Origin of the sequence: Serinicoccus sediminis (genome assembly GCF_004153545.1) — a bacterium.
GTDB lineage: Bacteria > Actinomycetota > Actinomycetes > Actinomycetales > Dermatophilaceae > Ornithinicoccus > Ornithinicoccus sediminis_A.
Map to the genome: position 1 here is coordinate 1 of NZ_SDVA01000011.1, position 57671 is coordinate 57671.

The 57671-nt window shown below is 70.0% G+C and carries 44 protein-coding genes, 3 tRNA genes, 3 pseudogenes and 1 riboswitch (1 of these 51 running past the window's edge); of the genes and pseudogenes, 15 read left to right on the forward strand and 35 right to left on the reverse strand.

The annotated features are described in order from the left end of the window. Positions 1–235 precede the first annotated feature (235 nt). From EUS26_RS11095 to EUS26_RS11105, 3 genes are all read right to left on the reverse strand, one after another. Positions 236–1945, reverse strand: a complete 1710-nt coding sequence (locus tag EUS26_RS11095) for an SIR2 family protein (RefSeq protein ID WP_130013913.1) — start codon at positions 1943–1945, stop codon at positions 236–238. Between the two features lie 131 nt (positions 1946–2076). Then, a complete protein-coding gene (locus EUS26_RS11100; protein WP_337590218.1) occupies positions 2077–3264 on the reverse strand; it encodes a DUF6308 family protein in 1188 nt (395 codons plus the stop codon). Between the two features lie 112 nt (positions 3265–3376). Continuing rightward, a complete protein-coding gene (locus EUS26_RS11105) occupies positions 3377–4528 on the reverse strand; it encodes a DUF429 domain-containing protein (RefSeq protein ID WP_130013915.1) in 1152 nt (383 codons plus the stop codon). A 438-nt stretch (positions 4529–4966) separates the two neighbouring features. Between EUS26_RS11105 and EUS26_RS11110 the strand changes: the two are divergent. Both EUS26_RS11110 and EUS26_RS17345 read left to right on the forward strand, forming a co-directional pair. Continuing rightward, positions 4967–6172: pseudogene (locus EUS26_RS11110) on the forward strand (IS3 family transposase). A 470-nt stretch (positions 6173–6642) separates the two neighbouring features. Next, a pseudogene (locus EUS26_RS17345) lies at positions 6643–6790 on the forward strand (IS256 family transposase); the annotation flags it as partial. Between the two features lie 117 nt (positions 6791–6907). Here EUS26_RS17345 and EUS26_RS11120 read toward each other — a convergent pair. The 8 genes from EUS26_RS11120 to EUS26_RS11155 all read right to left on the reverse strand — a co-directional run bounded on the left by EUS26_RS11120 (position 6908) and on the right by EUS26_RS11155 (position 14638). Beyond that, the gene (locus EUS26_RS11120) at positions 6908–7159 is read right to left on the reverse strand and encodes a hypothetical protein (protein ID WP_130013916.1); all 252 of its coding nucleotides are present in this window, start codon (positions 7157–7159) and stop codon (positions 6908–6910) included. A gap of 294 nt (positions 7160–7453) precedes the next feature. Next, a complete protein-coding gene (locus tag EUS26_RS11125; RefSeq protein WP_130013917.1) occupies positions 7454–7714 on the reverse strand; it encodes a hypothetical protein in 261 nt (86 codons plus the stop codon). Between the two features lie 29 nt (positions 7715–7743). Further along, positions 7744–8295, reverse strand: coding sequence for a hypothetical protein (locus tag EUS26_RS11130; protein ID WP_130013918.1), 552 nt, complete (start codon positions 8293–8295; stop codon positions 7744–7746). Then, the gene (locus tag EUS26_RS11135) at positions 8288–11032 is read right to left on the reverse strand and encodes an FtsK/SpoIIIE domain-containing protein (protein ID WP_130013919.1); all 2745 of its coding nucleotides are present in this window, start codon (positions 11030–11032) and stop codon (positions 8288–8290) included. Before EUS26_RS11135 ends, EUS26_RS11130 begins: the two co-directional genes overlap by 8 nt. After that, entirely contained in the window at positions 11010–11537 is a 528-nt protein-coding gene (grpE, locus tag EUS26_RS11140) for a nucleotide exchange factor GrpE (RefSeq protein WP_130013920.1), read from the reverse strand. Before grpE ends, EUS26_RS11135 begins: the two co-directional genes overlap by 23 nt. Before the next feature lie 7 nt (positions 11538–11544). Further along, positions 11545–12666 carry a tetratricopeptide repeat protein gene (locus EUS26_RS11145; protein ID WP_130013921.1) on the reverse strand — a complete coding sequence of 374 codons (1122 nt, stop codon included), beginning with the start codon at positions 12664–12666 and terminating at the stop codon, positions 11545–11547. Positions 12667–12708: 42 nt separating this feature from the next. Next, positions 12709–14241, reverse strand: coding sequence for an Hsp70 family protein (locus EUS26_RS11150; RefSeq protein WP_130013922.1), 1533 nt, complete (start codon positions 14239–14241; stop codon positions 12709–12711). Between the two features lie 7 nt (positions 14242–14248). Continuing rightward, positions 14249–14638 (reverse strand): hypothetical protein, encoded by a 390-nt coding sequence (locus tag EUS26_RS11155; protein WP_130013923.1) that lies wholly within the window; start codon positions 14636–14638, stop codon positions 14249–14251. A 199-nt stretch (positions 14639–14837) separates the two neighbouring features. On the opposite strand from EUS26_RS11155, the gene EUS26_RS11160 reads away from it, so the two are divergent. Both EUS26_RS11160 and EUS26_RS17675 read left to right on the forward strand, forming a co-directional pair. Then, entirely contained in the window at positions 14838–15776 is a 939-nt protein-coding gene (locus tag EUS26_RS11160) for a hypothetical protein (protein ID WP_130013924.1), read from the forward strand. Between the two features lie 109 nt (positions 15777–15885). Next, complete coding sequence (locus tag EUS26_RS17675) at positions 15886–16194, forward strand: DUF2752 domain-containing protein (RefSeq protein ID WP_420330009.1); 309 nt, start codon at positions 15886–15888, stop codon at positions 16192–16194. A gap of 116 nt (positions 16195–16310) precedes the next feature. Here EUS26_RS17675 and EUS26_RS17350 read toward each other — a convergent pair. The 8 genes and pseudogenes from EUS26_RS17350 to EUS26_RS11205 form a co-directional block, all read right to left on the reverse strand. Next, positions 16311–16534 (reverse strand): annotated as a pseudogene (locus EUS26_RS17350) (ISL3 family transposase); the annotation flags it as partial. Between the two features lie 646 nt (positions 16535–17180). Then, a complete protein-coding gene (locus EUS26_RS11175) occupies positions 17181–17822 on the reverse strand; it encodes a hypothetical protein (RefSeq protein ID WP_130013926.1) in 642 nt (213 codons plus the stop codon). Further along, the gene (locus EUS26_RS11180) at positions 17815–18129 is read right to left on the reverse strand and encodes a hypothetical protein (protein ID WP_130013927.1); all 315 of its coding nucleotides are present in this window, start codon (positions 18127–18129) and stop codon (positions 17815–17817) included. The genes EUS26_RS11175 and EUS26_RS11180 overlap by 8 nt, the downstream gene beginning before the upstream one ends. 418 nt (positions 18130–18547) lie before the next feature. Then, complete coding sequence (locus EUS26_RS11185) at positions 18548–19600, reverse strand: abortive infection family protein (protein ID WP_130013928.1); 1053 nt, start codon at positions 19598–19600, stop codon at positions 18548–18550. Between the two features lie 568 nt (positions 19601–20168). Continuing rightward, positions 20169–20243, reverse strand: a tRNA-Val gene (locus tag EUS26_RS11190). A 25-nt stretch (positions 20244–20268) separates the two neighbouring features. Next, positions 20269–20339, reverse strand: a tRNA-Cys gene (locus EUS26_RS11195). A 27-nt stretch (positions 20340–20366) separates the two neighbouring features. Next, a tRNA-Gly gene (locus tag EUS26_RS11200) sits at positions 20367–20439 on the reverse strand. Between the two features lie 91 nt (positions 20440–20530). After that, positions 20531–21592, reverse strand: a complete 1062-nt coding sequence (locus tag EUS26_RS11205; protein ID WP_165368594.1) for a YihY/virulence factor BrkB family protein — start codon at positions 21590–21592, stop codon at positions 20531–20533. A gap of 154 nt (positions 21593–21746) precedes the next feature. On the opposite strand from EUS26_RS11205, the gene glgX reads away from it, so the two are divergent. Next, positions 21747–23876, forward strand: a complete 2130-nt coding sequence (glgX, locus tag EUS26_RS11210; RefSeq protein ID WP_130013930.1) for a glycogen debranching protein GlgX — start codon at positions 21747–21749, stop codon at positions 23874–23876. 1 nt (position 23877) lies between these two features. Here glgX and EUS26_RS11215 read toward each other — a convergent pair whose 3' ends face one another. From EUS26_RS11215 to EUS26_RS11230, 4 genes are read right to left on the reverse strand one after another with little or no spacing between them, the layout of a single operon-like run. After that, positions 23878–24816 carry a polyphosphate kinase 2 family protein gene (locus EUS26_RS11215; RefSeq protein ID WP_130013931.1) on the reverse strand — a complete coding sequence of 313 codons (939 nt, stop codon included), beginning with the start codon at positions 24814–24816 and terminating at the stop codon, positions 23878–23880. Between the two features lie 31 nt (positions 24817–24847). Then, positions 24848–25489, reverse strand: coding sequence for a dihydrofolate reductase family protein (locus EUS26_RS11220; RefSeq protein WP_130013932.1), 642 nt, complete (start codon positions 25487–25489; stop codon positions 24848–24850). Positions 25490–25504: 15 nt separating this feature from the next. Further along, entirely contained in the window at positions 25505–26713 is a 1209-nt protein-coding gene (locus tag EUS26_RS11225) for an alpha/beta hydrolase family protein (protein ID WP_238148947.1), read from the reverse strand. Further along, on the reverse strand, positions 26710–27807 hold the full coding sequence (locus EUS26_RS11230) for an ATP-dependent DNA ligase (protein ID WP_130013933.1): 1098 nt from the start codon (positions 27805–27807) through the stop codon (positions 26710–26712). Before EUS26_RS11230 ends, EUS26_RS11225 begins: the two co-directional genes overlap by 4 nt. Before the next feature lie 88 nt (positions 27808–27895). Here EUS26_RS11230 and manA point away from each other — a divergent pair, with 88 nt between their 5' ends. Then, the gene (gene manA, locus EUS26_RS11235; RefSeq protein WP_130013934.1) at positions 27896–29107 is read left to right on the forward strand and encodes a mannose-6-phosphate isomerase, class I; all 1212 of its coding nucleotides are present in this window, start codon (positions 27896–27898) and stop codon (positions 29105–29107) included. A gap of 90 nt (positions 29108–29197) precedes the next feature. On the opposite strand, the gene ligD is transcribed toward manA, so the two are convergent. Next, positions 29198–30274: a non-homologous end-joining DNA ligase gene (gene ligD / locus EUS26_RS11240; RefSeq protein ID WP_130013935.1), complete on the reverse strand. Its 1077-nt coding sequence runs from the start codon at positions 30272–30274 to the stop codon at positions 29198–29200. 68 nt (positions 30275–30342) lie between these two features. Here ligD and msrB point away from each other — a divergent pair, with 68 nt between their 5' ends. Further along, on the forward strand, positions 30343–30795 hold the full coding sequence (gene msrB / locus EUS26_RS11245) for a peptide-methionine (R)-S-oxide reductase MsrB (RefSeq protein ID WP_130013936.1): 453 nt from the start codon (positions 30343–30345) through the stop codon (positions 30793–30795). A 70-nt stretch (positions 30796–30865) separates the two neighbouring features. Here the strand turns inward: msrB and hemQ are convergent, their stop codons facing one another. Together hemQ and hemG are read right to left on the reverse strand one after the other, a co-directional pair. Then, entirely contained in the window at positions 30866–31579 is a 714-nt protein-coding gene (gene hemQ, locus EUS26_RS11250; RefSeq protein ID WP_130013937.1) for a hydrogen peroxide-dependent heme synthase, read from the reverse strand. A gap of 5 nt (positions 31580–31584) precedes the next feature. Further along, on the reverse strand, positions 31585–33015 hold the full coding sequence (gene hemG / locus EUS26_RS11255) for a protoporphyrinogen oxidase (protein WP_130013938.1): 1431 nt from the start codon (positions 33013–33015) through the stop codon (positions 31585–31587). A 113-nt stretch (positions 33016–33128) separates the two neighbouring features. Here hemG and hemE point away from each other — a divergent pair, with 113 nt between their 5' ends. Then, the gene (gene hemE, locus EUS26_RS11260; protein WP_130013939.1) at positions 33129–34196 is read left to right on the forward strand and encodes a uroporphyrinogen decarboxylase; all 1068 of its coding nucleotides are present in this window, start codon (positions 33129–33131) and stop codon (positions 34194–34196) included. A 153-nt stretch (positions 34197–34349) separates the two neighbouring features. Here hemE and EUS26_RS11265 read toward each other — a convergent pair whose 3' ends face one another. Then, on the reverse strand, positions 34350–35612 hold the full coding sequence (locus tag EUS26_RS11265) for an HRDC domain-containing protein (protein WP_202865123.1): 1263 nt from the start codon (positions 35610–35612) through the stop codon (positions 34350–34352). A gap of 1 nt (position 35613) precedes the next feature. After that, positions 35614–36255: a DUF3000 domain-containing protein gene (locus EUS26_RS11270; RefSeq protein WP_130013940.1), complete on the reverse strand. Its 642-nt coding sequence runs from the start codon at positions 36253–36255 to the stop codon at positions 35614–35616. 118 nt (positions 36256–36373) lie between these two features. Here EUS26_RS11270 and EUS26_RS11275 point away from each other — a divergent pair, with 118 nt between their 5' ends. The 4 genes from EUS26_RS11275 (at position 36374) to EUS26_RS11290 (ending at position 40422) form a co-directional block, all read left to right on the forward strand. Next, positions 36374–37903, forward strand: a complete 1530-nt coding sequence (locus EUS26_RS11275; protein ID WP_130013941.1) for a helix-turn-helix domain-containing protein — start codon at positions 36374–36376, stop codon at positions 37901–37903. Position 37904: 1 nt separating this feature from the next. Beyond that, positions 37905–38699 (forward strand): spermidine synthase, encoded by a 795-nt coding sequence (locus EUS26_RS11280; protein WP_130013942.1) that lies wholly within the window; start codon positions 37905–37907, stop codon positions 38697–38699. A gap of 84 nt (positions 38700–38783) precedes the next feature. Continuing rightward, positions 38784–39602 carry an HAD-IIA family hydrolase gene (locus EUS26_RS11285; RefSeq protein WP_130013943.1) on the forward strand — a complete coding sequence of 273 codons (819 nt, stop codon included), beginning with the start codon at positions 38784–38786 and terminating at the stop codon, positions 39600–39602. Positions 39603–39636: 34 nt separating this feature from the next. Then, complete coding sequence (locus EUS26_RS11290; protein ID WP_130013944.1) at positions 39637–40422, forward strand: glycerophosphodiester phosphodiesterase family protein; 786 nt, start codon at positions 39637–39639, stop codon at positions 40420–40422. A gap of 51 nt (positions 40423–40473) precedes the next feature. Here the strand turns inward: EUS26_RS11290 and EUS26_RS11295 are convergent, their stop codons facing one another. The 4 genes from EUS26_RS11295 to EUS26_RS11310 form a co-directional block, all read right to left on the reverse strand. Beyond that, positions 40474–42276, reverse strand: coding sequence for an assimilatory sulfite reductase (NADPH) flavoprotein subunit (locus tag EUS26_RS11295; RefSeq protein ID WP_130013945.1), 1803 nt, complete (start codon positions 42274–42276; stop codon positions 40474–40476). Beyond that, positions 42273–43016 (reverse strand): phosphoadenylyl-sulfate reductase, encoded by a 744-nt coding sequence (locus tag EUS26_RS11300; RefSeq protein ID WP_130013946.1) that lies wholly within the window; start codon positions 43014–43016, stop codon positions 42273–42275. Before EUS26_RS11300 ends, EUS26_RS11295 begins: the two co-directional genes overlap by 4 nt. Positions 43017–43035: 19 nt before the next feature. Beyond that, entirely contained in the window at positions 43036–44757 is a 1722-nt protein-coding gene (gene cysI / locus EUS26_RS11305) for an assimilatory sulfite reductase (NADPH) hemoprotein subunit (protein WP_130013947.1), read from the reverse strand. A 261-nt stretch (positions 44758–45018) separates the two neighbouring features. After that, positions 45019–47091 carry an NAD(+) synthase gene (locus EUS26_RS11310; protein ID WP_130013948.1) on the reverse strand — a complete coding sequence of 691 codons (2073 nt, stop codon included), beginning with the start codon at positions 47089–47091 and terminating at the stop codon, positions 45019–45021. A gap of 267 nt (positions 47092–47358) precedes the next feature. Then, positions 47359–47525: riboswitch (cobalamin riboswitch) on the forward strand. A gap of 163 nt (positions 47526–47688) precedes the next feature. Here EUS26_RS11310 and EUS26_RS11315 point away from each other — a divergent pair. Both EUS26_RS11315 and EUS26_RS11320 read left to right on the forward strand, forming a co-directional pair. Then, complete coding sequence (locus EUS26_RS11315) at positions 47689–50286, forward strand: ribonucleoside-diphosphate reductase subunit alpha (RefSeq protein ID WP_130013949.1); 2598 nt, start codon at positions 47689–47691, stop codon at positions 50284–50286. A gap of 40 nt (positions 50287–50326) precedes the next feature. Continuing rightward, a complete protein-coding gene (locus EUS26_RS11320) occupies positions 50327–51340 on the forward strand; it encodes a ribonucleotide-diphosphate reductase subunit beta (protein WP_130013950.1) in 1014 nt (337 codons plus the stop codon). Between the two features lie 28 nt (positions 51341–51368). Here EUS26_RS11320 and EUS26_RS11325 read toward each other — a convergent pair whose 3' ends face one another. Beyond that, positions 51369–53417: a DUF6541 family protein gene (locus EUS26_RS11325; protein WP_130013951.1), complete on the reverse strand. Its 2049-nt coding sequence runs from the start codon at positions 53415–53417 to the stop codon at positions 51369–51371. Next, positions 53414–54748, reverse strand: a complete 1335-nt coding sequence (locus EUS26_RS11330) for a nucleotide sugar dehydrogenase (RefSeq protein ID WP_130014011.1) — start codon at positions 54746–54748, stop codon at positions 53414–53416. The genes EUS26_RS11325 and EUS26_RS11330 overlap by 4 nt, the downstream gene beginning before the upstream one ends. A gap of 120 nt (positions 54749–54868) precedes the next feature. Here EUS26_RS11330 and EUS26_RS11335 point away from each other — a divergent pair, with 120 nt between their 5' ends. Continuing rightward, on the forward strand, positions 54869–55810 hold the full coding sequence (locus EUS26_RS11335) for an alpha/beta hydrolase (protein ID WP_130013952.1): 942 nt from the start codon (positions 54869–54871) through the stop codon (positions 55808–55810). A 311-nt stretch (positions 55811–56121) separates the two neighbouring features. Here the strand turns inward: EUS26_RS11335 and EUS26_RS11340 are convergent, their stop codons facing one another. Further along, a protein-coding gene (locus tag EUS26_RS11340; RefSeq protein WP_130013953.1) for a glycosyltransferase crosses the window boundary here: on the reverse strand, positions 56122–57671 show its 3' portion. Its footprint extends 751 nt past the window's final position; the window shows 1550 of its 2301 coding nt (coding positions 752–2301); its start codon lies beyond the right edge, outside the window — the gene reads right to left on this strand; its stop codon occupies positions 56122–56124.

Here is a 57671-nt window from a genome sequence, read left to right on the forward strand (position 1 = left end):
CCTGCTCGCCCAACGCGACGACGCCTGCACCAAAGGCCAGACCCGCCGCGCCGCCATCTACGACCAACTCCTCACCGGCCTCGACACACACGAAGCCTCTTGACATCGATCACCCACATAATGCCGATGAGCGGACGATAGGAGTAGAGCGCGAGCATCTGAAGCGTGTTAGGGAAGAATCTGATGGGTTTGTCCCTTGATAGAAGGTCAAGCACCCGTCCTGAGACTTGAAGATTCACGGCCTTGTTTGGTCGACTTCAGCCGGCCAGAAGACGGTTTTTTGAATGAAAAAACCATAAGGCGCGTCGGGACGCCCTACTTGCAGGGCGAAGACTATCTGCCGTCGCGACTTACGCGGAAAGAAGACGTCTTGGTGTTTGCCGTGTTCAATCGGCCCTAGAGTGGCGTAGAACGTTCCTCTTCCGTAGGATCGCTGTCTCTGCAACTTATCATGAAGATCAGATTCGCTCGTTCCGGCATCAACCGGCGACGCATGCGTCTCGTCGGCACTGTCATCACCGACGCTCACGGATACTTGCACATTCGACACGCTGGGTCCATCGCATACAATTCGGGCGATCGAGTATCGGTCTTCGTCGCCTCTAGGAAGGACAGTGAAATATTCATCTCGGCTGATGGGTGGCGGATATTGATAACGCAGCGCTTCCACCAGCCCGTCCCTAGCCCCCTTTGGAACTATGCCAATCCTGGATCCAAGGTCCTTCTTCGATACCCCGTACGCACGTATCAGCGCGGCCCGAAAATCGTTCCGATCGACCAAACTTTGCAAGGAGGGGTCCAGTAGGGTGATAGTTCGATCATCGTCGCTCAACATCCAGTCGCGAATCAAGTTGTTCACATGTTTGTCGGCAAATCCGTAACCTATGACGACAAGGTTGTTTGTTCGCGAGAGCATCTCTTGTGCGGCAGCATACAAATACAACGTTGGCCCATCTGTGGCTAGTTTCTCGCGGTCCCCCACGACGATCCAGGGCTTTACTGGCCGTCGCCAATTCCACTGGTCGTCTTTCTCGCCATCCTCGTCCGTGCGAACGCTAATGCGAACCGGCTCAGTAGGTGACCCAGCACCCTCATTCTGCCAGTTGAGGGAGCCGTGCATCTTCAGCAAATTTATTCGCGCATCCTCAAGTGAGAAAGACAGAGGCGTGCCTGGCTGCCAGTTTTCGATACCCGTCACCAAGTTGACCTTCGAGTCTCGAGCGAGCGTCTCGAGGACGAGATCGTAATTCAGCGTCAAAATGTCGAGGCCACCCTCTTGCTCTTGCGCAAGACGTGCGACTGGTTCTAAGTAGTCAACCGACGATACGGCAGATAGGATTTGGACAAGTTCCTCGAGGATCGCATCCTCTGCCTGCTTAAACACCTTTCTGTCTCCACGAGAGGCTGAAATCGCCGCCTTGGATATTTCGGCAACAGCAGACTCGACATTTCGTCCGGCAAAAGCGCTACGCCGGCCCGAGGACGAGGGTGACAAAGCCTCCATGAGGCGATCACCCGCGCGGCCAAGGTCACTGCCGGTGAAAGTTGGGGAACCTAGGCTGTGAACTGACGGTTTCCAGGTCATCACGAAAGGCGCTGCTTCATGCCCCTCGACTTCCTGCAAAAGGCGGAGTGCAGAAATTAGGCGTTCAATGTTTACTGCTTCCAGCGGATTACCTCCATTCTCCGACTGGTGCCCCATCATGGATCCATAGACAAAGTTCAGGGCAGCAACCCAGGAGCCGGCGCCGGAACTTGATTTTAGTCGTCCCGGCGGCACCGAATTAGTCTGTCTAACAACCGTCTCTGCCAGTTGAAACGTTAGAGGAAGCCCCGCGTCAAACGATGCACCAGCACCAAGCAGTAGGCCGGTTCTAGGTGACTTCACGACAACGTTCCCTTCATCGGTGAGGGCGCCAGGACAGGCCAGCCACAGCAAGAACACCCCAAGCCTAGGTCACGCGCAGTGGCTGGGTCGAGTCCCTCACTTGCCCATTTTGCAGCAACACGGTCGTATCCGGTCATGCCGCAAGTGGCTGATCGTTCAGCGCCAACGCGAAGGCGGTCGCGTGGCCTCTAGTCGCGAAGGTTCGCGAACGGTCGTGCGCCGTGAGCGGTGCGGAACGCGGCAATTAGGCCGCGCTCCAGTTCCCGACCGGTCACACCAGATGGGGCGGGAACCCATGAGATCAAGAGGGCGTCCGCGTCTTCGAGCTGCCAGATACTGCGCCCTCCCTTGTGTGCGGCTCCCGTTCCTGCGCCGTACTTGCGGTACTGATCCAGTCGGTTGCGTAAGGACACGTCCGCCTTGCCGATGTTCATAACGGCTGACTCGGTAATCCACCGTGCAGCGAGCTGATCGGTCCGGTACGCGAAGTGCTTGCTCGTGGCCTGTCGGCCGGATCCGCGGTATGGCCGGTCGGGTAAGAACGCGGGTTCGTCGGTGGAGTCACGAACCACGACGTATACGCCCGGCACGTCCGGGACCGCGGCTGGATTCAGAGTCAGGAGTGGGGTGAATCCATCCCACCCGGCTACTTCGAGCCCTTCCTTGTCCCACATCGTGGGGGTGAGCTGCTGAAGGGCGGCCACGGCTGGGCTGTCACCAACTTGGGTGCTACTCACGCCGTCGTTCGTCCAGATGATGATGTCCGCGGCTCGAAGCAGAGACAGAGGGCGGCCATCCGGCGTGCCGTAGCCCGCGGCCAGGGGTTCCAGCCAGTTCAAATTCCTCCGAATGTCGTCATGGAGCCGCTCCCAAAGCAATGTGACTCGACCTGACGGGACGCCATAAAACTTCCTGACGTATGAATCCCGAATCGGAACGATCTGTGGTAGATGGCGGTGAAGAACCTTGGATACTGTTACGGCGGTCCATCCCGTGACGTCCTCGGTCGCAGTGTTGGCCTCTGTCAAGGGAACCAGCGCCCTTTCCAGCGTCGCGAAATCGCGGTACGTCTCGAACGGGGCTGCCACCGCCAGTTTCTGCAGCGCGGCGTTCATCGTCGCGAGAAGTGCCTGGTGCGGGCCGTTTCCCTCCGCGAACAGTGGGATGACATCGTGCCACCTCAGGCGGAGGCTGAGAAGGTTCGCCGCGAGGATGTCTTCGGGTAGCAGCATGTCGCGTCGAGTAGCAGGTCCCCTATCGTACGTGCCGAAGGCATACAGCCCAGCGGTGTCTGTGTACGCGTCCAAGCGTGCGGATGCTCGACCACGGAGTTCACGCAAACTGTGCATGCCGTGAAGCCTTCCATACGGCGCCATAGCGCAGGGAGCGGAACCAGCGGTTGCTGTGCGTCCCAAAGATGTCCAAGCGCGCCCGCGGCGCGATCATGCAACCCGCCCGCATTTTCTGGGGCTGCGTGGTTCGATCGGACTAGTGGCCTGCCACTGTGATGCGGGCGCCAGGCTGTTCGCCCGCGCCGGAATGGCGCTTCGATGCAGTGATCCGGTCGACCCGCGCGTCGTCAGCTTCTACCCGAAGCCCGGTCCCTGCACGCGCGCCGAGCACGCCGTCAAGTGCATCAATCGTCGCCTTGATCAAGTTGTCGAGATCGGGCTCGGTCCGACCATGCTGCTCTGGAGCCAGAACAAAGTCGAGGTCGACCTGTACCCGACAGCTGACCGGCAGAGCGCAGTCGACGAATGCCGACCGAACAGCCGCCTTCCAAAGCTGCTCGTTGACTCCCGCCGAGTATCCGGTCGGCCTGCCGACTACCAAGCGTTCGAACAGGTCCTGTGCTGACACATTGGCGCCCCCGCCCCTCGCTCCTGGACGCTGTGGTCTTCTCCCGGTTGGGGGTGGCGTAACGATGTAACCGTCCTCGGCATCCCCGTAGATGCGCAGGGCGTCCGGCCGGTGGTGCCACAGCCACGCCAGGTGGGCGCAGACGATCGCGTCGAGCTCGTCCTCCACACGGTTGAGGTCGCCAGGTCGTGGCGCGGACAGCGTGTCTTTCAGTAGTGCCCACCGAGGACTGCTGAGGACGTTCAGCTCGGGAACAGACTCTAGGTGCTGCACGAACAGCTGAAATCCCGGGACCCGGCGTTGGTCGTTTCCCTTCTTGTAGTCAAGGCGGTAACCAAGCCGGAAGAGACTGATGATGGCGGGGTGCGGGTACACCTCGATGCAGACGGCGGTATCGCCACCGGGAGGGGTCCGCGGGTCCACCGCCCACCCGAAACGCTGAGCCAACCGCAATGCTCGCGTGTCTCCGCCGGGAAACCGGATGCGGTTTAAAGTGTGAGCCGACGCCCCGAAACCACCGAACGCCTGGCCGATAAGCCGCTCCGGAACGCGTTGACCAGTCTCATTGGGCACAATCAAAGGGGCGTCCACGGCCGCCACGACCACGTGACCTGGCTGCGCCGCTATCCAATCCGCAATCTCACCGTCACTCTGGACCCGCCCTGAGGCCACTAGCCGGCCTTCCTCGTTGACCATCGCAAGCCCCGTCGCCCCCGTGGACCAGCCAAGGTCCATACCCAGGTACAAAGACGTGCTGCCAACCGCGTCGACCTCGTCCATCTCTTCAGTCTGGCTCAGACTCTCGCACCGCGGCGAACCGGTCAGTTCTATCGCGACCTCGGTACCTAGTCATCAATCCCGGACATCCGCATTTGCCGCGGGTGGTTCGTTCGTCTCAGCCGGCAGCTAGCTGCCGGTGCCAAGCATCGTGCCGGTCGTGCTGCTCAGGCTGAATTGTGGCACCACAGCGATCGCACACCCACTGATACCTCGACTGGTGATAGCCGTCGCGCTGCGGGCGTCGGAAACCCAGGTACTCAAGCGTTCGGTCCCAGTACTTGCCCATACTCGTGAACCTACTGGACGAGGTCCCAGACGTCGGGTAGCGCCAGGATGCTGGCGCACGCACATGCGGCGCTTGGCGCGCGAGGGACTGCTGCACGGATAGGTGACATCTGATCTGTGGTGCCGAGAGGTGCTGCTGGAAGGATGTGCACTGTGCCTAAGCCCTACCCCCGAGAGTTCCGCGACGACGTCGTGCGTGTCGCGAGGAACCGTGAGCCGGGAGTCCATCTGAAGCAGATCGCTGCCGACTTCGGCATCAGCGAGTCGTGCCTGACGAACTGGATGAAGACCGCGGACGTCGAGGACGGTGTGAAGCCTGGCCCGAGCGCCGCCGAGAGCGCCGCGGAGAACGCCGAGAACCGGGAGCTGAAGAGGAGAGTGCGGCTGCTGGAGCAGGAGAACGAGGTCCTGCGCCGGGCCTCGGCCTACCTGTCCCAAGCCAACTTGCCGGGAAAATGATGTACCCGCTCGTCCGCGAGCTGGCCGGCGACGGGATCCCCGTCACGGTGACGTGCCGGGTGCTCAAGATCGCTCGCCAGCCCTACTACCGGTGGCTGGCGAGACCGGTCACCGACACCGAGCGCGGGCAGGCCCATCGCGCGAACGCCTTGTTCGACGCGCACCTGGATGACCCGGAGTTCGGGTACCGGTTCCTGGCCGATGAGGCCCGCGACGCCGGCCAGAGCATGAGCGAGCGGACGGCGTGGCGGTTGTGCTCGGACAACGGCTGGTGGTCAGCGTTCGGCAAGAAACGGGGCAAGAACGGGAGGAAGCCCGGCCCGCCCGTTCATGAGGACCGGTGCGCTGTGATCGATGAGTTGGGCCGGACCCGGCACGCGTTCACCGCCACGACGCCGAACGAGCTGTGGGTCGGGGACATCACCGAACACTGGACTGGTGAAGGAAAGCTGTACGTCTGCGCGTTCAAGGACGTCTTCTCGAACCGAGATTGTGGGCTACTCCATCGACTCCCGCATGAAGTCCCGGATCGCGGTCGCCGCACTCAACAACGCCGTCGGCCGCCGCGGGAACGTCACCGGGTGCGTGGTCCACACGGATCGCGGATCTCAATTTCGTAGCAGGAAGTTCGTCCACGCTCTCAACCGCCACGACATGGTCGGGTCAATGGGCAGAGTCGGTGCCGCGGGTGACAACGCGGCCATGGAGTCCTTCTTCGCGCTGCTGCAGAAGAACGTGTTCGACCGCCGACAGTGGGTCACCCGGGACGACCTACGCATCGCGATCGTGACCTGGATCGAACGGACCTACCACCGACGCCGTCGACAGGACGCTCTCGGGCGATTGACCCCCATCGAGTTCGAGACCATCATGACCACACCAGCCGACCAGGCTGCCTGACCGAACCTGTCACCTATCCGTGCAGCAGTCCCGTGTGACCAGAATCGCCACTGGTACCGGCGTAGACACGGACACCGTGCGAGCCGTACTGGTCGACCGCATTCGCCACTTGAATGTGAACCCGCGTGAGATGGCCCATGAGCAGATCGCGCAGCTACGGGCTGTGCGCGACCGACACCAGGTGCCGGCGAAGCCTTCTTTGGTTGCCCCCACTGCAGCTCGCCCCGAGGGGGCGCACTGCAAGTTCAGTGCTGACCTTGCTCTGCCGGAATGGGGTCGCAGACCACTGCCGAGGTAAGCCGACAAAGTGAATATGCATTCACCCAAGGTGGTCGCCTCAACCTAGCGGCTGAAAGAATCTGTCCCGCGGCTAGCCCGGTAAAGGGCCACCGTCGACGCACAGCCCCGCGCGGAGGCCAGGAGTCCATTGCCCACCCTCGACTCCGATGTCACCGTCCTCGCTGGCTCCCTCCCGCGCCGCCGGGACCGCGATGACGTTCAAGCTTATCGAGGCCGCCAAGACACGCTGACGCGATCGACGCACCTCACCTGGTAGCACTCGTTCATGCTGGCGCCCCGTTCGTCAAGGGTCGACTCGTTGAACGACCCGACGAATGAACGATCTATGATCAAGCGTCGTGGCACACCGATTCACAGGTCTTGACCGGTCCTGCTCCACTCGCCCGTAGAGATCAAGACCCTCCATCAAACTCGGGGAAGTGAGAGGCTTCGCCCCTACACGGTCCGCCCTGACCCACGCTCCTGCCGCACATCAAGGTCGTCCGACGTCTGGCGGCGCCGGGCGTGGGCCTTCGACGACTCGTCGATCGCGTCGACGGCTGCGGCGGCGGTCTCTACAGCGGACTGGGTGATCTCGTCCAGCCCGCTATGGAGGTCCGCGTCGCGGATCGGCACGGCCGCTGCCAGGACGGGCATCGCGAGAGCGACGGCGGCAGCGGCCGTGCCGTCCGCGAACCGGCTGAGCACCCCGCCGCCAGGTGGGGCCGATGCCCCGTGCCGCGAGACGAAAGCTCTACCCTGGGTGCCTGAGTCAAGCAACAGTTCGGCTGTGCGCTCCAGGGCCCGCGCAGCCCGGGTCAAGGACTGCACCACCGCGCGACTCTGGGGAAGTCGACTGGCGGCTGAGACCGCCGTCACCGTGTTCGCCATGGACCTAATCCGCCTGGCCTCAGCCGCTGCCGACCCTGCTTGACGCACCGCGTCCGTACTCACCGCCTCTAGAGACCGGCAGAGATCCTGCAGTTGGCTCACGAGTCAGCCTCAGAGTGAGGCGGCGAAGTCGTTCGCTGACTTAGACGCCTGCTGCAGAGCCACGATGGCGGATTCCACCTGCTTCTCGGCCGCCTGAAGCGTCTGAATCATGTCCCTGTCGACGCCCTGTGCCGTGCCGCCGATGGTGGCCTGAACCTGACTTATGGCCTGGGAGAACTTGCCCCTGAAGCCTTGCAGCCCGGCCGCCGTCGTCTTGGCGTCGTTGCTGATAGACGAGAGTTGCTGCTTGACCTGCGTGAGTTGCGACATTGCCAACCTTTCAAGAGTACTGACCGGTGCTATTGGAGGATGAAGAAGAGAGAGAGGGCCAACAGGAGGAGGACGCCGGCCGCGAGGGCGACGGTGACCCGCCTGCGTCGCGCCGCGTCCCCCTCCGCCTTCGAGGACTGGAGATGTTCCAAAGCGGGAGGTGACGCGAGGCGGTCACGACGGCGCTGCAGCGCGAGCGCCGCATCATCGGCATCGCTAGCCGCTCCGGCAGCTCCGGCCCGCTCGATCGCCCGGTCCAAGGACGCGAGGGCAGCTTGCTGCCGGGCAACCGCCACCGTGAGGTCCACAGCGGGTTCGTCTCGTGCCCTGCTTGGAGTGGGCAGCACCACACCCGCGCCATGAGCCCGCGTCGTGGCTTCGGCGTACCTGTCCACCAAGCGCCTCTCGAGCCGTTCCAGCCGGCTCTGCTCGGCCGCGTGCTGCGCCTCCACCCGCACCTGCTCCTCGCCGAAGTCCGAGGCAGCACGCTCCAGTTCCTCGGCGAGGCGCCCAGGGATCTCCAAGAGGTCGACCAGAGCACGTTCGTAGGCCTCAAAGGACGGCTCCCGCACCTCACTCACCCCACTCTGCGGACAGCAGCGCGCGCCGGTCAGCGGCCGAGACCGGCGCGAACGGGACCACGATCGTCGGGTCGCTCTGGGTGCGGTCGGCGACGAGCGCCCTGTTGCTACGGACCGACCAGCGGACGAACGGTCCCAGGATGTCCTGCACCGCGCTTTGGTCGAGCCGGAGCATGGCGTGAGCGTCGACATACCCGCTGCTGCCGAAGCCGAGGTGTGCCGCGTAGGTGGCAGGGTTGGCCCACCACCCCAGGAGGTGGACCCCGCGCACCGGGCCGGTCCGCAGGATCTCGCGCAGCGCGTCGAGAGGCGTATTGCCGAAAGCGTCTGCCGCGTCGAGCTGCGGGGCCCTGTCGAGGTTGAACCCGAGGAGGTAGGTGCGCTGTCCCGGCGGCCGGTCATCCAGCTCGGAGGCCAGGTAGACGAGAAAGTCCGCCACCTCAGTAGCGGCCGGGCGGTGCAGCGTGAAACCGAGCCGCTCCATCAGACCTGCCCACTCGTCCTGGTTGTTGCGTTCCGCCAAGGCCGAATCCAGCAGGTCGAGGCTGACGAACTGAGCGGTCCCGAGGGGGTCCTGCAGCGCCAAGGACACTGCCGCGCACTGCAGGATCCCGACGGCGGAGTTCGCGGCCGCGGGCTCGGCGTAGAACCAGGAGTGATCGCTCCCCTCCTCCTCGCCTGCACCCAGGATCGCCAGGTGCCGGCCAGGCGTGCTCGACATGGCCAGCCCGACGGGGCTGGAGGACACCGACAGCGGCCTGCCCAGCAAGGCGGTGGGGGCGGCCTGGTCCCGGGCGACCCTTGTCCTCAGCAGCTGCAGCGCCTCCACGAGGTGGCCGATCCTCGCGGGCTCGGTCGAGTCGACCACGACCGGTGGCTCCCCGTGCTCCTGCTCCCACCAGGTCCGCTGTAGCTCCTCGGCCACGCCCTGCGGCAGATGGGCCACCGTCACCCTCCTGTTCGCGGTCATCGCCCCGTAGTCCCTGTTAACCACGGCGGTCCCGCGCCCGGGCAGGCGTGCCGCAGCGACATTGCCCCGGGCAAGTCCGGCCTGGGACTCGGACTCCGAGTTCTTCAGCGCAAGCCGGATCGGGAACTGGGCGTAGATGCCGTCCTCCTTGGCCAGCAGCGTGGTGATGCCCGAGATGGTCTGGGAAGCGAGGACGAGATGCACGCCGGCCGCTCTCCCCTGCTTGGCGATCTGCTCGAGGGCGGTCGCCGCCAGCCTGCCGGTGTCGTCCTCCGTCTCCGCCAGCAGCCCCTGGAACTCGTCGATCACCACCACCATTCGCGGCAGCCGCGCGTTCGGGACCTGCTCGCGGTACTGGCTGATGTCCTGGCCGTAGGGCCGGATCAACCGCATTCTCCGGCTGACCTCCTGCTGCACCCAGCGCAGTACAGCGGCCCCGAACTCCTGGTCGCTTTCCAGACCCAGGACGCGGGCGTGCGGGAGGTAGTCGGGTGCCCCTGCCCGTGGCGAGAGCGGGTAGAGGGTCGCGCCGTCCTTAAAGTCCAGCATGACGAGCTCCAGCTCGTCCGGGGAGTAGCGCTGACACAGGCTGAAAATCATTACCTTGAGAAGGTTCGACTTGCCGTTCCCCGCGGCTCCCGTGATCAGCACATTGTGTCGCTGGTCTCGCGAGTCACCGAGGGTGATCTCCACGGTCCGGCCGCCGCTGATGCCCAAGGCGAAGGTGAGCCCCGATGCGGACTTATCCTGCCACAGCTGCTCGGTGGGCTGAATTTCCAAGAACCCGAGGGCCTCGGACGAGCTCGTGCGCAGCGCCTCCCCCACCGCGGAGGATCGCGCCTCCAGCCCCTCAGGCCCCGGGAAGCGGGGGACCACCGCGTATGCCGCGTGGCTCGGCCAGGTGACGCGGCCCCGCTCCTCCTTCAGCACCTGGGACACGGCGGTCAGCCGTCCCGTGTCCCACCAGTCTGGTGTGGTCGACGCCGTGCTGGGAAGCCACAGCTGGGAGACCCCCACCCTGGGCCCCACCGCCGCCAGCCGCACGAGTCGCTCGAACAGGTCCTCCGACAGTCCCTCGGGCGCGTCGACCAGGACCAAGAGCGAGAACTCCCCGAAGGATCGACTCTCGTTGCGACGCGCCTCCAGGAGCGAACTTCGCCCGCCCAGCAAATCATTGACGCGCAGAACCTCCTGGCTCAGCCGCTCTAGGTGCTCCGAGAGCTCACTCGGGTCCATGATCGTCCGCACGACCCCCTCGGAGACCTCTCTGAGACGGGCAAACGGTGCCATGAGACTTGACATCAGCGGGTCGAAGCATGTGACACCCAACTGCCCGGCCGCGGTGCGCTCCAGAGCCTGGCACACGAGTTCGCCCGCCAAGCCGAGCTGTGCCTCGCGCCCGACGTCGAGCACCACATTGCCCCGTCCGATCAGCGGCAGGACGAAAGGTGCGCCCACCCGGTGGTGGACGCCCCAGCGCTCGCCAGGGCTCTCCAGCCGGCCAAGGTCCACATAGTCGGCGACGCCGCGCGCCTCGTCAGTGAGCGACAGGGCCAGGTCCCGCGCACCCGTCTCGAGGACGGACACCTCCTGGGCCGACCGCGTGCGTGCCGCAGCCATGGCGCGGTCGCGGCCAGACCCGCCCGAGGCCGCGGCGTGCTCACGCTTCTGCGCTGCGTCCCGGAGAGCTGCCGCGACGCAGCTCAGGGCCAGACCCTGAGCTGCGGCGGCCTCCGCGACGGCCTCATCGACCGAGGTCTGAGCCATCGATGCCGTCCTGCGGCGGAGTGGACTGGACAAGCCGACCGCCGTCAGCTTGCACCGCGACGCTGACCTGGGCCGCTCTCAGCAGACGGCCCTGAAAGCGGTACCCGCGGCGATGGGTGGCCAGCACGCTCCCGGCCTCCTCCTCGACCTGGGTGGGGACGGTCTCTAGGACCTCGTGCACGCTGGAGTCGAAGACCGGGTAGTCGGGGATCTCCCGCAGCCCTCGTCGTGCGAAGACCTCGTGCACCTCCTCTACGAAAGAGGCCACGAGCTCCTCCGACAGCTCCCCGTCGCGGAGCCGGTCCAGGGCGAGAAGAAGCTCCCGGGTGAGTGACTCGATGTCTTTCTGCCGCAGGAGGTCTCGGGACTCGCGGACCTGCTCCTGCAGAGCCTCGTACATCGAATTCCTCGCCTTGTCTTCCATCAGCCTTCGCACGAACAGGTCGCTGAGGTTGCTGACCGACTCGCGCAGCGAGGTCAGCTCCAGGCGGACGTCGTCATCCATGCCGGCCTCAGTCCTGCAGACCTGAGCGGGTCACGTACTGAGGCAGTGACCGTCGGTTGTCCTGCCAGCCGGGGATGCGGTGCCTGCGGTAGTACAGGTAGGCGAGGCCGGCTGCGGCAGCCGCCCCCAGAAGGAAGTAGAGGACCTCACCGCCACCCAGGCTGATTACGGCGAAGAGCACGGCCAGGACGATGGCGCCCCCCCAGATCAGCGCGTGGTCGGAGTGGTGCCATCTCACCGTCTCTGCCCGTTCGGTGATCCGGGCCCACTCGTCCAGCTCGGCGTCGATGGCAGGGTCCAGGCCCTTAAGGCGCAGCCCGTTCAGCGACCGCACCGTCTCCTGGGCCACCCTCACCTGCGCGCCGCTGGTGATGGCCCACATGTCGTCGGCGCTCTTGGACATCTTGCCCTCAGCTTCCCGGACCAGAGCATCGGCGAGATACACCCGATAGAGGTCGACCTGGGGGTTCTCCTGGACCACCTTCTCGAGGATAGGTCGTGCCCTATCGATGTTCCCGAGCCCGATGTACCCCGACGCCAGCGCCGCCCTGACGTAGGGGTTATCAGGGTTGATCTCCGCAGCCTTCTCGTAGGCGCCCACGGCCTTCGGCCAGAGCTCGTGGTGTGCGTAGATCTCTCCGAGCTCGAGGTGTGCCTCGGCCATCTTGGGGTTGAGGCGCAGCGCCTCGCTCAGCTCGAATTCAGCATCGGCGAAGTTCTCCTGGAGTGCCGAGGTCTGACCACGGACATACCAGGCTTCCGGGTTGTTCGACTGTGCCTGGGTCGCCTCCCGGGCCGCATAGCCCGCCTGGCTGATCTGCCCCTGCGCGAGGTACTGCTGGGCGATGCGCAGCCAGTCACGGCCACCCTCGCCGCTGGCCGCCTCCGATGCCGGTTGTGACGCCGCGGTCTCGAGTTCGCCCTCGTACTGTCGCCTTTTTGCAGGGTCGAGAAGGATCTTCTCGGCCTCGGCGAGCTGCTCGATCATGGACTCACCCATGGCCCGCGTCTCGGGGCGGGGGTGGTTGGCACGGTTCCGTGCCTCTCTGCGCTTCTCCCTAATGGCCTTCTTGATGGCGTCGGTGCCGGCATCCCTGTCAATGCCGAGAAGCTCGTAGAAGTCGTTCACTGCACTACCTGCCTTGTGGTCGAAGGATGTTGTGATGGGCGCTCACTGCACAGGCAGCTCGGCCACGCGGGCCATGGCCTTCTTGAGGTCGTCTTCGTCAAGATTGGCCAGCCGGTCAATCTCGAAGGTCCCCAGCGACCGACCCACCGTAAGGTCGGTGAGCTCGACGAAGACGGTCTGGTCGATGTCGTAGGCGTAGGTGACCCTGACGGGTGCACCCTTCTCGTAGGGGGGGATGCTCAGCTCCTTTGATCCCACGACGACCACGGCGTCAGGATCGGTGTCGTCACCCTGGGTAACCTCGACCTTGAGCGCCGTCTGGTTGTCCTGCACCGTCCTGAAGTCGTGGCTGAGCTTGGCGGGAATCTTGGTGTTTCGGGGGATGACAATGGTGTTGACGGGCGTCACGAGGTCGTCGAGCACGGAGATCACACCGAGGGACTGCGATGTCACGTCCCTCACGACGAGCTCGTTGTCGGCGATTTGGATTGGAGTCCGACCCCCGCCCGACGAGCTCTCCATGGCCGCCTGGATGGCCGCACCGAGAGCCACCGCCTCGTCCGGGTGGACTGAGCGCTCGGGGTCGCGGCCCGATAATTTCTGCACGAGGGCGCGGACCATCGGCATACGGGTCGACCCGCCCACGAGGAGGACGTGGTCGATTTGGTTCCACGAGATGCCCGCCTCCTCGACGACCATTTCGGTGATCTCCTCGGTTCGGTTCATGAGGTCGGACGTCTGCCGCTCGAAGTCCTCGCGGGCCACCCGCACCCGGTAGGGCTTCCCGTCCGCGGCGACGTGCACGGTCGCCGTCGCCACGGTCGTCAGGCTCCGCTTGACCAGCTCCGCCTTTTCCCGCAGGACGGCGGTCTGCTCCACGCTGTCCAGCAGGTCGGGGCCGCCCTGGCTGATGATCTCGGAGGCGATAAACTCCATCAACCTGTTGTCGAAGTCGAAACCCCCGAGGTTGCGGTCGCCGTCCGTGCCCAGGACGTCGAACTCGCCGTCGGTGATCTTCATGAGGGTGACGTCGAAGGTGCCGCCCCCGAGGTCGTAGACCAAGATCTTGCCCTGCGCCTCGGTGTCGAGACCGTAGGAGAGGGCCGCCGCGGTGGGCTCGTTAAGCACCCGCAGCACCTCGAGACCTGCGATCTGGCCGGCGTGCTTCGTCGCCGTTCGCCGGGCGTCGTCGAAGTACGCAGGGACGGTGATCACCGCTTTCGTGACTGGCTCCCCAAGGGCCTGCTCGGCGTCCTCCTTGAGGCGCTTGAGAATGATTCCCGACACTTCTTCCGCGGTATAGGAATGACCGCTGGCAGAGTCGAAGCGCCACGCGGGGTCGCCCATCTGCCGCTTTACGAACTGCACCACGTCGTGGGGGGACGTGGCCGCCGAGTGTTTGGCCATCGTCCCTACCAGCGGCTCGTCATCCGCCCCATCCCCGCCAATGAGGACTACGGACGGGGTGATGTCCTCGCCGTCTCTGTTGGGGAGGATCTCCGGCTCGCCGCCCGCCGATAAGACCGCTACGGCGCAATAGGTGGTGCCAAGGTCGATGCCGATCGCGGTCGCCATGGGGGCCTCAGGCGGCCTCGTCGAGCTTCTTCATCAACTTGCGCTTGAGCCGCCACGCGGACGTTCCAAACGAGATGACGAAGCCGTAGACCGCGCTCCACCGGGTCATGGCCAGAAAGACCCGGGTGCGGCCGTCGCCCAGGTCCTCCAGTTGCGCCGAAACCGTCGGACCATCCCCCTTGGGCGATCGGCGCTTAAAGTTCAGGTCACCCTCACCGTCCACCCTGCTCCAGAGGAGGCCCCCGACAGAGTCGTTGATCAGGTCGGCAGTGCGGGCAGGAGTCATCCGGACCACCGTCTCGTCCTGCTTCTTGGCCTCGTTGCCCACCCAGGCGGCGAAGACGGACATCCCCACCAGGCCTGCGATGACGGCGAAGCACATGACCTCGAAACCCACGATGTACCTCCATTACAGGGTCGGACTTTGGACCCACGCCGGAGCGACGTGGCTAAGCGACACTGACTCGGAAGCGGGCACAACACTTCCTCTTGCCTTGCGGGGGGTGCCGTGGTAGTTTCCGGCCCCAGTCAGACAGTCCTTTAAGTCGAGTCTCGTGACGGACCCGCAGGAGTGTGTGCGCCTCAAAGGATCAGGCATGACCGAAAACTCAGCAGCGGCGGGCAGTGGGTTCTCGTTGATCAGCGTCGACCCCACCAGACCTACCTGTAACGATGCGAAGAATAACGTCGATCCCTACGACCTGCTGACGCGGGCCCTGGCTTTGGCGCGGGGGACGCACGCCTCGGGCTTGGGGTTCCTCGACCCGGCGAGGGCGGATCGGCCACATACCTCGGACTCCGCAGAGCACGCGCTGCGGGAGATCGCAGGGAGGCTGGCCTTACTCGCCACTTCGCGCACCACCGTTTCGGTTGTGTCCGACGATCCCATTATCCGTGAAGGCCTGGACACCGTTCTAAACCGACATGGACTGCTCACGTGGCCTAGTAGCGTCGCGGACGCCGTTACCCCGTCGCGTGGGGCCTGGGACTACGTGCTGCTGTGGTTGCCCTCCCGCGAGGGCATCGACCCCTTCGCCAGCATCAGCCATGTGGCACGGCTCTCTTCCAGCGGGGTGCCGGTCGTCACCGTCTACCCCGGTCAGATCACGCCGCTCTGCCGACTCCGTCTCAGCGAGGCAGGAGCGCGCTACGCCCTGCCGCAGTGGTGGCTGTCACGGCACGTCGAGTCGCTCTCAGACACCCTCGCCCGGGCGGAACTGCCGGCGCAGTTCCACCTGGGGACGCCGCTCGCCATCCGTCAGGAGCTTGGGCTCGGACTCGACGGCCAACTTGAGCCGCTGCTCGACGCGGCGAAGCAGATACCCCTCGAGGTTTGGCGCAACCCGGAGGCCTCCGCCTCGATGCTTGCCCGGCCACAGGTCCACCACCTCCGTGGGCTGGCGCTGAGGGCTGGGGTGCCCCTGCCGCTGGATCGCTACTCGACCGCGACCCGGAAGGCGCCGAGCACGCCGGCCTGGCGAGACGTCCATCGCGTCGTGCGAGGGGTCTTCAACTTCAGGACACAAGGTGGGTGAGGCGCTCGACAGGGTCAACGCGTGGCTGGCCATCCGCTGGAGCAGGCTTCTGATGCTCTGTCTGACCTCCGGGCTCCTGATCTGGGTGGCCACCTCAGAGCGGGACTCCATGTTGTCCCCGTGCATCATCTACACGGAAACTGGCCACTACTGCCCAGGGTGCGGGGGCTTAAGGGCCGTCTACGACCTGCTGCACGGTGCGCCAGTCAGAGCGTGGCACAACAACGCCCTCGTCGCCCTGGGGTTACCCGCTGCACTCTTGGGCACCCTCAAGCCCCCAGGTCGCCACAGCCGCCAGCTTGGGTGCCACGCGCGTGGACCCTCGGCCCTCGTGGTGGGCATTACCGTCCTCGTCGTCATCACCCTCTACAGCCTTCTGAGGAACTCCACCCTCGGCGCAGGTCTTCGACCGACCTGATCTGGCGGCACCAGGTTGGGCCAAACTGGTGCTAGATGCACCTAAAGGCTAAGTCGCCCGGATTGCAGAAGAAGGGTTGTAAATTCATGAGTATGGATACATGGCTCTCGCAATGCAGGGTGTAGTCGCGGCCTGAAGTCACCGGCCTCGAGGAGTGCTCGGCCGGTGTAGTGGGTGAGGTTGCGGAACCCGGGACCAGACCGCGGAGGTGTTCAGGCCGACCGTCGATGGCTGCGGTGGGTCCGTTGCTGGTGCGGGCCCGCATTAAGCAGTCCAGGACGTCGCAGACGCGGCGGACAAGGGTGCGGCCAAACTTGCGCAGCTCCACCAGCGGCCTAGGTGCCGCCTCCGTGAGGGCGTCGATGACCGAGCGCCTCTCGAGGGACGGCTGCACCTCTCGGCACCACAGATCACATGTCACCTATCCGTTCAGCAGTCCCAGCTGTAAGACCGGCATGGTGTGCCCCCTCAGTGGGGTTGCGAGGCAAATCCACGCTAGCAAGCCGGTCGTGTGCTGGCAACAATCCGCCGACTACGCAGGCGCACTCTCACGCCGACGCATCAGCGTCGCCGGAACGCATTTTGACTACGGTGGAACACCTGCCCTGCGACTACCGCGACCAGGAGTTCGACCCCGCGCGACGCGGTGGTCTGCTCTGCCCCACTGCCACGGGAAGGCGACCTGCTTTGACGGGGCTGGCCCTCGCCCTGTGCGACACAGCTGCCCGGGCGCCCCTGCGCACGTTCGTAGCGCTGACTTTTCTCGGCTCGATCTGCACTCTCCGGGATTTCTAGTCGACTGAGTCGGGACACGATGCGATGCGTCACTCCGCCGCGAATCTCGCGCTGCGGACTGGCGCGGACCTGACCCTGCGGGATCGTGCCAGCCCTCGTGGCACCATGAACGCTCTCATCGAGTGGGTGCCAAGTCCCTTGGCACTACGACGCCGCGAGATCGGAAGACTTGGCGAGGTCCTCGGCAGGGGCTAACAAGGCACTATGGTCAACGAGCCCGAGGTCACGACAGGCGCGGCGCCCCTGATCTTCACTGTGTCGGGCCCAACCTCGAAGCACGTATTGACCGCCGTTGCCTCCTGAGTGGGCGAAGTCCAGGTCAAGACCACTGCCGCAGCGAGCAGCAGCGTGCCCACGATGGTCCAGCGCACGGCAGACTTCAAGTTTGTACGCGCGGTGGCGGCAGCGTCCTGCATTGCGCTTTGCCAGGCGGCGTACGCTCCTGTGACTTCCTGCTCGCGTGCACGCTGAGCCAGGGCGTCGTCTGCAAATGGATCGCCGTGGGCCGCCGTGTATGCCTTGGCCAGGCCGTACGCTAGGGCGGCACCTCCCAGAACCATTAGAGCGACCACGATGACCGCAGGCTCAACGGTGAGGCCCAGCACAGTGACCTCGCCAGTAAGGTCAGTGAATGTCTCCGCGCCCTTGATGACGATCGCTGTGGTCAGGACCCCCGTGATCGCTGTGAGCCCAGCGATCCACTTGTCCGACCTAGCCTGAATGCGGCTCAAGGCGCCTGCACCGTAGGACTGCATCGCGGCCAGCGCACGAATGTCCGCAGTCGTAGCCGATCCCGTGGTCGGGGCGATAACAAGATCGTCCCGTTCAGCCATCGTTCACTCTCGTTTCGGCGTCCGGGCTTTGGAGCGTGACAATCCAAGAACGCCCACAGCTCGTTGCGCCGTCCCCTCCGTGGGAAAAGCCGCAGGAGCACTCGGCGTAGATCTCCCGGGTCAGTTCACGATCCGGCTCACCGTCATCAAAGTCCTTGATGAGGGGGCCATATGCGTTCCCGAAACACGAGGGGCAAGGCCCGGACACTGCGAACGGTTCCTTCGCCACCACCTTCCAGCCGGCAGGTAGCGGCGTGCCACCAGGCATGATCTCTGCGGCGTACTTCACGTCGTCCTTGTGCTCCACGGCCCCTCCCGAACGAGACTGATCTCATAGGGTAGCGATTGCGTGAAGTGACCGCGAGCGTAAATCTGGACGGTGCGCGTCCGTCTCGATCGGGTGGGGTGGCTCAGCGACCCAAGAGGCTGAACACGGGACACCGCGACGCGAGCGGCCATGCCGTCGACGCAGGCCAGAGGGTCCTACCGAAGCCCATCTTGCCTGTCGTATCCAGCGATCGCGGAAGCGCGACATAGCGCCGCGAGTGCACACCGAGCCAACTCCGCTGCCACCAAGCGATGGACTTTCACGCCATGCGCCATGACCCCGCAGGGGCCCCGTCCCGGGCGCGTTCGTCGTCGCCACGGACCTTAACCCCAACATTCTTCAACGTGCGCGCCCTCATCAGCCGAACCGGCACTCGCCGGTGCAGACTCACCGGCCGCTACAGCGTCAGGGCCGTCGTCCTCGGATACATCCCTACCGGTCCGGCGAGCGAGTCCCCGACAACGCCGACACCATCGGGCGCAAGACTGCTGCAGAACGAGTCGAAGGCTCCAGCCAGCCCGACAGAAAGGCGTTTGCCCTCCTCGCGCAGAGTCACGATCACCTCGGCCGGATCGACTCTGGTCGACCCACGCCACTTTTCCACCCACGCGAGCCCAGCCACGTCCGCAGCCAAGCGCTCCAGAAGTGCCCGCGCGTCCGGCTCCGGTAGCGAGCCGAGAAGCGAGACGAACCAGGACGCGTAGTACGTCGTCAGGCCGATGTAGCCGTCAGCGGTGAGCAACATCCCTTCGATGAGGCCGCGCCGGTAGTCGATCGGGTACTCGTCGAATCCGCCGTTGATCGCTGGTTCCACCCCGACCTCGGTCGCGTTCCCGAACCCGCCCGCAGACTGCTGGCCGAACGCGACACCTATTCGGTGCTGGACCTCCACCGGCTGCTGCGACAGCGCAGCTGCCTGGAACTTGGCGCGCAGTAGGTTGCGCGTAGTGCCGGTCTGGACAGCGTCGATCAGGTCGTTCGGGTAGTCGGCGAGAAAGTGACCGAGGCGGCGCAGCGCCCAGCGGCACCACAATAGAGCGGCCTCCGTCGTGACAGTAGCCATCTCCACGGTCACGTCCGGCACGCGCGCTCGACCGTGACCTGTGCCGTACTGGTTGCGCAGTGGTGCGAGACGCGTGGCCATCGTCTGCGCCGCCTGCGCGATTGCCCGAAGCGCCTCATCCTGGGATAGGTCAACACCCGGTTGGCGCTTCAGCGATTGGTGTGCGGCCTTCACGGTCGGCCCAAAATCGGCGTTGTCGGCAAGAGTCCCGTCGGCCGCCGCAACCACGACCTTCGCGACGGTCTCAGTGAGCTCTTTCGCCTTCCCGACGACCTCTTGGAAGTCGTTCAGTTCCCACGCCAGGCGCAGCCGGGTTCGCGCGGACTCGATGGCCTCCCAGCCGTCATCGTCGAGATGCTCTGGCCGTGTGACGTCGAAAAGGTCCATCCCATGACGGTAGTGGCTCGCATGAGCAGTTCGGAGACCTACGTCACTGCGCCGCGAGTGACCGCACCCTCCCCCTGCCGGGCAAGGTAGAGACAACGGCTACCGGCCCCGCGCCCCACCCCACCGGCTCCTCACCCACGACTCGCCCCCGCCCCCCCTAAATAGCCCGACTGGCCCCATGTAGCAACGACTCCAATCCCCTCGACCGCGCCCTCTCGCCCTCGAAAGCAACGTGACTTCACGCGCTACGGTCGCCCTCGCCCGCCGGGCTGTCGTGACGCTGCAACTTCACAGGGCGTGTGTACTGCCTTCCCCCGGATCAGAACGTCTCATCGCCTCTGGCGTCGAAGGCCCCTCCGAGCGGCTCACTACCGATCCGTGACCCCCAGCGGCAGCGGACCCAACCCCTCTCACCCGTCTTGCGACAGACAGCGACGTAGGTACTCGGCAGCCAACTCCTGTTGGTTCTAAGGCAGGGTAGGCGAAGCCGAATGACACGTATATGACACGCGCTAGGCCACGCAAAAGCCCCTGACCGGCATACCTGCTGGTCAGGGGCTAGTTGTGCTGGTGGACGATACTGGGATCGAACCAGTGACCTCTTCCGTGTCAAGGAAGCGCGCTACCGCTGCGCCAATCGTCCTCGCGCGGTGGGAACCGCGAGTGCGAGGTGGAGACGGGATTCGAACCCGTGTATACGGCTTTGCAGGCCGCTGCCTCGCCTCTCGGCCACTCCACCGTGAGGCATCTGGTGGTGGTGCCTCAGAGCGGATGACCGGGCTCGAACCGGCGACCTCAACCTTGGCAAGGTTGCGCTCTACCAACTGAGCTACATCCGCCTGCTCCGCTGTTTCCAGCGGCGCGAGAGGAAACACTAGCCGACGTCCGCGGGCGATTCCAAATCACCTCGCGCAGCGCGCGGCGAGGGGTTCAGCGCGGACCGGGTATGCCGTCCATGGCGGCGATCCGACGCCCCTCCTCGTCGTCGCTGGTGGCGTCCGTGGCGAGCTCGGCAGCGCGGGCCAGCCGGCGCGCCTCCCGGGTGGCCTGCCGCTCCTCCCACCAGCCGTTGACCCGCGCCCTGGGCCCGCGGTACTCCGGCGGCGGCCACAACCGCCGGATCGCGGCGTTGAGCGAGGCGCCGACCAGCACCGCGAAGGCGAGGAAGTAGAGGTAGACCATGAGGATGATCGGCGCCGTCAGCGGGCCGAACACCGAGAACCCGCCGACCGCGAGCTCGGCCCAGCGGCGGATGAGGACGGAGCTGACCACCCACAGCGCGATGGTGAGCGCGGCCCCGGGCAGGTCCCGCCAGAACGGCGAGCGGGCGGGCGTGGCGACGTGGAAGAGCCCGGTGAGGCTGACGAGGCCCAGCAGGCCGACCAGCGGCCAGTAGAGCTCGACGAGCATGTCGAGCCGCGGCGGGAGCCAGTGCAGCAGGTAGCCCGGGCCGATGAGCAGCAGCGGCAGGGTCAGGCCCATGACGACGGTCGAGGCGAGGTATGCCGTGAGCGACAGCACGCGGGCGCCCACCGGTCCGCGCTCGCCACCCTGCCCGTACATGATCGAGATGGCGTCGAGGAAGATGTGCAGCGCCCGCGAGCCGGACCACAGAGCGATGAGGAACCCGACCGACAGGTAGTCGCCGCGGCGGGCGGACAGGGTCTGCTCGAAGGTCGGCATGATGACCTGGTCCACCGCCTGCGGCGTGAGGAAGGTGAGCGTCCACTGCTCCAGGGCGCTGCTCATGCGCGCCAGGGTCTGCGGCCCCAGCCACTCCGAGGCGAAGCCGGCGCCGGCGACGAGCGCCACCAGCAGCGGCGGCAGCGAGAGCAGCGTGAAGAACGCCGCCTCGGCCGCCAGGCCGGTCGCGCGGTAGCGGAAGGCCACGACCGCCGTCTCCGCCGTGAGGCGCACGGCAGGCACGGCCCCCGGCACGGGCGCGATGACCCGTCGCAGACGCCGTCGGAACGTCAGGTCCACGACCGTCACAGGAGTCACGCTAGCCCCGTGCGACACAGATGGACCGGAGGCGTGCCGTGCGGCCGCGGTCATTCTGGTCAGCCCCCGGCCCGTAGACTGGGGCGCCGGTGACGACGCGGTCCACCTTCCGCGACTCCCGCAACAAGAAAGGCCCCACCCCCCGATGGACCTCTGGCCCGGAACGGCTTACCCCCTGGGCGCGACCTTCGATGGACGCGGCACCAACTTCGCCCTCTTCTCCGAGCACGCCACCGGCGTGGACCTCTGCCTCGTCAACGACCGCTCGATCGAGACGACGGTGCCGCTGACCGAGGTCGACGCCCACGTCTGGCACGGCTACGTGCCCAACTGCCAACCGGGTCAGCGCTACGGCTTCCGGGTGCACGGCCCCTACGAGCCGTCCGAGGGGCACCGGTTCAACCCGCACAAGCTGCTGCTGGACCCCTACGCCAAGGCCATCGCCGGGCAGATCCGCGGCCACCAGGGGCTGTTCGCCTACGACTTCGGCGACCCCACGTCATACAACACCGACGACTCGGCCTTGCACACGATGACCTCGGTGGTCGTCAACCCGTTCTTCGACTGGGGCCACGACCGGCCGCCGCAGCACGCCTACCACGACAGCGTCATCTACGAGGCGCACGTCAAGGGCCTGACGATGAACCACCCCGAGGTGCCGCCGGAGCTCCGTGGCACGTATGCCGGGGTGGCGCACCCGGCCGTGGTCGACCACCTCACCAGCCTGGGCGTGACGGCGCTGGAGCTGCTGCCCGTGCACCAGTTCGTCGACGACCCGCACCTGCAGGACCAGGGTCTGTCGAACTACTGGGGCTACAACACCATCGGCTTCCTGGCGCCGCACAACGGCTACTCGGCCTACGGGCACCGCGGCCAGCAGGTCACCGAGTTCAAGTCGATGGTCAAGACGCTGCACGAGGCGGGCATCGAGGTCATCCTCGACGTCGTCTACAACCACACCGCCGAGGGCAACCACCTCGGCCCCACGCTGTCCTTCCGCGGCATCGACAACGCCAGTTACTACCGGCTCGTCGACTACGACAAGGCGCACTACTACGACACCACGGGCACCGGCAACAGCCTGCTCATGCGCTCCCCGCACGTCCTGCAGCTCATCATGGACAGCCTGCGCTACTGGGTCACCGAGATGCACGTCGACGGCTTCCGCTTCGACCTCGCAGCCACCCTCGCGCGGCAGTTCCACGAGGTCGACAAGCTGTCCGCCTTCTTCGACATCGTCCAGCAGGACCCGGTCATCTCCCAGGTCAAGCTCATCGCCGAGCCGTGGGACCTCGGGGACGGCGGCTACCAGGTCGGCAACTTCCCCCCGCTGTGGACCGAGTGGAACGGCAAGTACCGCGACACCGTCCGCGACTACTGGCGCGGGGCCCCGGCGACGATGGGCGAGTTCGCCTCGCGGATCACCGGCTCCAGCGACCTCTACGAGCACAGCGGGCGGCGCCCCTACGCCTCGATCAACTTCGTCGTCGCCCACGACGGCTTCACCCTGGCCGACCTCGTGTCCTACAACGACAAGCACAACGAGGCCAACGGCGAGGGCGGCGCCGACGGCGAGGACCACAACCGGTCCTGGAACTGCGGCGTCGAGGGTCCGACCGACGACCCGCAGGTGCGGGCGCTCCGGCTGCGCCAGCAGAAGAACTTCCTCGCCACCCTCATGCTCAGCCAGGGGGTCCCGATGCTGGCCCACGGTGATGAGATGGGTCGTACCCAGCACGGCAACAACAACGTCTACGCCCAGGACAACGAGCTGGCCTGGATGGACTGGGACCTCGACCCCGACCAGGCCGACCTCCTCGACTTCACCTCCCGGCTCATCGCGCTGCGCAAGGAGCACCCGGCGTTCCGCCGGCGGCGGTTCTACCTGGGCGACGCCGAGCACGGCGGGCAGAGCGACCTCGGCGACATCCACTGGTACTCCCCCGACGGCGAGGTGATGACCGATGAGCGCTGGCACAGCCGGGAGCAGGCGGTCATGGTCTTCCTCAACGGGGAGGCCATCAGCGAGCGTGACGAGCGCGGCCGCGAGGTGACCGACGACCACTTCCTGCTGCTCTTCAATGGCCACCACGAGGCCGTCGAGTTCACCGTGCCGGACGGGATGAACACGCCGACCTGGCAGGTCGTCGTGGACACCAGCGGCGACGAGCTCGACGACGACGTGCCGTGGGAGACCGGCGGGACGCACGAGGTGCCCTCCCGGGCCGTCGTCGTGCTCCAGGCCACGCCCCAGCCCGAGCTGTCGGCCGAGTAGCTCAGACCTCCGAGGCCGCCAGCCTGGCCTGCTGCTCCTCGACGTCGAAGTCGGCCTCCGGCCAGGTCAGGTCCAGCCCTCGCAGGTGCTCGAGCAGCAGCTGCTGCACGGCCAGCCGCGCGTACCACTTGCGGTCGGCAGGCACCACGAACCAGGGCGCGTGGTCGGTGCTGCACCGGCCGAGGACCACCTGGTATGCCTCCTGGTAGTCCGCCCAGTGCTCCCGTTCGTCGAGGTCGCGGGGGTTGAACTTCCAGTGCTTGTCCGGGCGCTCGAGGCGCTCGGCCAGCCGCTCGCGCTGCTCCTGCGGGCTGATGTGCAGCATGACCTTGACGACCGTGACGTCGTCGGCGGCGAGCTTCTGCTCGAAGGTGTTGATGGTGGCGTAGCGGCGCTTCCACTGGCCCGGGGGCACCAGGTCGTGCACGCGGACGACCAGGACGTCCTCGTAGTGGGAGCGGTCGAAGACGCCGATCATGCCGGGCCCGGGCAGCGCCCTGCGGATGCGCCAGAGGAAGGGATGCCTCTTCTCCTCGGCGGTCGGCGCCTTGAAGGCCGTGAGCTCGACGCCCTGCGGGTCGACCGCGCCTACGACGTGACGCATGATGCCGCCCTTGCCGGAGGTGTCCATCCCCTGCACGACCAGCAGGACCCGGCGACGCCCACCCGCGCGGGACTGGGCGTAGAGCTGCTCCTGCAGGGCGTCCAGCTCGGCGTCGGCGGCCACCAGCGCGTCCTTGCCGGCCTGCTTGTCACCGTCGAAGGCCGGGGTCGAGCGTGGGTCGACGTCGGCGAGGGTGAAGCCCTCTCCCACCCGTAGCGCGTCGGTGAAGGTCGCCGGCGCGGGCTCGGGCGCCGTGGGGGTGGTGCCGCCCGTGCCCTTCCCGGCCTTGCTCTTCGTGCCCTTGCTCTTCGTGCCCTTGTCCTTCTTCTTCGCCATCGGGGCAGTCTGGCAGAGCCGGTGCGCCCCGTCAGCGCAGAAGGGTCCGCACCAGCAGGTCACCCTCCCACTCCAGCAGGTGGGTGAGCCGCCCGGTCAGGCCCGGCAGCGTGGTCCCACTCGGCAGGAGCAGCGGCCCGTCGCCGCCGGCCAGCACGGGCCGCACGGTCACGCACAGCTCGTCGACGACCCTGGCGGCCACCCACGCGCCGAACAGGGCCGGGCCGCCCTCCACGACCACCCGGTCCCAGCCGTGCCCGGCACAGGTCTCCAGCACGCGCTGCGGGGTGACGTCCTCGCCCTCCCCGGACACGACCAGCACGTCGGTGTGCTCGGCGAGCCGGTCGGGCACGTCGCCGCTGCGGGTCACCACGACGAGGGTCGACCCCTCGAGCGGGCCGTAGCCCTCGGCCCTCGCGGTACCGGCCCCGACGACCACCGCCTGGGCCCACCGGCGCAGCGTCGAGAACGCCGCGCCGTCGCCGTCGGACCCCTCGTTGAGGCTGCCGCTGCGTCCGTCCGGACCGGCGGCCCGCCCGTCCAGGGTGGTGACGAACCCGCCGCGCACCCACGGGCCGTCAGAGCGGCCGGGCGGCACGGCATACCAGTCGTCCAGCTCGGCCTCGGTCAGCGGGCCCCGCCCGGTCCGCACCTCAGGTCCACCCGTGCCCATCCGTCTCCTCCAGCCTCACCGCAGGAAGGAGGCGACGAGGTCCTCCCACAGCGAGGGGTTGGTGTTCCACTCCTGGCAGTGCCGCGCCTGCGGCCAGACGAAGGTCTGCACCAGCCCGGGTCGACGCCGGGCCAGGTCCTGGGACGGGCCGAAGGGCACCGTGTCGTCGGTCGCGGAGTGGATGATGAACATCCGGTGGGTGACCTCCTCGGCCCGGTCGACCCAGTTGGTGGCCGCCACGTCCACCGGCTCGGCGATCCGGAGCAGGTGCCGGGACGCCCTGCTGCGCAGGAGGCTGCGGGCCAGCTGCTCCACGGGCCGGGGGATGAGGTGCAGGTCGGCCTGGTGGGCCAGCACCGAGCCCCAGTCGATGACCGGGCCGTTGAGCAGCACCCGGTGCACCCGGTGGGCGACGTCGGAACGGTTGAGCGCCTGCAGCACGAGCGCGCCCCCCATGGACCAGCCGACGAGGACGATCCGCCGGGCGCCGTGCGCGAGGGCGTAGCGCAGCGCGGCGTCGATGTCGCGCCACTCCGACAGGCCCAGGCTGTAGCGGCCGTCCGACGAGGGCGGTGCGCCGATGTCGTTGCGGTACATCGGGATCAGGCAGGTGTAGCCCAGCCGGTGCAGCACCGGGACGGCGCGCAGGGTCTCCCCACGCTGCGCGCTACGACCGTGCACGAGGACGGCCCAGTCGTCCTGGTGGGCCACGGCCCCGGGCGACCCGGGCACCCGCCAGGCCGGCAGGTCCCCCACGTCGGAGGTGACGAGGACGTCCTCGTGCTCCAGCCCCAGTGCGCTGCCGGGGTCGCCGCAGTAGAAGTACTTGTTCCAGCGGGCCGGGCCCGGCCCCAGGTCGCCGGCGTCCACCCCGAGCAGCTCCCGGGTCACGACCATCTGCCGACGCGACCCCTTGCTGCCGCCCTCCTCGTGCGCCGGCTCGACGACCTCGCCCACGCGCGCGTGCCCGGCACCGCCGTCGAGCCACAGGCCGTAGCGGCCCGAGGAGGTCGTCTGCGGGTCCGCGCGCAGCGTGACGGTGCCGGCGTCCGGGTCGGCCGAGACGACGGTGACGTCGTCCTTCTTCTCGTGCTCGGGGGTGATGATGCGGTGCGCGAAGTAGGTTGCCGTGCCCATCGAGACGGCCCCGCCGAGCGCGGCTCCCCCGGCGACCGCCGTGCCGACCGCGGCGGCCCGGCCGGCCGCGGTCATCCTCGTGGTCACGACCCGCCCCGCCCGGCGTCCGCGGTGACCGGGGCACCGAGCACGTCGTCGAGCGGGAAGTCGACCGGCTGGTCCAGCTGGTCGAAGGTGCAGCTCTCGGGGTCGCGGTCCTCGCGCCAGCGCACGAACTGCGCGGTGTGGCGGAACCGGTCGCCCTCGAGGTAGTCGTAGCGCACCTCGACGACCCGCTCGGGCCGCAGCGGGGTGAACGACAGGTCCTTGCCCGCGGCCCAGCGCGAGCCCTCGCTCTTGCGCGGGGTGTCGGCCTGCAGCTGCCCCGCCCAGTCCCACGGGTGACCCTCGAAGCCGGTCACCAGAGGCTGCAGCTCGGCGAACAGCTCGCGCCGTCGGGCCATCGGGAAGGACGAGCTGACCCCGACGTGGGCCAGCCGCCCGGCCTCGGTGTAGATCCCCAGCAGGAGCGAGCCGATGGCCTCGTCGCTGCTCTTGTGCGTGCGGTAGCCCGCGACCACGCAGTCAGCGGTCCGGGTGTGCTTGAGCTTGGTGAGCACCCGCTTGTTCTGCTGGTAGGTCTGCTCCGGGTCCTTGCCGATGATGCCGTCCAGCCCGGCCCCCTCGAAGTCGACGAACCACCGCATGGCCAGGTCGAGGTCGTCGGTGAGCGGCGAGCGGTGCACCGACCCCGCGCTCGCGGCGGGCAGCACGGACTCCAGGCGGGCGCGCCGCTCGCGGAACGGCATACCGGTGAGGTCGTCGTCTCCCAGCGCGAGCAGGTCGAAGGCGACGAAGGCCGCCGGCGTCGCCTCGCTCAGCATCCGGACCCGGGAGTCGGCCGGGTGGATCCGCTGGCTCAGCGCCTCGAAGTCGAGGCGCTGCCCGCCCGGCGAGGCGAGCACGATCTCCCCGTCGACCACGCACCGCTCCGGCAGCTCGGCACGGACCGCCTCGACCAGCTCGGGGAAGTAGCGGGTCATCGGTTTCTCGTTGCGCGAGCCCAGCTCGACCTCGTCGCCGTCGCGGAAGACGATCGACCGGAAGCCGTCCCACTTCGGGTCGTAGAGCCACCCCGGCGGCAGCGTCGCGGCGGGCTTGGCGAGCATCGGCTTGACCGGGGGCATGACGGGCAGGTCCACAGCGCCAGTCTGCCCGATCGCACCGACGGACGTGAGGTATGGCCCGCGTCACCCGTCCCCCGTCACCGCACCTCAGTAGGGTGGCCCGGTGAGCGGGACGGTGCGGATCGACGGGGTGGTGCGGGACTACGCCTGGGGGCGTCCGGGGGGCATCTCCACAGCCCGGGGCCGGGCGCCCGGTGCGGGACCGGAGGCCGAGCTGTGGCTGGGCGCGCACCCCGCTGCTCCCAGCCCGGTCGTCCCGGCGGGCGCGCCGTGGCCCGACCTCGGGGCCTGGCAGACCCGGACCGGGGCCGAGCTCCCGTTCCTCATGAAGCTCATCGCCGCCGGCGCGCCGCTGTCGCTGCAGGCCCACCCCGACGACGCCCAGGCACGGGCGGGGTACGAGCGGGAGGAGGCCGCCGGGATCCCGCGGGACGCTCCGGACCGCAGCTACCGCGACCCGCACGCCAAGCCCGAGGTGCTGCTGGCCGTGGAGGACGGCTTCGACGCGCTCTGCGGCTTCCGGCCGGTGCGGGAGACCCTCGCGCTGCTGGACCGCCTCGCCGACCGGTCACCCGGTCCGGCGGTCGACCGGTGGCGCTCGCTGCTCGCCGAGGCCCCCGACGAGGCGGCCGGGACCCGCGCGGCCCTCGGGTGGCTGCTCTCCGGCGCCGACGCCGTCACCGGGCTGGTCGGTCAGATGACGTCGGCGGCGCTCGACGAGGAGGACGGCGCGCTCGCGCGGACGCTGCACACCCACCACCCCGGCGACCCGGGCATCGCGGTCGCGCTCATGCTCAACCGGGTCCGCCTGGCGGCGGGGCAGGCCCTGTGGCTCGCGCCCGGCACGATCCACGCCTACCTCGGCGGCCTCGGCGTCGAGGTCATGGGGCCGAGCGACAACGTCCTGCGCGGCGGGCTCAGCGGCAAGCACGTCGACACCCCCGAGCTGCTGCGCATCCTCGACACCACGCCCGGCGCGCCGCCCCTGCTGACGCCCGTCGACCTCGCCCCGGGCGCGCGGGCCTACCGTCCGGGCACCCGGCCCGGTGGTGCCGGTGTCCGCTGGCAGCTGCTCGAGCTGACCGGACCGGCCGCGGTGGCGGCGGGGAGCCCGACGGTCGCGCTGGTGCTGGACGGGGAGTTCACGCTCCGGCAGTCGGACCCCCACGCCCAGGACGCCGCACCGCCGCAGGACGCCCCCGCCCCGGACGCCGAGCTGAGGCTGGCCCGCGGCGAGGCAGGCTTCGTAGACCGGCCCGGCCGCATCACGGTGGAGGGCACGGGACGGCTCTACCTCGCGACGACCGTCGCCTGACCGCCCCCTCGCAGAACGTCCCGTGGGAGTCGGACACGGTCCCGACATCCACGGGACCTCCTGGACCCGGGTGACGTGGACAGGCCGCGCTCAGGCCTGGTCGACCCGGTTGCCGTCCTCGTCCCAGTGCGCGGCGACCTTCTTGGAGGGCTGCACCCGCGGCGGCTCCCCCGGCATCTTGGGGTGGTCGGGCGGGAAGTTCAGCTCCCCCAGCCCCCGCTCCAGGTCGGCCTCCCACAGGGCGTAGGCCCCGTCGACCGACCCCGGCGAGGCGTGCAGGTCGGCCCAGGCGTCCCCGTGCTCGGCGAGGAAGCCCGGGACGGTGTGCACGGTGAGCTCGCGCGGGTCCACCTCGCCGAGCTGCTCCCACGTCACCGGCACGGAGACCGGCGCCCCGGGCAGGATCCGGGTGCTCCACGCGGCGGCCAGGGTGCGGTCCCGGGTGGCCTGGTTGAAGTCGACGAAGATCCGCTCGCCGCGCTCCTCCTTCCACCACGCCGTCGTCACCAGGTCGGGCCGGCGGCGTTCCAGCTCGCGGGCCAGGCCGATGACCGCGTGCCGGACCTCGAGGAACTCCAGCCGCGGCTCGATCGAGGCGAAGACGTGCACGCCCCGGTTGCCGGTCGTCTTGACGAAGGGCGTCAGCCCGGCCTCGGTCATCACCTCGCGCAGCGCCCTCGCCGCCTCGACGACGTCGGCGAACGCCCGCCCCGGCTGCGGGTCGAGGTCGATCCGCAGCTCGTCGGGGTGGTCGTTGTCGCCCGAGCGCACCGGCCAGGGGTGCCAGGTGATCGTGCCCATCTGCGCGGTCCACAGCAGGGTCGCGAGGTCGCCGTCGTCGATGACGAGCTGCGGGTGGCTGCGGCCCGAGGGGTAGGTGCAGACCGTCGTCCGCGACCACTCCGGCACCCCCTTGGGCGGGTTCTTGGAGTAGAACTCCTCGCCCTCGATGCCCCCGCGGACGCGCTGCAGGGACACCGGCCGGTCGCCGAGGGCGCGCAGCATCGGTCCCGCGACCGCCCTCAGGTATGCCGCGAGGTCGGCCTTGGTGATGGCGGCGCCGTGCTCGGTGGCCGGCCAGACGACCTTGTCGGGGCTGGACAGCCGCACGTCACGGTCCTCGCCGTCGGGCCCCGGTGCGGTGAGCGTCTGCGCGTCTGCGGGCATGACGACAACCTAGCGGCACCCACCGACCTGCCCGGAAGCAATCGACCCCTCACGTCGTTGTCACCGGCATGAACCACCACAGCACGCCTGCCACCGACGCCACGAAGCCCGACGCCAAGGCATACCGGACGACCCGGTCCGAGGCGGAGTGGCGCGACCAGCTCAGCCCGGAGGAGTATGCGGTGCTGCGCGAGTCGGGCACCGAGCGCCCGTTCGTCGGTGAGTACACCAACACCACGACCGAGGGCGTCTACGCCTGCCGCGCCTGCGGCGCCGAGCTGTTCCGCAGCGAGACGAAGTTCGAGAGCCACTGCGGGTGGCCCAGCTTCTACTCCCCGCTCGCCGAGGACCGGGTGGAGTACGTGAAGGACGACTCGCTGGGCCGCACCCGCACCGAGGTGCGCTGCGCGTCCTGCGGGTCCCACCTGGGCCACGTCTTCGAGGGCGAGGGCTACGACACCCCCACCGACCAGCGGTTCTGCATGAACAGCATCGCGATGACGCTGCAGCCCAAGGCCTGAGCAGCCCCACGTCGGACCGCCCGCGGCGCACCCGCCGCGGGCGGCGGCATACCTGCTCCCGGTCGTCGGCTCAGGGCAGGCCGGCGACGAGCTCGGGCAGCTCCACCCGCGGTCCGGTGTAGAACGGCACCTCCTCGCGCACGTGCAGGCGCGCCTCGGTGTTGCGCAGCTCGCGCATGAGGTCGACGATGCGGTGCAGCTCGTCGGCCTCGAACGCCAGCAGGAACTCGTAGTCCCCGAGGGCGAAGCTCGCGAGCGTGTTGGCCAGGACGTCCTTGTAGTCCCGCGCCGCCTCGCCGTGCTCGCGCAGCATGCGCGAGCGGTCACCGGCGTCCATGACGTACCAGTCGTAGGACCGGACGAACGGGTAGACGCACAGGTAGCCCTTCGCGTCGTGCCCCGACAGGAACGCCGGCACGTGGCCGCGGTTGAACTCCGCCGGCCGGTGGATCGCGACGTTGCTCCACACCGGCTCGAGGTGCTGCCCGAGCGCGGTCTGCCGCAGCTGCTGGTAGGCCCGCTGCACGGTCTCGACCCGCTCGGCGTGCCACCAGACCATGAAGTCCGCGTCGGCCCGCAGGGCCGACACGTCGTAGACCCCGCGCACGACCAGGCCCTCCGCCTCGAGCGTCCGGAACAGCTCGTCGACCTCGGTCGTCAGGGCGGCCCGCGCCTTGCCCTGCGGCAGCGGCGTCGCGACGCGGAAGACGGAGTAGGCGGCGTAGCGGATCGAGGCGTTGATCTCCTCGGCCTGCTCGGCGGTGGGGTGGGAGTAGTCGGCCATACCCCTTATTGTCCCTGGCCCAGGTCGGCCACGGCACGGCGGGCCGAGGCGATGCACGCGGGGATCCCCACCCCGTCGTAGGTCGCCCCGCACACCGCGAGACCGGGGACCCGGGCGACGTCGGCGCGGACCCGGTCGACGAGGTCGATGTGGCCGACGGCGTACTGCGGCAGCGCCCCGCCCCAGCGCTGCACGTGCGCGTCCGACGGTCGGGGCAGCGGCCGGCCCAGCGCCTCCCCCAGGTCCGCCAGCGCCACCTGAACCAGCTCCGCGTCGGGGCGCTGCAGCGTCGCCTCCTCGCGGTGCCGGCCGATCGAGGCGCGCAGGTAGACCACGTCACCGCCGCCGTCCCCGGCTCCCCGGCCCAGGTCGCCCACCCACGCCCACTTGGTGGCGCTGAAGGTCGCGGCCTTGATGGTGCGTCCGTCGACCGGCGGCACGAGGATCCCCGACCCGTCCAGCCGGCCCAGCGCCGCCGCGTCGAGGGCGAGGGTGAGCACGGCCGTGGAGGCCGTCTCCACCCCGGCCAGCGCCCGGGACGCCTCGGGCGCCGCGTCGGCGAGAAGGCGTGCGGCGGGTGCGGGCGGCAGGGCGAGGACCACCCGGTCGGCGCGGTATGCCGTGGGGCTCGGCCGCGGGCCGGTCACCACCTCGAAGCCCCCGTCGGGCAGCCGGCGCAGCTCGCGCGCGACCACCCCGGTCTCGACCCGCACCCCCGCGTCCGAGAGCAGCTCGGCCAGGGCGCGCGGCCAGCGGTGCAGCCCGCCCCTCACCCCCGCGAAGACCGGCGCGGCCGCCGACGACTGGGTGCCGTCGGTCGCGGCAGGGAGCAGGCGGGACGCGGCGTCCTGCAGCCGCTGCCCGTCCTGGGCGGCGCGGAGCAGCGCCGGCAGCGCCGCGCGGGCCGAGAGCAGCCGCGCGTGGCCGGCGTAGACACCGCCCAGGAGCGGCTCGACCAGCCGCTCGGTCACGGCCGGGCCCATCCGTGAGCTCACCAGCTCCCCCACGGAGACGTCCTGCTCCTCGAGCGGCTCGACCACCTCGGCGAGGGCCCGGCCCACCTCCGGCCCGGTCAGCGGGCCGTCCAGCATCGTCGGGTCCGCCGGCACCCCCATCAGGGTGCGCCGCGGCAGCAGGTGGACGACCCCCCGGCTCCACACCTGCGCCCGCGCGCCGGTGGGGTGCACGACGTCGTCCCCGAGACCGGCGCGGGCCACGAGGTCGGTCCCCTCAGGGCGCCGGGCCAGCATGGCCTCGGCACCGGTGTCGACCAGCTGCCCGGCGACCTCCTCGCCGCGCAGCTTGCCCCCGACGCGGTCGGAGGCCTCCAGCACGACGACCTCGTCCCCGTCCCGGACGTGGCCCGCCTCGGTGAGCAGCGCCTGCGCCGCGGCGAGACCACTGATGCCACCGCCGATGACCAGGGTTGACGTCATACCTCCAGCGTCTCACCCGCCCGAGGGTGATCCTGGGTCCGGGGGCACGGGCAGTGTCCCGGGCGACGCCCTTCGATGGCGGGCCGGCGCAGTCACCGTGGGAGGATGAGGGGGTGACCTCCCCCGCCTCGTCGACGCTCCACCCCGCCCCCGACCTGTCCGGCAGCACCCTCGTGCGGGCGGCCCGGCAGCAACCGGTGCCGCACACGCCGGTGTGGTTCATGCGGCAGGCCGGGCGCTCGCTGCCGGAGTACCGCGAGGTCCGCAAGGACGTCGCCATGCTCACCTCCTGCCGCACCCCCGAGCTGGTCACCGAGATCACCCTGCAGCCGGTGCGCCGGCACGGCGTCGACGCGGCGATCTTCTTCAGCGACATCGTCGTCCCGCTGCAGGCGGTCGGCGTGGACGTCGACATCGTCGCCGGCACCGGGCCGGTCATCGCCGAGCCGATCCGGACCCGCGCCGACCTCGACCGGCTGCCCCAGCTCACCCCGGAGCACGTGCCCGACATCACCGAGTCCGTGCAGCTGCTCACCGCCGAGCTGGGCGACACCCCGCTCATCGGCTTCGCCGGGGCGCCGTTCACCCTCGCGTCCTACCTCGTCGAGGGCGGACCGTCCAAGAACCACGAGCGCACCAAGGCGCTCATGCACGGCGACCCGCAGCTGTGGAGCGACCTGTGCGCCCGGCTGGCCCAGATCTCCGGGGCCTTCCTGCGCGTCCAGGCGCAGGCGGGTGCCAGCGCGGTGCAGCTCTTCGACTCCTGGGCAGGGCACCTCTCCCGGGCCGACTACCTGCGCCACGTGGAGCCGCACAGCCGCGCCGTGCTCGAGGGCGTCGCCGACCTGGGGGTGCCGCGCATCCACTTCGGCGTCGGCACCGGGGAGCTGCTCCCCGCCATGGCGGACGCCGGCGCGGACGTCATCGGGGTCGACTACCGGGTCAGCCTGCCCGACGCGGTCGAGCGGACCGGCGGCCGGTATGCCGTGCAGGGCAACCTCGACCCCGCGCTGCTCTTCGCCCCGTGGGAGGCGCTGGAGGCGCGGGTGCGCGAGATCGTCGAGGAGGGCAGGAGCGCCCCCGGGCACATCTTCAACCTCGGCCACGGGGTGCTGCCGCAGACCGACCCGACGGTGCTCACCCGGGTCGTGGAGCTGGTGCACGAGATCTCCGCGCGCTGAGGCACCCCTCCGCGGCGCCCGGTGGGGGCTGGGCCAACGATTCACGGCGCTCGGTGGGGGCTGGGCCAACCATTCACGACGCCCGGTGGGGGCTGGGCCAACCATTCACGACGCCCGGTGGGGGTCTGGCGGCGGACCGTCAGGAGGGGACGGTCAGCGGTGCGCCTGCAACGCCTGGACGAGCACCGGCGCGACGAGCTGACGCTGCCAGGGGCGGGCGCCGAGCTCGGCGAGGCGCTGGTCCACCGCCTCGGTCGTGGGGTCCTCGGGAGGCGTCCACAGCACCCGCCGGACGACGTCGGGGGTCATGAGGTTCTCGACCGGGATCTCCAGCCGCTCGGACAGCTCGGCGAGCGCGGCGCGCACCTCGGTGAGGCGGTCGGCCGCGGCCGGGTCCCGGTCGGCCCAGGCGCGCGGCGGCGGCGGCGCGTCCCCGCGACGGGCGGGCTCGGGCAGGTCCTCCTCGGCGAGCTCGGCGGCGGTGCGGATGGCGGTCAGCCAGGCGCGCTGGTGGCGCAGCAGCCCCTGCTCGGCCCGGCGCTGCCGGGTGCGCGAGCTCTCCTTGCGGTCCGAGGCCAACCCCGAGGCCTGGCCCGGCATGCGCTGCGCGAGGTCCAGCAGGGTGCCGTCGGGCAGCACCCGGCCCGGCGGGACGTCCCGTTCCCGGGCGATAGCGTCGCGGGTCAGCCACAGCTCCCGGAGCGCCGCCAGCGAGCGTCGCCGCCGCAGCCGGTGGATCCCCGTGGTCCGCCGCCACGCGTCCGGCTCGTCGGTCCCGGGGGGCCCGGTGAAGTCGCACAGCGCGGCGAACTCCTGCTCGGCCCACTCCAGCTTGCCCTGCTCGCGCAGGTCCCGCTCCATCCGTGCCTGCAGGGTGATCAGCAGCTCGACGTCGAGCGCGGCATACCGCAGCCACGGCTCGGGCAGCGGACGGGTCGACCAGTCGACGGCCGAGTGCTCCTTGGCCAGCGTCACGCCGAGGTAGTACTCCAGCACCGCGGACAGCCCCACCCGCGGCAGCCCGGCCAGCCGGGCCCCCAGCTCGGTGTCGAACAGCGAGCGCGGGCGCAGGCCCAGCTCGGCCAGGCACGGGATGTCCTGGGTGGCCGCGTGCAGGACCCACCGCGCCGGGGCCAGCGCCTCGTCCAGCCCGCGCAGGTCCTCGAAGGGCACCGGGTCGATGAGCCAGGTGCCCGCCCCCTCCCGCCGCAGCTGGACGAGATAGGCCTTCTGGCCGTAGCGATAGCCGGAGGCGCGCTCGGCGTCCACGGCCACCGGGCCCTCCCCGCCGGCCAGCGCGGCCAGGGCGGCGTCGAGCGCCGCGGGGGTGTCCACGACGTGCGGCACGCCCTCGGGCGGTGCCTCCAGGCGCTCGAAGTCCGAGCCGGGGTCTTCCTCGGGGAGGTCGGGCGTCATGTCAGCGGCGGACCCCGGACAGCGCGACCACGCCCTCGGGGAGCGGCGGCAGGCCCGCCAGCGTGCACAGCAGGTCGCCCCACGCCCCCAGGTGGGCGGCCATCTCGCGGGACTCGTCGCCGTCGGTGAGCACCGGCGTCCACGAGGCCCGGATCTCCAGCTCCACCGAGGGCTCGCGGTCGGCGAGCGCACCGAAGCTCTCCGACGTCACGCAGGTCACCGTGCCGGCCGCCGCGGTCCACCCCAGCCCGGCCTCCTCCAGCGCGTCGGTGAGCCAGGACCAGCCCGCCTGGCCGGCGAGCGGGTCGTGCCCCACCTCGGGCTCCATCTGCGCCTTGGCGTAGGTCACCGCGCGCCACGTGCCCTCCCAGGGCTCGGGACCCTCCGGGTCGTGCAGCACGACGAAACGGCCCGTGGCGATGGGGTCCTCGTCCTCCAGCCGGGACGGGACGACCTCGCCGGAGAGCGCCACAGCGTGCGGCGCCAGGCGGGTGGGGGCGGGCACCTCCTCCAGCACCATCTCCGGACGCAGCTGGGCGCTCCTGATACCGTCGAGGGCACGTTGGAAGACGCCGACGTCGGGCGTGGCGGGGTCCGCCGAGGCTCGACGCCGGGGCCGCTGGTCGGAGATCCGGCTTACCACGCCCCCAGCGTAGGCCGCGGACGCGGTCCTCGTCCGGAGCGCAACGCCGAGCGATCGGCGGCACACCCACACGGCATCCACCCAGGCATATCTCATATATGTGATCTAAGGTGATCGAATGACCGAGAGCTACCTCTCCCGCATCGGCGGGCTCATCCGCGACGCCCGCCGCCACAAGCACCTCACCCAGGCCGAGCTGGCCGAGCTCCTCAGCACCAGCCAGAGCGCCGTGGCCCGCATCGAGCAGGGCAAGCAGAACCTCTCCCTGGAGATGATCGCCCGCATCGGCGAGAAGCTGGACTCCGAGATCGTCCAGGTGTCCTCCGGCATCCCGCAGAACCTGCGGATCGAGGGCGGCGTCAAGCTGTCCGGGGAGATCGACGTCCGTACCTCCAAGAACGCCGCCGTCGCCCTGCTGTGCGCCTCGCTGCTCAACAAGGGGCGCACCACGCTGCGCAACCTGGCCCGTATCGAGGAGGTCAACCGGATCACCGAGGTGCTCACCAGCATCGGCTTCAAGATCCGCTGGCTGCCGGACTCCTCCGACCTGGAGATCGTGCCGCCGGAGCGCATCGACCTGGACTCGATGGACGAGGCCGCGGCCCGCCGCACCCGGACCATCATCATGTTCCTCGGTCCGCTCATGCACGAGTTCGACACCTTCGAGCTCCCGTATGCCGGGGGCTGCGACCTCGGCACCCGCACCGTCGAGCCGCACATGATCGCGCTGCGCCACTTCGGTCTGGACGTCACCGCGACGACCGGCAGCTACCACGCCACCGTCGACCGGGCGGCCTCACCGGAGCGGCCGATCGTGCTGACCGAGCGCGGCGACACGGTCACCGAGAACGTCCTGCTCGCCGCCGCCCGGCACACCGGCACCACGGTCATCCGCAACGCCAGCTCCAACTACATGGTCCAGGACCTGTGCGTCTTCCTGCAGCAGCTGGGCGTGCAGATCGAGGGCCTGGGCACCACCACCCTGACGGTGACCGGGGTCGGCGAGATCGACACGGACATCGAGTACGCCCCCTCCGAGGACCCCATCGAGGCGATGAGCCTGCTGGCCGCCGCGGTCGTCACCGGCAGCGCCATCACCATCCGGCGGGTGCCCATCGAGTTCATGGAGATCGAGCTGGCCGTCCTGGGCACGATGGGCTTCGAGTGCGACCTGTCGCAGGAGTACGCCAGCGCGAACGGGCATACCCGGCTGGTCGACCTCACCACCGTGCCCGGGCCGCTGCGGGCACCGCTGGACAAGATCCACCCGCTGCCCTTCCCCGGCCTCAACATCGACAACCTGCCGTTCTTCGCGATCATCGCGGCCTGCGCGCAGGGGTCGACGCTCATCCACGACTGGGTCTACGAGAACCGCGCCATCTACCTCACCGAGCTCACGACGCTCGGCGCCAAGGTGCACCTCATGGACCCGCACCGGGTGATGATCGAGGGGCCCACCAAGTGGCGGGCCGGCGAGATCATGTGCCCGCCGGCGCTGCGGCCCGGCGTGGTCATCCTGCTGGCGATGCTGGCCGCACCCGGCACCTCGGTGCTGCGCAACGTCTACGTCATCAACCGCGGCTACGAGGACCTCGCCACCCGGCTCAACGCCCTCGGCGCGCAGATCCAGACCTTCCGCGACATCTGAGGTGGAGGTCGTCCGCGACGAGCGCGGCGGGGCGACCGTCGTGCGGGACGGGCACCCGCAGTCCTACGTCGACACCGGCGACCCCCTCCTGCTCGTCTTCGAGTACGTCCAGCACCTCGCGCTCGTGCTGGAGTCGCTGCGTCCCGACCCGGCCCCGCTGGCCGTGACGCACGTCGGCGGCGCCGGTATGACGTTGGCCCGCTGGGTGCACCGCACCCACCCCGGGTCGCCGCAGATCGTGCTGGAGCCGGACACGGCGCTCACCGAGCTGGTCCGCCGCGAGCTGCCGCTGCCCCGGGGCCACCGCATCCGGGTCCGGCCGCAGACCGGCGAGGAGGGCGTGCCGCTCCTGCGCGACGGCTCGGCCGACGTGGTCGTCGTCGACGCCTACGACGAGGGGCGGGTGCCCGCCGCCCTGGCCGGTCGGGCCTTCGCCCGGGAGCTGGCCCGGGTGCTGGCCCCGGACGGGCTGCTGCTCGTCAACGCGGCCGACCTGCCGGGCCTGCGCTGGGTGGCCCGGCTCGGGGCGACGCTGCGCACCGCCCTGCCGCACGTCGGCCAGCTGGTGCTGCGGGAGGTCGCCTCCGGCAAGCGCTACGGCAACGTCGTGCTCGTCGCGTCGCGGCGGCCGCTGGACGACGTCACCCTCACGCGGGCCGCCGCCCGGGCGGACTTCCCCACGTGGTGGCGGCCCAGCGCCGAGGTGGCGGTGGCCGAGCGCGCCGTCCAGCCGTTCGGCGAGGTGGGCGAGCCCTCTCCCCCGCCGCCGGACTCCGGGCCCCTGCGGCTGCGCTGACCGTGGGGATTCCCCTCGCAGCCCTCCGCAGGGTGGTGGACGCGGAAACCTCGCCGTCATCGAAGCGGCCCTAGGCTGGGACGTATGCGCACCCGTGATGACATCGACGCCTGGCTGACCGACATGGACGGCGTCCTGGTGCACAAGAACCACGCCCTGCCCGGCGCCCGTGCCCTCATCGACCACTGGGAGGCGACGCACACGCCCTACCTCGTGCTCACCAACAACTCGATCTACACCGCGCGGGACCTCTCCGCCCGCCTGCACCACGCCGGCCTCCCGGTGCCCGAGCCGCGCATCTGGACCAGCGCCCTGGCCACGGCCGACTTCGTCGCCACGCAGAAGCCCGGCGGGTCGGCCTACGTCGTCGGGCAGGCGGGCATCATCACCGCCCTGCACGAGGTCGGCTTCACCATGACCGAGAAGGACCCGGACTTCGTCGTCATCGGCGAGACCCGGCAGTACTCCTTCGAGGCCATCACCACCGCGGTGCGGCTCGTGGCCGACGGTGCCCGGTTCATCGTCACCAACCCGGACGCGACCGGGCCCAGCGCCGACGGCATCCTGCCGGCCACGGGCGCCATCAGCGCGCTGGTGACCAAGGCGACCGGGCGCGAGCCGTACGTCGTCGGCAAGCCCAACCCGATGATGTTCCGCTCGGCGCTGCGCACCATCGGCGCGCACAGCGAGAGCACCGGCATGATCGGCGACCGCATGGACACCGACATCATCGCCGGGATGGAGGCCGGGCTGCACACCGTGCTGGTCATGACCGGGATCAGCAGCACCGACACCCTGGCCTCCTACCCCTTCCGGCCGGACGAGGTGCTGAGCGGGGTGGGCGAGCTGGTGCCGACCGAGCCGGACACCACGGAGTTCGAGGAGCCGCGCAGCGACGTGTGACCGTGGACGCGCGCCCAGCCGATACCCTCGGAGGGTGCGTACGGCATACCTGGACCATCCCGGCCCGATCCCCCTGGCCCACCGCGGGTTCGACCCCGCCGGCGCGGGTCTGGAGAACTCCATGCCCGCGTTCCAGGCCGCCGTCGACCTCGGCTACCGCTACGTCGAGACCGACGTGCACGCCACCCGCGACGGGGTGGTCGTCGCCTTCCACGACGAGACGCTGGACCGCGTCACCGACCGCCGCGGCGCCATCCCCGAGCTGTCCTGGCGGGAGGTGTCCCGCGCCCGCATCGCCGGGCAGGAGCCGGTCCCCCGGCTGGAGGACCTGCTCGGGTCCTTCCCCGACGTGCGGGTCAACATCGACATCAAGACGCCCGGCGCGATCGTGCCGCTCGTCCGCGCCATCGAGCGGACGCAGGCGCACGCCCGGGTCTGCGTGACGAGCTTCTCCGACCAGCGCCGCGAGGCCGCCGTCATGCGGCTGACCCGGCCGGTCGCGACCTCGGCGGGGCAGCGCAGCACCACCTCGTTCCGCGCCGCCGCGGCCCTGCCGGCGCTCATCCGCGCTTCCGTCGCGGCCCGGGCGCTGCGCTCGGTCGACGCGCTGCAGGTGCCGCCGCACCACCACGGTGTGGAGGTCGTGACGCCGACGACCCTCGACGCGGCCCACGAGATCGGCAAGCTCGTCCACGTCTGGACCATCAACGACGCGGCCGAGATGCACCGGCTGCTCGACCTCGGGGTCGACGGGATCATGACCGACCGCGCCGACCTGCTCAAGGACGTGCTGACCGAGCGCGGCCAGTGGGCGGCCTGAGCCGCCCCTGATCCCCCCGAGGCGCCCCGCGCCCGCGGTCGACCTCGGGGCTCAGTAGACGTCGCGCTGGTAGCGGCGGGCGTCGCGCAGGCCGGCCAGGTAGTCCTCGGCGGCCTCGGCGCCCACGCCCCGGTGCTCGGCGACGACGTCGACGAGCGCGGCGTGCACGTCCTTGGCCATCCGGTCGGCGTCGCCGCAGACGTAGAGGTGCGCCCCCCGCTCCAGCCACTCGTAGACCTCGGCGCCGCGCTGCCGCAACCGGTCCTGGACGTAGACCTTCTCGGCCTGGTCACGGCTGAAGGCGACGTCCATCCGGGTGAGAAGCCCCGTCCTCAGGTAGCCCTGCATCTCGACCTGGTAGAGGAAGTCCTGGGTGAAGTGCGGGTTGCCGAAGAACAGCCAGTTGTCGCCCTCGGCGCCGGCAGCGTCCCGCTCCTGCAGGAAGGCACGGAAGGGCGCGATGCCGGTGCCCGGGCCGACCATGATCGTCGGCACGTCGGGGTCCGCCGGGAGCCGGAAGTGCTCGCCGGCCTCGACGTAGACCTTGACCTGGTCGCCCTCCTCGGAGCGGCGCACGTGGCCGGAGCACCCGCCCAGGTGGGGCCGGCCGAAGCCGTCCCACTCGACCACGCCGACCGTGAGGTGCACCTCGTCCTCGACCTCTCGCTGGCTGGAGGCGATGGAGTAGAGCCGGGGCTGCATCTTGCGCAGCGCGTCGACGAGCTGCTGCGCGCCGACCGGCGCGGGGTGCTCGTGCAGCACGTCGTAGATCTGCCGCTCCGCCAGGAAGGAGCGCATCGCCACCGTGTCCTGCGCCAGCTCCGCGAGCGTCGGCAGACCCGCCGCCTCGGCGTACTTCTGCACGAACCCCGGGTAGGACTGGGTGAGCTCGAGGTCCTCGATCAGGGCCTCGCGCAGCGGCCGCGTGGCGTCGCCCAGGGTGACCTCTTCCGCACCGTCCAGGCCCAGGACCTCGAGGACCTCGTCCACGGCCTCGGGGTCGTTGCGGAAGAAGACGCCCAGGGAGTCACCGGGCTGGTAGGTGAGCCCGGACCCCTCGAGCGAGATCTCGACGTGCCGGACGTCCTTGGTGCTGTCGCGACCGGTGATCTTCTGCACCTCGCCGATCTCGGCGAGGAACGGGCTGCGGCGCGAGTATGCCGTGGGCGCCGCCGCCGCGAGGCCGGGCATCTGCACCACGGTCCCACCGGCGGGGGCGACGGCGGTCAGGGCCGGCTCGAAGACGTCGAGGGTGCTCTCCACCCAGCCGGGGACCTCGTCCTCGTAGTCCACGTCCAGCAGCAGCCGCTCGGAGACGACCTCGGCGCCCAGCGCGCGCAGCCGGTCCTCGACGTCCACGGCCGCCTGGCAGAAGAACTCGTAGCTGGAGTCGCCCAGCCCGAGGACGGTGACCTGGGCGCCGGAGAGGTCCGGCGCCTTCTTGGAGGCGAGGAAGGCGTGCAGCTTCTCGGCGCTCTCCGGCGGGTCGCCCTCGCCGTGGGTGGAGACGACGACGGTGAGGAACTTCTCGTGCTTGAGCTGGGTGGGCTTGTAGTCCGCCATGTCGGTCAGCGCCACGGTGAGCCCGCGGGCACGGGCCGCCTCGGCCAGGTCACCCGCCACGTGCCGGGCGTTGCCGGTCTGCGAGCCGTAGAGCACGGTGAGGGTGGCCGGCTCGGCGGACGCCGCGGCGGCCGGGCCACCTGCCCCGGCGCCCTCCGCGGTGCCGGCGAGGTAACCGCTGAGCCACATCCGCTGCAGCGGCGTCAGCGTCGAGGCCAGCTCGGCGAACCGCTGGTGCTGGTCCGGCGACAGCGGGCTGGTGGCCTGGTGCAGCTGCGAGGTGGTCGTCATGCGCCCTCCTGCTCCACGTGCAGCCCGCACTCGCGGACGAGGCCGAAGAAGCGCGATCCCTCCGCGTCCAGCTCGTCCGCGGCCCGGCGTGTGGTGTGGGTGTCGCCGATGCTGAGGTAGCCCTCGTGGAACAGCGGGTGGTAGGGCAGGTCGTGCTCGGTGAGGTAGCGGTGCACGTCGCGGTCGGTCCAGTCGACGACCGGGTGGACCTTGACCCGGCCGTTCTGCCGCTCCACCGGTTGACGGTCGGCGCGGCCGGTGGACTGCTCGCGGCGCAGCCCGCTGAACCACGTGCCGATCCCGAGCTCGGTCATGGCCCGCTGCATCGGCTCGACCTTGTTGATCCGGTTGTACTCGGTGATGCCCTCGACACCCTGCTCCCAGAGGCGCCCGAAGCGCGCCTCCTGCCAGGCCGGGGACATGGGCGAGCGGTAGACGTGCAGGTTGAGGCCGAGCCGGTCGGTGAGCTCGTCGACGAAGCGGTAGGTCTCCGGGAAGAGGTAGCCGGTGTCGAAGAGCAGGACAGGCACGTCCGGCACCACCCGGGTCACCAGGTGCAGCATGACGGCGGACTGGACGCCGAAGCTGGACGTGACGGCATACCCGCCGGGGAGGTGCTGCAGGGCCCAGTCGATGCGCTGCTGGGCGCTGCACCCCTCCAGGCCGGCGGCCGCCGACCGCAGGTCGTGCGGCGCGAACGGCAGGGTGCTGCAGCCGTCGTGGGTGGCGAGAGCGCTCATGGTGTGTCCTCTCGGCTGGTCAGGCGTGGAAGTCGGTGCGGGAGACGGTGACCCGGGCCACCACGTCGGTGCGGATGAGGAAGTCGCCGAAGCCCTCGCCGTCCTCGCGCCCGGACACCCAGGCGCCAATGAGGTGGTCGAGCTCGTCGAGGACGACCTCGGGGGTGATGTTCTCCCGGTAGAGCTTCGGCACCCGGGTGCCGATGCGGTCGCCGCCGAGGTGCAGGTTGTACTTCCCCGGGCCCTTGCCGACGAGCCCGACCTCGGCGAGCATCGCGCGTGAGCACCCGTTGGGGCAGCCGGAGACCCGCAGCACGATGTGGTCGTCCGGGATGCCGTGCTTGACCAGCAGCTGCTCGACCTGGGTCACGAAGCCGGGCAGGAAGCGCTCGGACTCGGCCATCGCGAGCGGGCAGGTCGGGAAGGACACGCAGGCCATGGAGTTGCGCAGCTGGGGCGAGACGGTGTCGTCCAGGAGGCCGTGCTCCCGGGCGATCCGCTCGATGGTCGCCTTCTGGTCGGCCGGCACCCCCGCGACGATGATGTTCTGGTTGGCGGTGAGCCGGAAGTGCCCGCGGTGCACCTCGGCGATCCGGCGCAGACCGGTCTTGACCGGCCGGCCCTCCTCGTCGCGGACGCGGCCGTTGAGGATGAAGAGGGTGAGGTGCCACGTGCCGTCCTCGCCCTCGACCCAGCCGAAACGGTCGCCGCGGGAGGTGAAGGTGTAGGGCCGGGAGGGCTCGAAGGTCACCCCCGCGCGGCGCTCGACCTCCGCCTTGAAGACGTCGGTGCCGACCCGGTCGAGGGTGTACTTCGTCTTGGCGTTCTTGCGGTCGGTCCGGTTGCCCCAGTCGCGCTGCACCGACACGACGTGCTCGGCCACCGCCAGGGTGTGCTCGAGGGGGATGAAGCCGAAGTCGTCGGCGGTGCGCGGGTAGGTGGCCGTGTCGCCGTGGGTCATCGCGAGCCCGCCGCCGACGAGCACGTCCCAGCCGACCAGCGCGCCGTCCTCGACGATCCCGACGAAGTTGAGGTCGTTGGCGTGCAGGTCGACCTCGTTGTCCGGGGGCAGGGACACGGTGGTCTTGAACTTGCGCGGCAGGTAGGTCTCGCCCAGCACCGGCTCCTGCGTGCTCAGCGCCTTCTCGCCGTCCAGGAAGATCTCGTAGTAGGCGTTCGTGCGAGGCAGCAGGTGCTCGGAGATGCGCCGCGACCAGTCGTGCACCTCGGCGTGCAGCCGGGACTCCATCGGGTTGCTGGAGCAGAGCACGTTGCGGTTGACGTCGCCGGCGGTGGCGATGGAGTCGATACCGACCGCGTTGATCGCCCGGTGGGTGTCCTTGATGTCCGGCTTGAAGACGCCGTGGAACTGGAAGGTCTGGCGGGTCGTCAGCCGGACCGAGCCGTACATCGTGTGCTTCTCGGCCCAGTCCTCCACGGCCAGCCACTGCTCGGGCGTCATGACGCCACCGGGCACCCGGGCACGCAGCATGACGTTGATGAGCGGCTCGAGCTTCTGCTGGGCCCGCTCGGCGCGGATGTCCCGGTCGTCCTGCTGGTACATCCCGTGGAAGCGGATGAGCTGGAAGTTGTCCGGCCCGAAGCCACCGGTGATCTGGTCCTGGAGGTCCTCGGCGATCGTCCCGCGCAGGTAGTCGCTCTCCCGCTTGAGGCGTTCGTTGTCGGACAGCGGACCCTCGACGATCAGCGGGGCGTCCTGCTGCTGGCTGCTCTTGGGCATCTGGTGCGGCTTTCCGTCCGGTCACAAGGGTGAGCAGGCACCCACGTCGGTGTGCCTGCTCATCGGTAAGCAAGGATTATGCCTGACCTTATTCCACGGCATGGATGATGCGTCAAACCGGCGAGTCCGACCGGCGCTGCTGCGGGGATCGTGCCCGCCGGACGCACGGTATGCGGCCACGCGGGCTGCTGCTGCAGGGGTCCCGTCAGCGCGGGTCGGCGAGGGTGGTCCGGACCGGGCGTCGAGACGCCCGGTCCCGGCTCAGGCGTCGTGCGGGACGTTCGCCTCGAGCTCGGCCAGCCAGACCCGGGCGTTGGCGTCGGAGGGGGCCCGCCAGTCCCCGCGGGGCGACAGCGCGCCCGCCGAGGACACCTTCGGCCCGTTGGGCAGGGCCGAGCGCTTGAACTGGCTGAAGGCGAAGAACCGCTCGACGAAGAGCACCAGCCACCGGCGGATCTCGGCGAGCCCGTAGGCGTTGCGCCCCTCCTCGGGGAACCCGGGCGGCCAGGGGCCCTCCCCGGCGTCCCGCCAGGCGTGCCAGGCGAGGAAGGCGACCCGGCTGGGCGGCATACCGAAGCGGATGACGTGGTGCAGGGTGAAGTCCTGCAGCTCGTACGGTCCGATCTTCTCCTGCGTCGACTGGACCTGCCCGTCCTCCCCCGCCGGGACGAGCTCGGGGGTGATCTCGGTGTCGAGGATCGAGGTGAGGACCTCGCCGGTGCGGGCGTCGAAGAGTCCCTCGCCGACGACCCAGCGGATGACGTGCTGGATCATCGTCTTGGCCAGTCCGGAGTTGACGGTGTAGTGCGACATCTGGTCGCCCACGCCGTAGGTGCACCACCCCAGCGCCAGCTCCGAGAGGTCCCCGGTCCCCAGGACGATGCCGCCGCGCTGGTTGGCCGCGCGGAAGAGGACGTCCGTGCGCAGGCCGGCCTGGACGTTCTCGAAGGTCACGTCGTAGACCGGCTCGCCCCCGGCGAACGGGTGCCCGAGGTCCTCCAGCATCTGCCGCGCCAGGGGGCGGATGTCGAGCTCCTCGAAGGTGACGCCGAGCGAGGTCGCGAGCTCGGTGGCGTTGTCCTTGGTGTGGTCGCTGGTCGCGAAGCCGGGCAGGGTGAAGGCGAGGATGTCGCTGCGGGGCCGCCCGGCCCGGTCCATGGCCCGGGCCGCGACGATGAGGGCGTGGGTCGAGTCGAGCCCGCCGGACACCCCGATGACGACCTTGGGGTCGCCGATCGCGCCGAGGCGCTGCGCGAGCGCGGTGACCTGGATGCTGAAGGTCTCGTAGCAGTCCTGGGCCAGCAGCCCCGGGTCGTCGGGCACGAACGGGAAACGGTCGACGACGCGGCGCAGGCCGATGTCGGTGCGCGGCGGGTCGAGCACCAGGTCGACCGTGCGGAAGCGGCCCACCCGGTCGCCGAGGGCCACCGCGTTGTCGTCGAAGCTGCCCTGCCTGGCCCGGTCGGCGCGGATCCGCACGAGGTCGACGTCGGCGACGCTGCGGTGCGAGCCCTGGGCGAACCGCTCGGACTCCACCAGCAGCCGACCGAGCTCGTGGACCATGGTCTGACCGTCCCAGGACAGGTCGGTGGAGGACTCCCCCTCCCCCGCCGCCGCGTAGGCGTAGGCGCACAGCCCCCGGGAGCTGGCTCCGGCGCACAGGGCGTGCCGGTCGGCGGACCGGCCGACCGTGATCGGGCTGCCCGAGAGGTTCGCGACCACCGTCGCGCCGGCCAGGGCCGCCTCCGCGGAGGGGGGCACCGGCACCCACACGTCCTCGCACACCTCGACGTGCAGCACGAGGCCCGGCACGTCCGTCACCCGGAAGAGCAGGTCGGGGCCGAAGGGCACCTCGACCGCGTCGCCAGGGGTCGTCCCGGGGCGGGGCAGCCTCAGGGTCTGGCCGTCGGTGCCGACGCCGGCGGCGAAGTGCCGCTTCTCGTAGAACTCGCGGTAGTTCGGCAGGTACGACTTGGGCGCCACCCCCAGCACCTCGCCGCGGTGGAGGACCACGGCGCAGTTGTAGAGCCGGTTGCGGTGCCGCAGCGGGGCCCCGACCACGACGACCGGCAGCAGGTCGCGGGTCGCCTCCGCCACCGACCAGATCGACTCGACCGTCGCGTCGAGAACGGCGTCCTGCAGGAGAAGGTCGTCGATGGCATACCCGGTCAGCCCCAGCTCGGGGAAGATCGCGACCGCCACGCCCTCGGCGTGACACTCGCGCACCACCTCGGCGGTGCGCTCGGCGTTGGTCTCCGGGTCGGCGATGGCGACCGGCAGGGTGCAGGAGGCGATGCGGGCGAAGCCCTGGTCGTAGGCGCTGAAGAACTCCACGCGGCCAGTCTGTCAGGAGGTGCCGGTCCGGACCGCTTGGCGGCGCCGCGCCCACCATCCGCGACGCTCGGTGCGGTGGAGGGCAACCATCCGCGACGCTCGGTCGGGTGGAGGGCAACCATTCACGACGCTCGGTGGGGTGGAGGGCAACCATTCATGACGCTCGGTGGGATTCACAAGATGTGGGGGTTACATCGGTGTCATTCGTCTGTATATAGTGGCGCACGCAGCTGGTTCGGCTGCGGTCCGCGGCACTCCCGCGGGTCGTGGTCGTCGCAAGAGGGAACCCGGTGAGAACCCGGGACTGCCCCGCAGCGGTGAACGGGAACGACCGTCGCATCCACGGCACTGCGCCCCCGGGCGTGGGAAGCCGCGACCAGTAGGTCCGTCCGGAGAACTCTCCGGACCTCGCCCGTGAGTCCGAAGACCTGCCAGTGCACGGACGGCCCGACGCCGCCCGTGGCTCGTGACCGCGAGGGACGGTCTGGGGCTGGCAGTGGCGACCCGCGACGACCGCGGGGCACCGCAGCATACCCCTCCCCCCTCGTCCGTCCCGGGCGCCTCCGCAGCAGGACCGAGTTCACGAGGGGTGAACCGATGGCCACCATCACCGTCATCAAGCGCGACGGCACGCGAGTGCCCTACGACGGGCACGAGATCGCCCGTTCCATCGAGGCGGCCGCCGCCGGGCTGGACGACGCGGTCGTCCGCGCCACCCAGCTGCAGTCCGAGCTGGAGATCACGCTCTTCGACGGCATCACCAGCGAGCAGCTGGACGAGGCGGTCGTCCAGGTGGCGCTGCAGAACGTCAAGGACGACCCGGCGTTCGACACGATCGCCTCCCGCCTGCTCGTCAAGACGATGTACAAGGCCGTCTTCGGCGACACCCGCGACCTGCTCGGCGAGGACGACCCCGAGGTCGTCGCCGCCAAGCACCGGCAGTACTTCCCCGGCGTGGTCGCCCAGGGGGTCCGCCGTGGGTTGCTCGACCCGCGGCTCACCGAGCTGTTCGACCTGGAGGTCCTCGCCGCCGCGCTGGACCCCGCGCGCGACGACCTGCTGCGCTACACCGGCGCCCAGACGCTGCGCACCCGCTACGCGCTCACCGACGCCGACCGGGCCCGGACCGTCCTGGAGACCCCCCAGTTCTTCTGGATGCGGGTGTCCATGGGGCTGGCCCTGGACGAGGCCGACCCCACGGCCGCCGCGCTGCAGTTCTACGACGCGATGTCCCGGCTGGAGTACCTCGCGGCCGGGTCGACCCTGGTCAACGCCGGCACCGCCTACAGCCAGCTGTCCAACTGCTTCGTCATGCAGATGGAGGACGACATCGAGCACATCGCCAAGAGCGTGCGTGACGTCATGTGGCTCACCAAGGGCACCGGGGGCATCGGCATGTCGGTGTCCAAGCTGCGCTGCGAGGGCAGCCCGATCCGGTCCAACAACACCGCCTCCACCGGGCCCATCCCCTTCATGCACACCATCGACTCGACGCTGCGCGCGGTGAGCCGGGGCGGCAAGAAGTTCGGCGCGCTGTGCTTCTACCTGGAGAACTGGCACCTCGACTTCGGGGCGTTCCTCGACCTGCGGCAGAACTCCGGCGACCCCTACCGCCGCACCCGCACCGCCAACACCGCGGTCTGGCTCAGCGACGAGTTCATGAAGCGGGTCGCCGCCGACGACGAGTGGTTCCTCTTCGACCCGCTCGACACCCCCGACCTCACCGAGGCGACCGGCGCCGACTTCTCCGCGCGGTATGCCGGCTATGTCGCCCGCGCGAAGGCCGGCGAGCTGCGGCACAGGAGGCTCCGCGCGCGGGAGCAGTGGAAGGCCATCCTCGTCTCCCTGCAGACGACCAGCCACCCCTGGCTGACCTGGAAGGACTCCATCAACACCCGGGCGCTCAACCACAACACCGGGACGATCCACTCCTCCAACCTGTGCACCGAGATCACCCTGCCGCAGGACCGCGACAACGTCTCGGTCTGCAACCTCGCCTCGATCAACCTCTCCCGGCACGTGCAGGGGCGGCACAGCACCGGCGAGGTGCACATCGACTGGGAGCGCCTGGCCCGCTCGGCCCGGCTGGCCGTGCGCCAGCTCGACAACCTCATCGACATCACCATCAGCTCGGTCCCGGAGTCCGAGCACTCCAACGAGCAGAACCGCGCCCTCGGCCTCGGGGTGATGGGGTTCACCGACGTCGTCGAGCGGATGGGCCTGTCGTACGAGTCGGCCGAGGCCTACGACCTCATCGACCGGCTGGTGGAGTTCGTCTCCTGGCACGCCATCGACGCCAGCGCCGACCTGGCCCGCGAGCGCGGGGCGTACCCGACCTTCGAGGGCTCCCGGTGGAGCCAGGGCATGGTGCCCGTCGACACGATCGGGCTGCTGGAGGCCGACCGCGGCCTCACCGTCGAGGTCGACCGCAGCAGCACGATGGACTGGGACGCCCTGCGGGCCAAGGTCGCGGGCGGCATGCGCAACTCCACCCTCATGGCGATCGCGCCGACCGCCTCGATCGGCCTCGTCGCCGGCACCACCCCGGGGCTGGACCCGCAGTTCAGCCAGATCTTCAGCCGGGCGACCAGCGCCGGCAAGTTCCTCGAGGTCAACCGCAACCTCGTCGAGGACCTGCGCCAGCACGGCCTCTGGGAGCAGGTGCGCGAGGACCTGCTGCGCCACCAGGGCGACCTGTCGAGGGTCGAGGGGGTGCCGGCCGAGCTGCAGGAGATCTACCGCACCAGCTTCCAGCTCTCGCCCTACGCCTTCCTGCACGTGGCCGCCCGCGCCCAGAAGTGGATCGACCAGGCCATCAGCCGCAACATCTACCTCGCGAGCCGGGACGTCGGCTCGATGGCCGAGCTCTACTCCACCGCCTGGCGGATGGGGGTCAAGACGACCTACTACCTCCACATGATGCCCCGGCACACCGCCGAGCAGTCGACCGTCAAGGTGAACAAGGCGACCGAGCCGTCCGCGGCGGGGGCCTCCGGCGGCCGGCGCGGCTTCGGTGGCGCCTCCAGCGCCCCGCCGCGACGCGGCTTCGGCGCGGCCCCCGCCGCCCCGGCGGTGGCCCCGACGCCGGTCCAGGCGCCGCCCCAGGTCGAGCAGCTGCCCGTCGTCTACGAGGTCGACGGCCAGCAGTGCCCGATCGACCCCATGGAGCGCCTGCAGTGCGACTCCTGCCAGTGACGACCACCCGCATACCTGACCTCCCGGAGGAGACGACCGCATGACCGACACCCTCGACACGACCACCACCACCGGCATCCTCGGCACCGGCATCCAGGAGGGGCTGCTGCTCAAGCCGGTCACCTACCCCTGGGCCATGGAGCTCTACGACCAGGCCGTCGCCAACACCTGGTTCCCCAACGAGGTGCAGCTCGGGGAGGACCTCGGCGACTTCGAGCGGATGAGCGAGGACGAGCGGCACGCGCTCACCTTCCTCATGTCCTACTTCAACCCCAACGAGCTGCTCGTCAACAAGGCGCTGGCCTTCGGGGTGTACCCCTACGTCAACGCCGCGGAGTGCCACCTCTACCTCGCCAAGCAGATGTGGGAGGAGGCCAACCACTGCATGAGCTTCGAGTACGTGCTCGAGACCTTCCCCATCGACCGGGAGGCGGCCTACAGCTCGCACGTGGAGGTGCCGTCCATGGCGGCCAAGGAGGAGTTCGAGGTCAGGTTCATCCGGCGGATGACCGAGCAGACCCTCGACATCTCGACGACCGAGGGCAAGCAGGACTTCGTCCGCAACCTCGTGGCCTACAACGTCATCCTCGAGGGCATCTGGTTCTACTCCGGGTTCATGGTGGCGCTGAGCTTCCGGCAGCGGAACCTGCTGCGCAACTTCGGCTCCCTCATCGACTGGATCGTGCGGGACGAGAGCCTGCACCTCAAGTTCGGGATCAACCTCATCCTCACCGTCCTCGACGAGAACCCGGACGTCGCGACCCCGGAGTTCGCCGACGAGATCCGCGGGATGGTGCTGCACGCGGTCGAGCTGGAGGAGGCCTACAACCGGGAGATGCTGCCCACGGGCATCCTCGGCCTCAACGCGGACTACATCAACCAGTACGTGCGCTACCTGGCGGACCGGCGCCTCGAAGAGCTCGGCTTCGAGCCGGAGTACGGCGTGGCGAACCCGGCGAAGTGGATGGCCACCGCCAACGACACCCTGCAGCTGGTGAACTTCTTCGAGTCGATCAACACCTCCTACGAGGTCAACACCCGCGCCGACTCCTGAGGGCGGTGCGCGGCACGCACCCGGGCCGTCAGGAGCAGCCGGTGAACTCCCACAGGGAGGCGTGGCCGCCCTCGTCGACGAGGGTCCACGCCTCCTCGGCCCGCTCGACCGCCGGCGTGTCGACCCGGCCGAGCGGGTCGGCGCCGCTGCCGTACCCGCCGTCCGGGTCGAGGTTGCGCAGCCCCGGCGACGTCTCCTCCCACTTGGCGTTGGCGGGGTCCTCGAAGGTGAGGGAGTCGGCATACACGTGGGTGACCCCGAGGGCGCGCACCGCCTCGCAGACCTCGGGGTCGACGGCCCACTGGTCGAAGCGGTCGAGGAGGATGTCGCGCTCGGGGCTGTCCGGGATCGGGCTCAGCTGGGGGAAGACGACGTCGACCCCGGCCCGGTGCAGGAGGTAGGGCGAGCCGGCCACGGGCTCACCGAGCACCACGGCGTCCTCCGGCAGCGTCTGCGCGGCCCGGTCGACCATGGCGACCTCCTCCGGCTCCAGGATCGTGCCCCAGGCGATCGGCGTGGTCGTGTAGGTCGAGGCCATGACCTGCACCTGGCTGGTCCAGCGCAGCCCCGACGTCAGCACGACGAGCGCGACGACGAGCCCGGCCGCGACCCACTCGACCCGCACCCGGAGCACCCGGGAGAGCCGGCCGGCCAGCCAGCCCCCGGCCCCCGCCGCGAGCAGGATGGCCGGGACGAGGACGAGCTGGTTGATGCGCGAGGCCTGGGTGTACCAGAAGCCGGACAGCACCCGCAGCGGCTGCTCCGGCGGGCCGGCCGCGAGCAGGGTCAGCACGACGGCGGCCACGAGCGACACCACGAGCCACCGGGCGTGCCGCCACCGCAGCGCCAGGGCGATCCCCAGCCACACGAGCAGCGTGGTCACGAGGTTGACCGAGGTGATCTTGTAGACGTAGATGAGCGGGTGGTCGATGGCCAGCGACCCCAGGCCCGGCAGGTAGGACTCCTGCCCGCCGCGGCGGTAGTCCATGATCGCCAGCACCGGCGGGAAGGTCAGCAGGAAGAGGGCCGCGCCACCCACCAGCGCCACCCAGGCCACGCCGGCCGTCACCGCACCGACCCGGTGGCCCAGCCGGAACTGACGACGCAGCTGCCGGGCCAGGAGCACGGTGAGCAGCGGCAGCGCGAGCAGCGCCAGGCTGAACAGCCCGGACGGGTGCGCGAGGACGACGCCGACGACGGCCCAGGCAAGGCCGATGCCGAGCGCCAGGTGCATCCGCCAGGACAGCACCCCGCGGAAGGTCGCGACGAGCAGGGCGATCGTGCCGGGCAGGCAGGCCGTCGACAGGGCGTACGGCCAGACCGCCAGCATCGACACGGCGATCGCCGGGAAGGCCACGTAGGTCGCCGCGAGGACGGGCACGAGGACGGTCGGCAGCGCCCGCGCGGGCCACACGACCCGGGCCAGCGCGACGAGCCCGGCGACCCAGACCACCGACCCGAGCACGATCGAGGAGGCGTTGGCCGCCTCGGTGACGCCCTCGAAACCGGGCGCGACCGCCACCAGCGAGTGCCAGACGGCGGGGTAGAACGGCGCCGCGTTGTCGGCGTACATCGGGGCCAGCCCGCCCAGGGAGCTCGCGTCGCCGGTCTCCCGCACGAACCACAGCGCGTTGAGGTGGAAGACCGCGTCCCACGCCTGGGGCGGCTGGTCCGCGCGGCCCATCCCGGTCATCATCGCGGCCGCGAGGACACCGCCGCCCAGGGCCCAGGTGAGCGCCAACCACCCCCGTTCGGTATGCCGCAGCGCCCGCTCCCCCGCCACCGTCACCCCGGCGGGGTGCCGGATGGTGCCCAGGAGCATCCCGATGAGCACGGCGGCCACGACCGCGAGCAGCGCGCCGAGGGCGAAGGTCAGCAGGCTCCACGGCACGCCGACCAGCGCGTAGCCGATGGCCAGCACCCCGGCCAGCCCCGTGGTCACCGCCGGACCCGCGCCCAGCGCGAGGAGACCGCGCACGCCGAGCCCGCGGAGCACGGCATACCCGGGCAGCACCCAGAGGGCCACCATGAGGACGATCCCCGGGACGACCTCCCCCCAGCCCACGCCGTCGGTCATGGGGCGGGCTGCTCGCCCCCGCCGATGGTGAGGCGGGGCACCCCTGTGAAGCGGGCCGGGTCGGTGACCCGGCGCCCGTCGAGCAGCAGCCGCAGGCCGGGCAGGTCGGTGGCGCCGAGCTCGGCGTACTCCGGGTGGTCGGCCTGGACGATGGCGACGTCGACCGGGTCGCCGGCCCGGCCCGGGGTCCAGGCGTAGGGCTGCCAGCCGAACGCGGCGAGCTCGTCGTCGGTGTACATCGGGTCGTGCACGAGGACCTCGGCGCCGCGGGCGCGCAGCGCCTCGACGGTCGCGAAGACCCCGGAGAACGCGGTCTCCTTGACCTTGCCGCGGTAGGCCGCGCCCAGCACGAGCACGCGAAGGCCGTCCAGCGAGCCCAGCAGCGCCTCGGCCCGGGAGACGGCGTAGTCCGGCATCGCGGCGTTGGCCTCGCGGGCGGCGCGCACGACCGTCGCGTCGGGGTCGGTCGACAGGTAGAGGCGGGGGTAGACGGGGATGCAGTGCCCGCCGACGGCGATGCCGGGCCGGTGCAGGTGGCTGTAGGGCTGGGAGTTGCAGGCCTCGATGACCTGGTGCACGTCCAGGCCCACGGTGTCGGCGAACCGGGCGAACTGGTTGGCCAGGCCGATGTTGACGTCCCGGTAGGTGGTCTCGGCGAGCTTGGCCATCTCCGCCGCCTCCGCGCTGCCCAGGTCCCACACCCCGTTGGGCCGGTCCAGGTCGGGACGGTCGTCGAAGGTCAGCACGGACTCGTAGAAGGCGGTGCCGCGGGCGGCACCGGCCTCGGTGAGGCCACCGACGAGCTTGGGGTAGCGGCGCAGGTCGGCGAAGACCCGGCCGGTGAGCACCCGCTCGGGGGAGAACACGAGGTGGAAACCCTCGTCGGTGCCCTCGCGCAGCCCGGACAGCTCCTCGATCATCGGCTTCCACCGGCCCCGGGTGGTCCCGACCGGCAACGTGGTCTCGTAGGCGACCAGGGTGCCCGGGGTCAGGTGCTGGGCGAGGCTGGTCGTCGCGGCGTCCATCCAGGCGAAGTCCGGGGCGCCGGTCGCCTCGTCCACGAAGAGCGGGACGACCACGACGACCGCGTCGGCGCCCGGTATGGCGTCCGCGTAGTCCGTGGTCGCCCGCAGCCGGCCGGCGGGGACGAGCTCGGCGAGCTTGTCCACCAGGTGCGCCTCCCCCGGGAACGGCTCACGCGCGGCGTTGACCGCCTCGACGGTGCCCGCGTCCACGTCGACCCCCACCACCTCGTGCGCGGGGTCGGCGTCCGCGAACTGCACCGCCAGCGGCAGCCCGATCTTGCCCATCGCGACGACCGCGATCCTCATCCGTGCCTCTTCCGTCGGGGTGGGGACGTGCCGGATCAGGATACGTGGGGGCCGGTCGGGGCCGTCGACGGCGAGCGGCTCCTCGTGCGGGCCGCCGGGGTGGTGGGCGATCATCGGTCCATGCCCGACTCCACCTTCACCCTCAGCACCCCGGACGGCACGGCGGTGCACGTCCACCGCTGGCTGCCGCAGGGCCGGCCCCGCGCCGCCGTCCTCGTCGCCCACGGCATGGTCGAGCACGCCGAGCGCTACGACCACCTCGCGCGACGACTCGTCGACCACGGGTATGCCGTGCACGCGCCCGACCACCGGGGGCACGGGCATACCGTCACCGACACGGACGGCCTGCTCGGACACCTGGGCGACGAGCACGGCTTCGCGACCGTCGTCGACGACCTGCTGGCCCTGACCGCGCGGATCGAGCAGGACCTGCCGGGCGTGCCGGTGGTGCTGCTGGGCCACAGCATGGGCTCGTTCCTGGCCCGCGCCTTCGCCGCGCGCTACGGCGACCGCCTGGCCGCCCTCGTGCTCTCCGGCACCGCCGGCCCGCCCGGGGTGACGGCCTGGGTCGGCCTGCAGGTGGCGTCGCTGGAGGCCCGGCTGCGCGGCCCCCGGGCACCGAGCCACCTCATGACGGCGTTGACGATGGGGCCCTACAACGCGCGCTTCCGCCCGACCCGGACCCGCTCGGACTGGCTCACGCGCGACCCCGCGCAGGTCGACGCCTACGAGGCCGACGAGCTGTCGGGGTCGGTCGCCACGGCCGGCTTCTACCGCGACCTGCTCACCGGGCTGCGGTGGGTGAGCGAGCCGTCGGTGGCTGCGCGGATGCCGAAGGACCTGCCGGTGCACCTCGTCGCGGGCGAGGTGGACCCGGTCGGGGGTGCCGTCGGGACCGAGGAGGTCGCCGCGATGTTCCGCAACGTCGGCATGCAGGACGTCACCGTGCGGATCTGGCCCGGCGCCCGCCACGAGGTCTTCAACGAGACCAACCGCGACGAGGTGGAGGCCGACCTCGTCTCCTGGCTCGACGAGCGCTTCCCCGCGCCCGACGCGAGGTAGGACCACACCGGACGCGCCGTCCGACCACACCGGACGCGCCGTCCGACCACACCGGACTCGCCGTCCGACGACACCGGACGCGCCGTCCGACGACACCGGACGCGCGGTAGGACCCGCCGCTGACGGCGGCACCCTTCCGCAGGCCCACTATGCGCGCTTTTGGTCCCGAAAGGGCCACCACCGCCCACAGCCATCCCCCCAGCCAGCCCCACCTCCCGTTAGGCCGCCCCTCCGAGGCGTGCAGTGCGCACTCATGGCCCCCAGAGGGCCACCGCCGCACACAGCCATCCCCCCACCAGCCGCGCAGGAGATCAGCCGTGGCGCGTCGGCCGGGAGGCCCAGAGCGAGGCGGACATCAGCCGCAGCGGCGCCTCTGGGTCCAGCGCGTGCCGCCAGGAGCCGGGGAGCAGCGTGCGCGGGGTGCCGTGACGTCGGCGGGCGCGCGCCAGGGCGAGGAGGCGGGGCGTCGGCACCCGCGGGTCGAGCGCGGCCGCGATCAGGTCGTGGTCGGCGCGGCTGAGCGGGTCGGTGCACCCCGGGGCGGCATCGAGCACCCGCCGCGTCATCCGGGCCAGCTCCGCGCGCTCCGCCTCGGTCCACCAGTCCGGGTCGGGGCGGGTGAGCACGGCGCCGAACACCTGGATGCGCAGCACCTTGGTGCCGACGGCCCGCCGCTGCGCCGCCGTCAGCCGGGGCGTCCACGGCAGGTCCCACAGGGCGTCCGCGGTGAGCAGCTGCTCGCGCAGTGGCCGGGGGTCGGCGGTGATCCGGTCGGGGGCGTCGTCGTGCACGAGGTATGCCGGTGCCCGCGCCGCGAGCACGACCTCGGCCCCGGCATACAGCGCGGTCATCATCGGCAGGTCCTCCCCCACCTGGGCACCCGGGTGCAGCCGCGCCCCGGGCAGACGCAGCGCGCCGCGCGAGATGAGGCCGAGGGGTGCCGAGCGGTAGCTCAGCCGGTCGCGCACGAGGTCGACGCGGCCGCGCCCGCGGACCGGCCGAGCCGGCGGGGTCGGCAGGGGTCTGCCGGCCAGCCGCACCGGCGGCAGCACGACGACCGGCTCGTCCGGGTCCCGGCCCTCGGCCGCCCGCAGCCAGCCGGCCAGCGCCCCCGGCGCGAGCGCGTCGTCCGAGCCCATGATCGACACCCACGGCGCGCTGGCCGCCTCGATACCGGCGTTGAACGGCCCGCTCGGGCTCGGTATGCCGTCACTCACCTCCATGACCCGTACCCGCGGGTCGTCACGGAGGTCGGCGGGCAGCAGGTCGGCGGTCTCGTCGGCGGTCAGGTTGTGCGCGACGACGCTGACCCGCACCGGCAGGTCGCCCAAGCCGTCGAGGACAGAGCGCACCGCGCGGGAGACCTGACGACGCGTCGAATGCACGGCGACCACCACGTCGACGACGGGGGTGGCCAGGGAGACAGGCCCGTCGAGTCCGGGCTGGCGCCCACCAACCCCGGGGGTGCGAGCGCCGACGACCTGGTCGCTCTGCCCACCCGACCTGGCACCGAGCGCCTCGGCGTAGACCTTCCCGACTCCCTCGGCATACGCCTGCTTTCCGAACCGCTGCACCACCGGTCCGGCGACCTGCTCCGCCGTGAGCCCGGCGCTCTCCGCCCAGACCCTCTCGACCGCGTCGGCCCAGGTCGACGGGGCTGCGCCCGGAGGCACGAGCTGCCCGCTGGGCGGCCGGACGAACTCCCGCGGCCCGCTCACGTCACCCACGACCACCGGCCGCCCGGCCGCCAGCGCCTCGGCCGCCGCCAGGCAGAACGTCTCCGCATGGGTCGGCAGCAGGAAGACGTCCGCCTCCCCCACGACCTGCTGCACCCGCTCGGGTGCCAACGCCCCGGGCAGCT

Excerpts from the sequence above, each read along its gene's own strand:
- EUS26_RS11295 (WP_130013945.1), bottom strand. The coding sequence starts at position 42,276 with ATGACGACCACCTCGCAGCTGCACCAGGCCACCAGCCCGCTGTCGCCG.
- EUS26_RS17675 (WP_420330009.1), top strand. The coding sequence starts at position 15,886 with ATGTTGTCCCCGTGCATCATCTACACGGAAACTGGCCACTACTGCCCA.
- EUS26_RS11125 (WP_130013917.1), bottom strand. The coding sequence starts at position 7,714 with ATGTCGCAACTCACGCAGGTCAAGCAGCAACTCTCGTCTATCAGCAAC.
- EUS26_RS11320 (WP_130013950.1), top strand. The coding sequence starts at position 50,327 with ATGACCGACACCCTCGACACGACCACCACCACCGGCATCCTCGGCACC.
- EUS26_RS11315 (WP_130013949.1), top strand. The coding sequence starts at position 47,689 with ATGGCCACCATCACCGTCATCAAGCGCGACGGCACGCGAGTGCCCTAC.
- EUS26_RS11275 (WP_130013941.1), top strand. The coding sequence starts at position 36,374 with ATGACCGAGAGCTACCTCTCCCGCATCGGCGGGCTCATCCGCGACGCC.
- EUS26_RS11105 (WP_130013915.1), bottom strand. The coding sequence starts at position 4,528 with ATGGACGAGGTCGACGCGGTTGGCAGCACGTCTTTGTACCTGGGTATG.
- msrB (WP_130013936.1), top strand. The coding sequence starts at position 30,343 with ATGAACCACCACAGCACGCCTGCCACCGACGCCACGAAGCCCGACGCC.
- EUS26_RS11335 (WP_130013952.1), top strand. The coding sequence starts at position 54,869 with ATGCCCGACTCCACCTTCACCCTCAGCACCCCGGACGGCACGGCGGTG.
- ligD (WP_130013935.1), bottom strand. The coding sequence starts at position 30,274 with ATGCCCGCAGACGCGCAGACGCTCACCGCACCGGGGCCCGACGGCGAG.
- EUS26_RS11220 (WP_130013932.1), bottom strand. The coding sequence starts at position 25,489 with ATGGGCACGGGTGGACCTGAGGTGCGGACCGGGCGGGGCCCGCTGACC.
- EUS26_RS11100 (WP_337590218.1), bottom strand. The coding sequence starts at position 3,264 with ATGGCGCCGTATGGAAGGCTTCACGGCATGCACAGTTTGCGTGAACTC.
- EUS26_RS11285 (WP_130013943.1), top strand. The coding sequence starts at position 38,784 with ATGCGCACCCGTGATGACATCGACGCCTGGCTGACCGACATGGACGGC.
- hemQ (WP_130013937.1), bottom strand. The coding sequence starts at position 31,579 with ATGGCCGACTACTCCCACCCCACCGCCGAGCAGGCCGAGGAGATCAAC.
- grpE (WP_130013920.1), bottom strand. The coding sequence starts at position 11,537 with ATGGATGACGACGTCCGCCTGGAGCTGACCTCGCTGCGCGAGTCGGTC.
- hemG (WP_130013938.1), bottom strand. The coding sequence starts at position 33,015 with ATGACGTCAACCCTGGTCATCGGCGGTGGCATCAGTGGTCTCGCCGCG.
- EUS26_RS11265 (WP_202865123.1), bottom strand. The coding sequence starts at position 35,612 with ATGACGCCCGACCTCCCCGAGGAAGACCCCGGCTCGGACTTCGAGCGC.
- EUS26_RS11135 (WP_130013919.1), bottom strand. The coding sequence starts at position 11,032 with ATGGCTCAGACCTCGGTCGATGAGGCCGTCGCGGAGGCCGCCGCAGCT.
- EUS26_RS11215 (WP_130013931.1), bottom strand. The coding sequence starts at position 24,816 with ATGGCGAAGAAGAAGGACAAGGGCACGAAGAGCAAGGGCACGAAGAGC.
- EUS26_RS11325 (WP_130013951.1), bottom strand. The coding sequence starts at position 53,417 with ATGACCGACGGCGTGGGCTGGGGGGAGGTCGTCCCGGGGATCGTCCTC.
- EUS26_RS11330 (WP_130014011.1), bottom strand. The coding sequence starts at position 54,748 with ATGAGGATCGCGGTCGTCGCGATGGGCAAGATCGGGCTGCCGCTGGCG.
- EUS26_RS11150 (WP_130013922.1), bottom strand. The coding sequence starts at position 14,241 with ATGGCGACCGCGATCGGCATCGACCTTGGCACCACCTATTGCGCCGTA.
- EUS26_RS11185 (WP_130013928.1), bottom strand. The coding sequence starts at position 19,600 with ATGGACCTTTTCGACGTCACACGGCCAGAGCATCTCGACGATGACGGC.
- glgX (WP_130013930.1), top strand. The coding sequence starts at position 21,747 with ATGGACCTCTGGCCCGGAACGGCTTACCCCCTGGGCGCGACCTTCGAT.
- EUS26_RS11160 (WP_130013924.1), top strand. The coding sequence starts at position 14,838 with ATGACCGAAAACTCAGCAGCGGCGGGCAGTGGGTTCTCGTTGATCAGC.
- EUS26_RS11300 (WP_130013946.1), bottom strand. The coding sequence starts at position 43,016 with ATGAGCGCTCTCGCCACCCACGACGGCTGCAGCACCCTGCCGTTCGCG.
- EUS26_RS11175 (WP_130013926.1), bottom strand. The coding sequence starts at position 17,822 with ATGGCTGAACGGGACGATCTTGTTATCGCCCCGACCACGGGATCGGCT.
- cysI (WP_130013947.1), bottom strand. The coding sequence starts at position 44,757 with ATGCCCAAGAGCAGCCAGCAGCAGGACGCCCCGCTGATCGTCGAGGGT.